This is a genomic window from Streptococcus sp. S1 (assembly GCF_034137685.1).
Lineage (GTDB): Bacteria > Bacillota > Bacilli > Lactobacillales > Streptococcaceae > Streptococcus > Streptococcus dentalis.
In genome coordinates this window covers 1,598,865-1,656,535 of record NZ_CP139418.1, presented here as the reverse complement: position 1 = coordinate 1,656,535, position 57,671 = coordinate 1,598,865, and the positions used below count along the sequence as shown (strand labels likewise).

General features: G+C 41.5%; 54 protein-coding genes, 1 tRNA gene, 1 other RNA gene and 1 pseudogene (2 of these 57 cut by a window edge). 50 read left to right on the top strand and 7 right to left on the bottom strand.

The window, feature by feature from the left end; all coding sequences use genetic code 11:
* From SM121_RS08120 to whiA, 4 genes are all read left to right on the top strand, one after another.
* Positions 1 to 49: the final stretch of a RidA family protein gene (locus tag SM121_RS08120; protein WP_320910819.1), read on the top strand. It extends 335 nt beyond the left edge of the window; the window shows 49 of its 384 coding nt (coding positions 336-384); its start codon lies beyond the left edge, outside the window; its stop codon occupies positions 47 to 49.
* A gap of 77 nt (positions 50 to 126) precedes the next feature.
* Positions 127 to 1,017, top strand: coding sequence for an RNase adapter RapZ (rapZ, locus tag SM121_RS08115; protein ID WP_320910818.1), 891 nt, complete (start codon positions 127 to 129; stop codon positions 1,015 to 1,017).
* Entirely contained in the window at positions 1,014 to 1,991 is a 978-nt protein-coding gene (locus tag SM121_RS08110) for a YvcK family protein (RefSeq protein WP_003011861.1), read from the top strand. Before rapZ ends, SM121_RS08110 begins: the two co-directional genes overlap by 4 nt.
* Complete coding sequence (whiA, locus tag SM121_RS08105) at positions 1,988 to 2,905, top strand: DNA-binding protein WhiA (protein WP_049474808.1); 918 nt, start codon at positions 1,988 to 1,990, stop codon at positions 2,903 to 2,905. Before SM121_RS08110 ends, whiA begins: the two co-directional genes overlap by 4 nt.
* Before the next feature lie 251 nt (positions 2,906 to 3,156).
* Here the strand turns inward: whiA and SM121_RS08100 are convergent, their stop codons facing one another.
* A complete protein-coding gene (locus SM121_RS08100; protein WP_155171573.1) occupies positions 3,157 to 4,125 on the bottom strand; it encodes an NAD(P)/FAD-dependent oxidoreductase in 969 nt (322 codons plus the stop codon).
* 178 nt (positions 4,126 to 4,303) lie between these two features.
* On the opposite strand from SM121_RS08100, the gene rpsU reads away from it, so the two are divergent.
* Positions 4,304 to 4,480 (top strand): 30S ribosomal protein S21, encoded by a 177-nt coding sequence (gene rpsU, locus SM121_RS08095; RefSeq protein ID WP_000048054.1) that lies wholly within the window; start codon positions 4,304 to 4,306, stop codon positions 4,478 to 4,480.
* A 101-nt stretch (positions 4,481 to 4,581) separates the two neighbouring features.
* Here rpsU and mscL read toward each other — a convergent pair whose 3' ends face one another.
* Positions 4,582 to 4,962, bottom strand: a complete 381-nt coding sequence (gene mscL, locus SM121_RS08090; protein ID WP_320910817.1) for a large conductance mechanosensitive channel protein MscL — start codon at positions 4,960 to 4,962, stop codon at positions 4,582 to 4,584.
* 215 nt (positions 4,963 to 5,177) lie between these two features.
* On the opposite strand from mscL, the gene dnaG reads away from it, so the two are divergent.
* From dnaG to lepB, 11 genes are all read left to right on the top strand, one after another.
* Entirely contained in the window at positions 5,178 to 6,956 is a 1,779-nt protein-coding gene (gene dnaG / locus SM121_RS08085) for a DNA primase (RefSeq protein WP_320910816.1), read from the top strand.
* Positions 6,957 to 6,958: 2 nt separating this feature from the next.
* Positions 6,959 to 8,068, top strand: a complete 1,110-nt coding sequence (gene rpoD, locus SM121_RS08080) for an RNA polymerase sigma factor RpoD (RefSeq protein ID WP_320910815.1) — start codon at positions 6,959 to 6,961, stop codon at positions 8,066 to 8,068.
* A 122-nt stretch (positions 8,069 to 8,190) separates the two neighbouring features.
* A complete protein-coding gene (locus SM121_RS08075) occupies positions 8,191 to 8,520 on the top strand; it encodes a metal-sulfur cluster assembly factor (protein ID WP_003003687.1) in 330 nt (109 codons plus the stop codon).
* Positions 8,521 to 8,691: 171 nt separating this feature from the next.
* Positions 8,692 to 9,399, top strand: coding sequence for an ABC transporter ATP-binding protein (locus SM121_RS08070; protein ID WP_003012014.1), 708 nt, complete (start codon positions 8,692 to 8,694; stop codon positions 9,397 to 9,399).
* Between the two features lie 9 nt (positions 9,400 to 9,408).
* Entirely contained in the window at positions 9,409 to 10,203 is a 795-nt protein-coding gene (locus SM121_RS08065; RefSeq protein ID WP_003011872.1) for a hypothetical protein, read from the top strand.
* A 101-nt stretch (positions 10,204 to 10,304) separates the two neighbouring features.
* Positions 10,305 to 10,653, top strand: a transfer-messenger RNA (tmRNA) gene (gene ssrA / locus SM121_RS08060).
* Positions 10,654 to 10,664: 11 nt separating this feature from the next.
* Positions 10,665 to 10,752 (top strand) — tRNA-Ser (locus SM121_RS08055).
* Between the two features lie 83 nt (positions 10,753 to 10,835).
* The gene (locus tag SM121_RS08050) at positions 10,836 to 13,937 is read left to right on the top strand and encodes a DNA polymerase III subunit alpha (RefSeq protein WP_320910814.1); all 3,102 of its coding nucleotides are present in this window, start codon (positions 10,836 to 10,838) and stop codon (positions 13,935 to 13,937) included.
* A gap of 83 nt (positions 13,938 to 14,020) precedes the next feature.
* Positions 14,021 to 15,034, top strand: a complete 1,014-nt coding sequence (gene pfkA / locus SM121_RS08045; RefSeq protein WP_003003668.1) for a 6-phosphofructokinase — start codon at positions 14,021 to 14,023, stop codon at positions 15,032 to 15,034.
* A 69-nt stretch (positions 15,035 to 15,103) separates the two neighbouring features.
* Positions 15,104 to 16,609: a pyruvate kinase gene (pyk, locus tag SM121_RS08040; protein WP_003003616.1), complete on the top strand. Its 1,506-nt coding sequence runs from the start codon at positions 15,104 to 15,106 to the stop codon at positions 16,607 to 16,609.
* A 165-nt stretch (positions 16,610 to 16,774) separates the two neighbouring features.
* Positions 16,775 to 17,335, top strand: coding sequence for a signal peptidase I (lepB, locus tag SM121_RS08035; RefSeq protein WP_003006560.1), 561 nt, complete (start codon positions 16,775 to 16,777; stop codon positions 17,333 to 17,335).
* 86 nt (positions 17,336 to 17,421) lie between these two features.
* Here lepB and SM121_RS08030 read toward each other — a convergent pair whose 3' ends face one another.
* Positions 17,422 to 18,615, bottom strand: coding sequence for a cation diffusion facilitator family transporter (locus tag SM121_RS08030; RefSeq protein WP_320910813.1), 1,194 nt, complete (start codon positions 18,613 to 18,615; stop codon positions 17,422 to 17,424).
* Between the two features lie 185 nt (positions 18,616 to 18,800).
* On the opposite strand from SM121_RS08030, the gene pcrA reads away from it, so the two are divergent.
* The 3 genes from pcrA (at position 18,801) to SM121_RS08015 (ending at position 23,649) form a co-directional block, all read left to right on the top strand.
* Positions 18,801 to 21,086: a DNA helicase PcrA gene (gene pcrA, locus SM121_RS08025; protein ID WP_320910812.1), complete on the top strand. Its 2,286-nt coding sequence runs from the start codon at positions 18,801 to 18,803 to the stop codon at positions 21,084 to 21,086.
* Positions 21,087 to 21,570: 484 nt separating this feature from the next.
* Positions 21,571 to 22,845, top strand: a complete 1,275-nt coding sequence (locus SM121_RS08020; RefSeq protein ID WP_320910811.1) for a DUF2130 domain-containing protein — start codon at positions 21,571 to 21,573, stop codon at positions 22,843 to 22,845.
* 3 nt (positions 22,846 to 22,848) lie between these two features.
* Entirely contained in the window at positions 22,849 to 23,649 is an 801-nt protein-coding gene (locus SM121_RS08015; protein WP_155198998.1) for an alpha/beta fold hydrolase, read from the top strand.
* A gap of 33 nt (positions 23,650 to 23,682) precedes the next feature.
* On the opposite strand, the gene SM121_RS08010 is transcribed toward SM121_RS08015, so the two are convergent.
* On the bottom strand, positions 23,683 to 24,999 hold the full coding sequence (locus SM121_RS08010; protein ID WP_155198999.1) for an FAD-containing oxidoreductase: 1,317 nt from the start codon (positions 24,997 to 24,999) through the stop codon (positions 23,683 to 23,685).
* 180 nt (positions 25,000 to 25,179) lie between these two features.
* Here SM121_RS08010 and truB point away from each other — a divergent pair, with 180 nt between their 5' ends.
* From truB to SM121_RS07945, 13 genes and pseudogenes are all read left to right on the top strand, one after another.
* Entirely contained in the window at positions 25,180 to 26,076 is an 897-nt protein-coding gene (truB, locus tag SM121_RS08005; RefSeq protein WP_320910810.1) for a tRNA pseudouridine(55) synthase TruB, read from the top strand.
* Positions 26,077 to 26,080: 4 nt separating this feature from the next.
* The gene (locus SM121_RS08000) at positions 26,081 to 27,001 is read left to right on the top strand and encodes a bifunctional riboflavin kinase/FAD synthetase (RefSeq protein ID WP_320910809.1); all 921 of its coding nucleotides are present in this window, start codon (positions 26,081 to 26,083) and stop codon (positions 26,999 to 27,001) included.
* A gap of 173 nt (positions 27,002 to 27,174) precedes the next feature.
* On the top strand, positions 27,175 to 27,576 hold the full coding sequence (locus SM121_RS07995; protein ID WP_009732658.1) for a Spx/MgsR family RNA polymerase-binding regulatory protein: 402 nt from the start codon (positions 27,175 to 27,177) through the stop codon (positions 27,574 to 27,576).
* A 12-nt stretch (positions 27,577 to 27,588) separates the two neighbouring features.
* Positions 27,589 to 27,867, top strand: coding sequence for a UPF0223 family protein (locus SM121_RS07990; protein WP_009732659.1), 279 nt, complete (start codon positions 27,589 to 27,591; stop codon positions 27,865 to 27,867).
* Positions 27,857 to 28,627 carry an inositol monophosphatase family protein gene (locus SM121_RS07985; protein WP_320910808.1) on the top strand — a complete coding sequence of 257 codons (771 nt, stop codon included), beginning with the start codon at positions 27,857 to 27,859 and terminating at the stop codon, positions 28,625 to 28,627. Before SM121_RS07990 ends, SM121_RS07985 begins: the two co-directional genes overlap by 11 nt.
* On the top strand, positions 28,628 to 29,932 hold the full coding sequence (locus SM121_RS07980) for an RsmF rRNA methyltransferase first C-terminal domain-containing protein (RefSeq protein ID WP_320910807.1): 1,305 nt from the start codon (positions 28,628 to 28,630) through the stop codon (positions 29,930 to 29,932).
* 107 nt (positions 29,933 to 30,039) lie between these two features.
* The gene (locus tag SM121_RS07975) at positions 30,040 to 30,906 is read left to right on the top strand and encodes a phosphate ABC transporter substrate-binding protein PstS family protein (protein WP_320910806.1); all 867 of its coding nucleotides are present in this window, start codon (positions 30,040 to 30,042) and stop codon (positions 30,904 to 30,906) included.
* Between the two features lie 16 nt (positions 30,907 to 30,922).
* On the top strand, positions 30,923 to 31,834 hold the full coding sequence (gene pstC / locus SM121_RS07970; RefSeq protein WP_003003307.1) for a phosphate ABC transporter permease subunit PstC: 912 nt from the start codon (positions 30,923 to 30,925) through the stop codon (positions 31,832 to 31,834).
* A complete protein-coding gene (pstA, locus tag SM121_RS07965; protein WP_049472016.1) occupies positions 31,824 to 32,708 on the top strand; it encodes a phosphate ABC transporter permease PstA in 885 nt (294 codons plus the stop codon). Before pstC ends, pstA begins: the two co-directional genes overlap by 11 nt.
* Before the next feature lie 10 nt (positions 32,709 to 32,718).
* Positions 32,719 to 33,522, top strand: coding sequence for a phosphate ABC transporter ATP-binding protein PstB (pstB, locus tag SM121_RS07960; protein WP_003006600.1), 804 nt, complete (start codon positions 32,719 to 32,721; stop codon positions 33,520 to 33,522).
* 29 nt (positions 33,523 to 33,551) lie between these two features.
* Positions 33,552 to 34,310, top strand: a pseudogene (gene pstB / locus SM121_RS07955) (phosphate ABC transporter ATP-binding protein PstB).
* Positions 34,311 to 34,322: 12 nt separating this feature from the next.
* Entirely contained in the window at positions 34,323 to 34,976 is a 654-nt protein-coding gene (gene phoU, locus SM121_RS07950; RefSeq protein ID WP_003006603.1) for a phosphate signaling complex protein PhoU, read from the top strand.
* Between the two features lie 130 nt (positions 34,977 to 35,106).
* Positions 35,107 to 37,650, top strand: coding sequence for a M1 family metallopeptidase (locus tag SM121_RS07945; protein WP_320910805.1), 2,544 nt, complete (start codon positions 35,107 to 35,109; stop codon positions 37,648 to 37,650).
* 56 nt (positions 37,651 to 37,706) lie between these two features.
* Here SM121_RS07945 and SM121_RS07940 read toward each other — a convergent pair whose 3' ends face one another.
* Positions 37,707 to 38,240 carry a biotin transporter BioY gene (locus SM121_RS07940; RefSeq protein WP_320910804.1) on the bottom strand — a complete coding sequence of 178 codons (534 nt, stop codon included), beginning with the start codon at positions 38,238 to 38,240 and terminating at the stop codon, positions 37,707 to 37,709.
* Between the two features lie 205 nt (positions 38,241 to 38,445).
* On the opposite strand from SM121_RS07940, the gene SM121_RS07935 reads away from it, so the two are divergent.
* The 5 genes from SM121_RS07935 (at position 38,446) to SM121_RS07915 (ending at position 43,048) form a co-directional block, all read left to right on the top strand.
* On the top strand, positions 38,446 to 38,862 hold the full coding sequence (locus tag SM121_RS07935) for a hypothetical protein (protein ID WP_320910803.1): 417 nt from the start codon (positions 38,446 to 38,448) through the stop codon (positions 38,860 to 38,862).
* Between the two features lie 257 nt (positions 38,863 to 39,119).
* The gene (locus SM121_RS07930) at positions 39,120 to 39,800 is read left to right on the top strand and encodes a response regulator transcription factor (RefSeq protein ID WP_037607818.1); all 681 of its coding nucleotides are present in this window, start codon (positions 39,120 to 39,122) and stop codon (positions 39,798 to 39,800) included.
* Positions 39,784 to 41,145, top strand: a complete 1,362-nt coding sequence (locus SM121_RS07925; protein WP_320910802.1) for a sensor histidine kinase — start codon at positions 39,784 to 39,786, stop codon at positions 41,143 to 41,145. The genes SM121_RS07930 and SM121_RS07925 overlap by 17 nt, the downstream gene beginning before the upstream one ends.
* 29 nt (positions 41,146 to 41,174) lie before the next feature.
* Positions 41,175 to 41,555 (top strand): lactoylglutathione lyase, encoded by a 381-nt coding sequence (gene gloA / locus SM121_RS07920; protein WP_003006623.1) that lies wholly within the window; start codon positions 41,175 to 41,177, stop codon positions 41,553 to 41,555.
* 110 nt (positions 41,556 to 41,665) lie between these two features.
* Complete coding sequence (locus SM121_RS07915) at positions 41,666 to 43,048, top strand: polysaccharide deacetylase family protein (protein WP_320910801.1); 1,383 nt, start codon at positions 41,666 to 41,668, stop codon at positions 43,046 to 43,048.
* Between the two features lie 42 nt (positions 43,049 to 43,090).
* On the opposite strand, the gene SM121_RS07910 is transcribed toward SM121_RS07915, so the two are convergent.
* On the bottom strand, positions 43,091 to 44,176 hold the full coding sequence (locus SM121_RS07910; RefSeq protein WP_320910800.1) for a DEAD/DEAH box helicase: 1,086 nt from the start codon (positions 44,174 to 44,176) through the stop codon (positions 43,091 to 43,093).
* Positions 44,173 to 45,153 carry a Gfo/Idh/MocA family protein gene (locus SM121_RS07905; protein WP_270298580.1) on the bottom strand — a complete coding sequence of 327 codons (981 nt, stop codon included), beginning with the start codon at positions 45,151 to 45,153 and terminating at the stop codon, positions 44,173 to 44,175. The genes SM121_RS07910 and SM121_RS07905 overlap by 4 nt, the downstream gene beginning before the upstream one ends.
* Before the next feature lie 139 nt (positions 45,154 to 45,292).
* Between SM121_RS07905 and galE the strand changes: the two genes are divergently transcribed.
* The 13 genes from galE to SM121_RS07840 all read left to right on the top strand — a co-directional run.
* A complete protein-coding gene (gene galE, locus SM121_RS07900; RefSeq protein WP_320910799.1) occupies positions 45,293 to 46,309 on the top strand; it encodes a UDP-glucose 4-epimerase GalE in 1,017 nt (338 codons plus the stop codon).
* Positions 46,310 to 46,470: 161 nt separating this feature from the next.
* Positions 46,471 to 47,169, top strand: a complete 699-nt coding sequence (locus SM121_RS07895; protein WP_003012036.1) for a glycosyltransferase family 2 protein — start codon at positions 46,471 to 46,473, stop codon at positions 47,167 to 47,169.
* Position 47,170: 1 nt separating this feature from the next.
* Complete coding sequence (locus tag SM121_RS07890; RefSeq protein ID WP_003011836.1) at positions 47,171 to 47,512, top strand: DUF2304 domain-containing protein; 342 nt, start codon at positions 47,171 to 47,173, stop codon at positions 47,510 to 47,512.
* A complete protein-coding gene (locus SM121_RS07885; protein WP_155125729.1) occupies positions 47,505 to 48,764 on the top strand; it encodes a lipopolysaccharide biosynthesis protein in 1,260 nt (419 codons plus the stop codon). The genes SM121_RS07890 and SM121_RS07885 overlap by 8 nt, the downstream gene beginning before the upstream one ends.
* Before the next feature lie 3 nt (positions 48,765 to 48,767).
* Positions 48,768 to 49,922, top strand: coding sequence for a glycosyltransferase (locus SM121_RS07880; RefSeq protein WP_155125731.1), 1,155 nt, complete (start codon positions 48,768 to 48,770; stop codon positions 49,920 to 49,922).
* Positions 49,919 to 51,433: a DUF2142 domain-containing protein gene (locus tag SM121_RS07875; RefSeq protein ID WP_155171616.1), complete on the top strand. Its 1,515-nt coding sequence runs from the start codon at positions 49,919 to 49,921 to the stop codon at positions 51,431 to 51,433. Before SM121_RS07880 ends, SM121_RS07875 begins: the two co-directional genes overlap by 4 nt.
* A gap of 90 nt (positions 51,434 to 51,523) precedes the next feature.
* Positions 51,524 to 52,450: a glycosyltransferase family 2 protein gene (locus tag SM121_RS07870; protein WP_320910798.1), complete on the top strand. Its 927-nt coding sequence runs from the start codon at positions 51,524 to 51,526 to the stop codon at positions 52,448 to 52,450.
* Positions 52,451 to 52,514: 64 nt separating this feature from the next.
* Positions 52,515 to 53,366: a dTDP-4-dehydrorhamnose reductase gene (gene rfbD, locus SM121_RS07865; RefSeq protein WP_151379023.1), complete on the top strand. Its 852-nt coding sequence runs from the start codon at positions 52,515 to 52,517 to the stop codon at positions 53,364 to 53,366.
* Positions 53,367 to 53,473: 107 nt separating this feature from the next.
* The gene (gene cps2T / locus SM121_RS07860; RefSeq protein WP_320910797.1) at positions 53,474 to 54,622 is read left to right on the top strand and encodes a beta 1-4 rhamnosyltransferase Cps2T; all 1,149 of its coding nucleotides are present in this window, start codon (positions 53,474 to 53,476) and stop codon (positions 54,620 to 54,622) included.
* The gene (locus SM121_RS07855; protein WP_320910796.1) at positions 54,619 to 55,560 is read left to right on the top strand and encodes a glycosyltransferase family 2 protein; all 942 of its coding nucleotides are present in this window, start codon (positions 54,619 to 54,621) and stop codon (positions 55,558 to 55,560) included. Before cps2T ends, SM121_RS07855 begins: the two co-directional genes overlap by 4 nt.
* A complete protein-coding gene (locus tag SM121_RS07850) occupies positions 55,560 to 56,366 on the top strand; it encodes an ABC transporter permease (protein WP_048716888.1) in 807 nt (268 codons plus the stop codon). The genes SM121_RS07855 and SM121_RS07850 overlap by 1 nt, the downstream gene beginning before the upstream one ends.
* Positions 56,366 to 57,568 (top strand): ABC transporter ATP-binding protein, encoded by a 1,203-nt coding sequence (locus SM121_RS07845; RefSeq protein ID WP_151379021.1) that lies wholly within the window; start codon positions 56,366 to 56,368, stop codon positions 57,566 to 57,568. The genes SM121_RS07850 and SM121_RS07845 overlap by 1 nt, the downstream gene beginning before the upstream one ends.
* 17 nt (positions 57,569 to 57,585) lie before the next feature.
* A protein-coding gene (locus SM121_RS07840; protein WP_155171625.1) for a glycosyltransferase family 4 protein crosses the window boundary here: on the top strand, positions 57,586 to 57,671 show its start. The gene runs 1,573 nt beyond the window's last position; the window shows 86 of its 1,659 coding nt (coding positions 1-86); the start codon lies at positions 57,586 to 57,588; its stop codon lies beyond the right edge, outside the window.

Sequence of the window (57,671 nt, the reverse complement as noted above, 5' to 3'; positions counted from 1 at the left end):
ACGTGATGTGAAGGTAGAAATTGAAGTTATTGCGGAAATCAATGCCTAATAACCATTCAAAGACAAAAAGACAGAGTGGAGAGCAGGAAACTGTAGGCCACTCTGTTTTATTTATGGGAGGAGAAAATGACAGAAAGTAAGATTCAACTGGTCATGGTAACAGGGATGAGCGGTGCTGGTAAGACCGTCGCCATCCAATCGTTTGAGGATTTGGGTTACTTTACCATCGACAATATGCCACCGGCGCTCTTGCTGAAATTTATTGAGCTCATGCGCCACAGCCCAGATAACAGTAAATTGGCGATCGTAGTAGATATGAGGAGCCGTTCATTTTTCAATGAAATTCGTACCGTCTTGGATGAATTGGATAACCAAGAAGATCTAGATTTTAAGGTCTTGTTCTTAGATGCTACTGACAGTGAGTTGGTAGCACGATACAAAGAAACTCGTCGTAGCCACCCACTAGCAGCAGATGGTCGTGTTTTAGATGGGATTACCCTAGAGAGAGAACTCCTGTCTCCATTAAAAAATATTAGTCAAAATGTAGTGGATACCACTGAGTTGACGCCTCGTAATTTAAGAAAAACCATAGCAGAACAATTTGCCAGTCAAGACAATCAGCCAGATTTTCGGGTTGAGGTCATGTCATTTGGCTTTAAATATGGCCTTCCGATCGACGCTGACCTCGTGTTTGACGTGCGTTTTCTTCCAAATCCTTACTATAAATTGGAGTTGAGGAATTTAACTGGTCAAGATCCGGCTGTCTATGATTATGTTATGGACCACCCTGAATCAGAAGACTTTTACCGTCATCTCCATGACTTGATTGTTCCTATTTTACCGTCTTATAAACGCGAGGGTAAATCCGTTCTCACCATCGCTATGGGCTGTACCGGTGGACAACACCGTTCGGTAGCCTTTGCAGAGCGCTTATCGCATGATTTAGAAAGTCATTGGCAGGTCAATTGCAGTCATAGAGACAAGGACAGACGGAAAGAAACGGTGAATCGCTCATGAGAAAACCTAAAGTAACTGTTATTGGAGGAGGAACAGGGATTTCTGTTATTCTCGATAGTCTGAGAAAGAAACCAGTCGATATCACTGCTATTGTAACCGTTGCCGATGATGGCGGGAGTTCAGGTGAATTGCGGAAGAACATCCAAAAATTGACACCACCTGGGGATCTTAGAAATGTGCTGGTTGCCATGTCAGATATGCCTCGTTTTTATGAGAAGGTCTTTCAATACCGCTTTGCAGACGATGATGGCCCTTTGGCCGGACACCCTTTGGGAAACTTGATCATTGCAGGGATTTCAGAGATGCAAGGCTCGACCTATAATGCCATGCAGTTGTTAACCAAGTTCTTTCATACGACCGGCAAGATCTATCCTTCCAGTGATAGTCCCTTGACCCTTCATGCCGTCTTTCAAGATGGAAAAGAAGTGGTAGGAGAAAGCCACATTGCCAACTACACCGGCATGATTGATCATGTCTATGTGACCAATACCTTTGATCAAGAGCGCCCAAAGGCTAGTAAAAAAGTGGTGGAAGCTATTCTTGAAAGTGATATGGTCGTCTTGGGTCCAGGCTCTCTCTTTACCTCGATTCTTCCTAATTTGATGATTGACGAGATTGGATCAGCCATCCTTGAAACCAAAGCTCAGATATCCTATGTTTGCAACATTATGACCCAAAGAGGAGAAACCGAGCATTTTACAGATAGTGACCACGTTTCTGTGCTCCATAAACACTTGGGAGAAAAGTTCATCGATACTGTCCTTGTCAATATCAATCAGGTTCCTGCAGCTTATATGAACAGCAATAAATTTGATGAATATTTGGTGCAGGTAGAGCACGATTTTAAGGGCCTCCACTCGCAAGTTCCCCAAGTGATTTCTTCGGATTTCTTGAAGCTGGTCAATGGAGGAGCCTTTCATGATGGCGAAAAAGTAGTTGAAGAGCTGATGCGGATTGTGCAGGTGAGAAAATGAGTTTTACGGTTCGTGTCAAAGAAGAATTATTGTCTCTCAAGCGATTTGAAAAAAGTGAATTGGCTGCCATTATCAAGATGTCTGGAAGTCTTGGGATTTCAATGGGGGGCTTGACGCTCTCGGTAACGACAGAAAATGCCAAGATCGCTCGTCATATCTATGAATTGTTGCATCATTTCTATGAGGCAAAATCAGATATTCGCCACCACCAAAAAACTAACTTAAAAAAAAATCGTGTCTACACAGTATTCTTGGATGAGAAGGTGGAAGAGATTTTGGCTGACTTGCATTTGGCAGATGCCTTCTTTGGGATTGAGACAGGCATTGATGCTAGTGTTTTAGAAGATGAAGCAGCTAGTCGTGCTTATCTTCGGGGTGCTTTTCTGTCGAGCGGTTCGATTAAAGATCCTGAAAAAGGGAAGTACCAGCTGGAAATTCATTCTGTTTATACAGACCATGCGGAAGGAATTGCTCTTCTTATGCAAGGATTTTTACTAGATGCAAAAACCATCGAGCGTAAAAAGGGTGTTGTAACCTATTTGCAAAGAGCGGAAGATATTATTGATTTTCTAATTGTGGTAGAGGCCATGCAAGCCATGCAGGAATTTGAGTCCATCAAGGTCATGAGAGAGACGCGCAATGACCTCAATCGGGCCAATAATGCCGAAATGGCCAATATCCAGCGCACAGTCACAGCCAGTATGAAAACCATAAATAATATCAGCAAAATTGTGGATACGGTCGGTCTAGGGAGTTTACCAAGCGACCTGCAAGAAGTTGCCTATATCCGGATGAATCATCCAGATTATTCCATCCAGCAGATCGCAGATAGTTTGCAACAACCTATTTCAAAAAGCGGTGTCAATCACCGCTTGCGTAAGATCAATAAGATAGCAGACGATTTAGACAAATAAAAAAGGCCAAAGGCCTTTCATAATGAGGATAAAGTCTTTTTAAAAATTTTCCTTAGGTGAGTACGGACGTCAGCGAACTTCATAGAAGTTCCATGACTTAGTTTTGAGCCTAATGTCTCAAAACTCCCGAGTGACTGAAACGTATTGTTTCAGTCACTTTTCTCACAGCGGAAAGTTTTTTTATTTTCTTGACTTGTTCTAAAAATAGGGACTCATTTTTACTTCTTTTCAGAATCAATTAACTTATTTTATTATAAACTAGTTGAGTGCGTTGGTTGGACTTTCTTATCTGGATAGATGTAGTTGATGGCATTGTTTACAGCTGTCGGGGCTTCCCCCAGACCTGTAGCGATGAGATCGATCTTTCCTTCATAGAAGCAGCAGTCTCCACAAGCATAAATTCCAGGAAGGCTGGTTTCTTGTTTTTGATTCACCTTGATTTTATGGCGTTGCAATTCTACACCCCATTCTTTCAAGTTTCCGATAGAAGATTTAAAGCCATAGTTGACAAATAAGTGATCAATCGGGAGGAGTTCGGTTTCATCCGATTTAACTTTTGTGATTTCAAGATGAGTGGCATGACCATTTTCGCCAATCAAGCGGCTAGGAACAAATGGTGTTTTGATGCTGACAGAAGATTGTTTGAGTTCTTCTACACTATGTTCCAAGGCACGGAAGTTGTCCCGACGGTGAACGATTGTAGTTGGAGCAATCTTGTCAAAAGCAAGAGCCCAGTCCACAGCAGAGTCCCCACCACCAAGGACGGTCACCTGCTGTCCTTCATATTGTTGGATATTTGAAACATGATAGTGGACGTTATCGAAGGCATCAGCTCCCTCAATGTCAAGGGAACGGGGTTTAAAAGCTCCTCCCCCCATGGCAATGATGACTGCTTTAGACTGATGCACTTGGCGAGAAGTAGTGATGGTGAAGAGATCACCTTCTTTTTGAATATTCTCTACGGTTTCATTGAGGAAGATCGGTGTATCGAATCGCTTGACTTGCTCGATCAAGCGGTTGCTTAATTCTTCACCTGTTAAATTGGTAAATCCGGGTACATCGAGGATACTTTTTTCTGGATAGAGAATGGCTGGTTGCCCTCCAAGTTGAGGTAAGGAATCAATCAGTTTGACTTTAACTTGGCGCATATTGCCATAAAAAGCAGCAAACAGACCAACTGGTCCGCCCCCAACAATCGTAATATCATAAATTTCTGACATGGTATCTCCTTCAGGGTTTTCTTTGTTTCCATTGTATCATAAAATAGGAAGAATGAAAAAGTCGTAAAAAGAAATAGCATAAAGGCTAGGGAGGCTAGAAAAGTTTCAAAAGATCTTGACAGCCCCATTAAAGTGTGATAAAATAATTAAGATTTTAGGCTTGAAGGGAGTGAAAAATATGTCAAAAACAGTAGTACGTAAGAATGAATCTCTTGACGATGCTCTTCGTCGTTTCAAACGTGCGGTTACTAAAGCTGGTACTCTTCAAGAAACACGCAAACGTGAATTCTATGAAAAACCTTCTGTAAAGCGTAAACGTAAATCAGAAGCAGCTCGTAAACGTAAAAAATTCTAATTGAATACAGAAACAGACTTCGGTCTGTTTTTTGTTTTTTCTCATCCATTGAAGACAAAAAAACCGACCTTCCAGCTAGAAGATCGGATCTTTTTATCTAATTATTTGTTTGCAAGCAAGTCGCGGATTTCAGCAAGCAACTCTTCTTGAGTAGGAGCAGCAGCTTCTTCTTCAGCAGCTTCTTCTTTTTTACCAAGGTTTTGAGCTTTCTCAGCAGCTTTCACCACGAAGAAAAGAACAGTACCGATAACAAGGAAGTTGATTACAGCGCTCAAGAAGCTACCGTATGCGACACCGTTCCAAGTCAATTCAGCAATCTTTTCAACACCAGCAGCTTTCAAAGCTGGGTTCAAAATAAGTGGAGTGATGATGTCGTTTACAAATGATGTAACGATAGCTCCAAATGCAGCCCCGATGATTACTGCAACAGCAAGGTCAACAACGTTTCCACGAAGGAGGAAAGCTTTCAATTCTTTTAACATATCCTATATATGTCCTTTCATAATAATTTTTTACTATGATAGTATAACGGATAATAAACTGGCTGACAAGAAATATGCCTAAATTTTTTTAAATTAGTGATAAAGGTTGAAAATCTTTTCTTTTATGTGTGAAATCAGTAGGAAAAAATTTACTTTTACTAACTTTTAGTATAAAATATAAAGTGATAATCTATGGTAAAATGGAGGCACTGTTTATGGTTGATAAAGAGCTCATTGCAGAAATTAAAAACAGTGTAAACATTGTTGAAGTCATTGGAGAAGTTGTTTCTTTGACCAAGGCTGGCCGTAATTTTTTAGGCCTTTGTCCTTTTCATGGTGAAAAGACTCCTTCCTTTAATGTCGTTGAAGATAAGCAGTTTTACCATTGTTTCGGATGTGGTCGCTCTGGAGATGTCTTTAAATTTATTGAGGACTACCGTGGAGTCGCCTTTATGGATGCGGTCCAGATCGTAGCAGATAAGGCTGGTATTGCGCTTCAGTACCAGGCAAGACCTGCCCAACCAGCGTCTGCCAATCCAAACCAAGAACTTTATGAGATTCATCAGGAAGCTAGTAAATTCTATCAGGCGATTCTGATGACGACAAAGATGGGGGAAGAAGCGCGACACTATCTGCATGAACGCGGACTGACAGATGAGGTGATCCGACATTTTCAATTGGGCTTAGCACCAGCAGAAGGAAATTATCTCTATCGAAATCTCTCTGAGAAATTCTCCGAGAAAGTGATTACCGATTCGGGTTTGTTTACAATCTCAGATGCTGGAACGGTTTTTGATGCCTTTCAGGATCGGATCATGTTTCCCTTGACGGATGATAGTGGACGGGTCATTGCCTTTTCTGGTAGGCTGTGGAAAATGACGGAGGATGGCAGTCATCAAGCCAAGTACAAGAATAGTCGTAGTACCCGTCTATTTAATAAAAGTTATGAACTCTATCATTTGGATCAAGCCAAGACGAGCGCTAAAAAGCAACATGAAATGTATATCATGGAAGGCTTTATGGATGTCATTGCGGCTTATCGAGCTGGGATAGAAAATGCAGTCGCCTCTATGGGGACAGCATTGACACCAGAGCATGTTCAGCACCTGTCTCATTTTACCAAAAAAGTCATCCTGACCTATGATGGGGATAAGGCAGGACTTGAAGCGACAGCTAAGGCCTTGGATGTCTTGCAGGATTTAGAGTTAGAGATCGTCCGTATCCCTGATCAGATGGACCCTGATGAATACCTCAAAAAGACGTCCCCAGAAGATCTAGCTACCCTCTTGAAGAATTCTCGGATCAGTAAGGTTGAATTCTTGATGCACTACTGGAAACCCCAGTATATTGAGAACTTGCAAGCACAAATTGAATTTGTCGAAAAGTTGGCACCGATGATCGCCCAGACGCGCTCCATTACAGCGCAAAACACGTATATTTATAAGTTAGCCGATTTATTGCCGGATTTCGATTACTTGCAGATTGAGCAGATTGTCAATAATAGTCGTTTGCATCAACGGCAAGAAGCGCAAGAAGGTGGACGATCAAAAACGTCGACTTTTTCAGTGGAGCTCTTGCCGAATCGTGGGATAACGCGCTTGATCAAGGCGGAAAATCATTTGTTAAGTAGGATGAAAGATTTTCCAATGGTCCTCAATGATTACCGTTTGCGACCTGATTTTGCCTTCGACACACCGGAGTTACAGATCTTGTATCAATTGCTCTGTCAAAATGGAGAAGTCACCTCTCAGGATTTATCCGAGCAACCTGAAGGGGTCCAGCACGCCTGGTACCGGATGTTAGAAGAAGATTTACCAGAAGAGATAGCAGATGGTGAGTTAGAAGAAGTAGAAGATACACGGAATCGTGAGCTTCTTCGCAAAGAAAGTCAACAAATTGGAAATAAAGTGAAGGAAGCTTCCTCTATAGGGGATGCGGAAAAAGCTTTATTGGAACTCGAGCGCTTGATCGCTCAAAAAAGAAGAATGGAGTAGGAATGGCTAAAGAACAAAAAGATATTACAACATTGGACGTTCAAATTGCAGAATTTATTCGCAGCCACAAGAAAAGCGGAACTGCAACAGATGATGAAATTAATGACCAGTTGGTTATTCCATTCACACTAGATGCAGAGGGGATTGAAGATCTTTTGCAACGCATTCAAGATGCAGGGATTTCAATCACTGATAAAGACGGCAACCCAAGTGCGCGTGTGTTGAACAATGAGGAAGATCCAGAGTTGTCAGATGAGGAATTGCTTGGAAGCAACTCTGCTAAGGTCAATGACCCAGTACGGATGTACTTGAAAGAAATTGGGGTTGTTCCTCTTTTGACCAATGAAGAAGAACAAGAATTGGCTATCTTAGTGGAACAAGGTGATTTGGAAGCCAAACAACGTCTAGCAGAGGCCAACCTTCGTTTGGTTGTATCCATTGCGAAACGTTACGTTGGTCGTGGAATGCAATTTTTGGATTTGATCCAAGAAGGAAACATGGGCTTGATGAAGGCGGTTGATAAGTTTGACTATACCAAAGGGTTCAAGTTCTCTACTTATGCGACTTGGTGGATCCGTCAGGCCATCACCCGTGCTATTGCAGACCAAGCGCGTACCATTCGGATTCCTGTCTACATGGTGGAAACCATTAACAAGTTGGTGCGTGAACAACGCAATCTCTTGCAAGAATTGGGACAAGACCCAACGCCTGAACAAATCGCTGAACGCATGGATATGACGCCAGACAAGGTGCGTGAAATCTTGAAGATTGCCCAAGAGCCTGTTTCTTTGGAAACGCCAATTGGGGAAGAAGATGATAGCCATTTGGGAGATTTTATCGAAGACGAAGTGATTGAAAATCCTGTAGACTACACCACTCGTGTGGTACTACGCGAACAATTGGATGAAGTCCTCGATACTTTGACTGATCGAGAAGAAAATGTTTTGCGTCTTCGTTTTGGTCTCGATGATGGGAAAATGCGGACCTTGGAAGATGTGGGCAAAGTCTTCAACGTGACCCGTGAACGGATCCGTCAGATCGAAGCCAAAGCCCTCCGCAAACTCCGCCACCCAAGCAGAAGCAAACCATTGCGTGACTTTATAGAGGATTAAAAAGATCCTGCGGATCTTTTTAACCCGAGCCGAAAAATTCGGAAGCGAGGAAGGTCCAGTGGTCATTTTTAACCCGAGCCAAGAAATTCTATCGAGAGTAAAATAGCAAAAAAGGAAGTCATATGGCATATACAACTGAGCAAATTGAAGCAATTAAAAATAAAATCTTAAATGCTTTGGAAGAGGTAATCGATCCTGAGCTTGGGATTGACATTGTCAATTTAGGTCTTGTCTACGAGATCCATTTTGACGGTGAAACTGGAGCAACCATCATTGATATGACCCTAACGACCATGGGATGTCCATTAGCAGATCTTCTGACAGATCAGATTCATGATGTTTTAGCAGAAGTAGAAGAAGTGACATCAGTGGATGTGAAGTTAGTCTGGTACCCTGCTTGGACGGTTGAAAAGATGAGCCGTTATGCACGGATCGCACTTGGAATTAGTTAAACATTCTATGCATCAAAATAAATCGGAGGTTAGGGCTTTCCTAACCTCCGATTTGTCTATCCCTATTTTTTTGAACAACCATTTACAAATTCTTAGCAAATTTTCAGATAAAGTTGCAATCATCAAGGGGACAAGGTATAATAGCATAAATAGAAAATAAAGGAGATTTACATGAATCAGTATCCTTTGGTCTACTTGGACCATGTGACAAAGAATTATGGGCATGAAGTTGCTCTCATGGATGTTAGTTTGAACATCCAACCTGGCCGCATTATTGGCCTTTTGGGTCCCAATGGTAGTGGGAAAACAACCATCATTAAATTGATTAATGGTTTGTTGCAACCAAGCCTTGGGAATATCTATATTCATGGGCAATTACCATCCCCAGCTTCTAAAAAAGTGGTTTCCTATTTGCCAGATACAACCTATCTGAATGAAAATATGAAAATTATCGATGCAATTCGCTATTTCCAAGATTTTTATTCAGATTTTAATGTCCAACGCGCTTACCAATTGCTCAACGATTTGCATTTGCAGCCAAATCAAAAATTGAACAGCCTTTCAAAAGGGAATAAGGAAAAAGTGCAATTGATTTTGGTGATGAGTCGTGAAGCTGACTTGTATGTTCTTGATGAGCCAATCGGTGGGGTTGATCCAGCAGCACGTGATTATATTTTGCGGACCATCATTCAAAACAGACGTCCAAACTCTTCTGTCTTGATTTCTACTCACCTGATTGCGGATATTGAGCAAGTTTTGGATGAAGCTATTTTCATCAACCAAGGAAGAATTCTCTTGCATGAAAATACGACTGTTTTGCGCAATCAACACGGAAAATCTATCGATGAAATCTTCCGTGATCAATTCCGTGTTTATTAGGAGGACCTCATGTTTGGTAAATTATTAAAATACGAATTTAAGTCAACAAGTAAATGGTATCTTTTGATTACTTTGATCGCACTAGGTTTGTCAGTGATTACAGGTGTTATCGGTGGAAGTGCTACAAACGGTTTTGTGAATATGGAAACCAATAGTATGCAAATGATTACGGGGACTCTTGGGATTCTCATTTTTGGAGGAGTCATCGGTCTTTATCTGAGCAACTATTATATTATTATCCGTCGTTTCTATTCCAACTTATACGGACGTGAAGGTTACTTGACTTGGACCCTTCCAGCTAGCCCACATGCGATCATTTTGTCTAAATTTGTGGGAGCTTTAGTAGCGAGTCTTTACTGCCTATTCCTTCTATTTTTGAGTGGTTTTATTACAATTATTGTGATGGGCGCTGTCATTGGACAAGATCTCTCTCCTGTATTTAGTATTATTTCTAAGGCTTTTAGTCATTCTATTGCTTATTGGATGATCATCTGGTGGATTTTTACCACAGCTTCCGGAATCTTATTATTTTATGTATCGATCGCACTTGGTCAACTGTTCCAAAATCGTCGTGGATTTAAGGCTATTTTGTTTGGTTTTCTCTTGTGCCTTGTTTTAAGTATCATTGGTACAGCAGTCAATCCATTTAAAGATTCATATGCTGTCGTGTATGCATTGGTTTATGGAAATATTGATGAATTTGGAGCAAACTTCATTCCAGGTCTCATTTATGAAGTCATTAAGATTGTTTCTATGTACTTCACCATTCACTATATCAGCAAGTACAAGTTGAATCTTCAATAATAACAGCAAATTGAGCAAGGAGCTTCCCAGTGGAAGCCTTCTTGTTCAATTTTTCTTTTGCATTTTTAGCTAGATTTTGATATACTAATTGTATTCGTTTTGGGGTCGTTACGGATTCGACAGGCATTATGAGGTATATTTTGCAACTCATCTAGCGGATGTAAAACGCCAGTTAAATATAACTGCAAAAAATAATAATTCTTACGCTTTAGCTGCCTAAACACCAGCAGGCGTGACCCGATTCGAATCGCTCGTGTTTGATGACAGGTCTTTATTTTAGCGAGATACGATCTAACTTTGTCTAGGAGTTAGATAAGAGATTGATAGACTCGCAGATACAGGGCTTGAGTTATGTGTCGTGTATCTGTTAAAAGAAGACATAACCTATGGTTGTAGACAAATATGCTGGCAGGTGTTTGGACGTGGGTTCGACTCCCACCGGCTCCATATTTTTTATTCATGGAAGATTACTCAAGAGGCTTAAGAGGCCGTGTTGGAAACGCGGTAGGCGTGTAAAAGCGTGCGTGGGTTCGAATCCCATGTCTTCCGTTGTTGAGACATCATTGTGTAGCAGTGGTGTTTTTTTGTACAAAAAAGAGTTCCAAAAATAGACAAGCGAGGGAGGAAAAAAAGTGATTGTACAGCTAGATACCAAATCAGTCTATACCTTTATGGAAAGCCTTGTGACCATAAAAGACTATGTCCAAGTGGCTAAAAGTATGGGGTATGGCGCATTGGGAATCATGGATGTAGATAATTTGTATGGTGCCTATGAATTTATCGAAGCCTGTCAGGCCCACAACCTCAGACCCTTGGTCGGTATAGAAATTGGACTAGAAGTAGACAATGAAACAATTCCGTTTCGGATGATGGCCTTGACAACGAAGGGCTACCAGAATCTGATGAAGATGTCGACCGTCAAAATGATGGGGAAAAACAATTGGGAGGATGTGAAGCACCTAACAGAAGGAGTAGCAGTTATTGTCCCAGCTCCTTTTGCTAGTAGAGACTTGCCGCTTGGTCTAGATTACTTCATCGGAGTTTTTGCGGATACGCCGGTCCAAGAGTTTAGCCCCCCTGTGCTCCCTCTTCATACTGTACGTTTTTTTGAGGCTGGGGATGTGGAAGCCATGCAGATGCTGGCAGCCATCAAGGACAATCAAAGCTTGACAGAAACAGGGCAAATTGATCCTACAACAGTTCTAAAAACTCCTCAGGATTTAAAGAATGATTTTGCAGAGCGATTTCCGCAAGCCATCACAAATCTGGAAAAACTTGTCCAAGGGATTCAATATGATATTGACACCCAGTTGAAATTGCCTCGCTTCAATCCCCAGAAACCAGCTGTTGAGGAACTGAAAGAATTAGCTCAAGCGGGTCTCCTTCGAAAGAACTTGACCAGTCCGGTCTATCAAGAACGTCTGGAGCATGAATTAGACATTATTCACCAAATGGGCTTTGATGATTATTTCTTGATTGTCTGGGACCTTCTTCGTTTCGGACGGAGTCAAGGCTATTATATGGGAATGGGACGTGGGTCTGCTGTAGGCTCACTGGTAGCCTATGCCCTAGGAATTACAGGTATTGATCCTGTGGAGAAGAACCTCCTCTTTGAGCGCTTTTTAAATGTGGAGCGCTACACCATGCCGGATATTGATATTGATATTCCTGATATCTATCGTCCAGAATTTATCCGCTATGTGCGAGACCGTTACGGGAGTTACCATGCAGCTCAGATCGTGACCTTTTCAACCTTTGGGGCCAAACAAGCCATTCGAGATGTCTTTAAACGTTTTGGGGTACCAGAGTACGAATTGACCTCCATTACCAAGCGGATTGGGTTTAGGGATACACTGACGACAGCTTATGAACAGAATCTAGCTTTTCGACAAGTGATTCATAGCCGAGCAGAATTTGAGCGTGGCTTTGAAATTGCTAAAAGAATTGAAGGCCAACCAAGACAGACATCTATCCACGCGGCTGGGGTTGTGATGAGTGACCAGGATTTGACGGATCACATTCCTCTCAAGTACGGTGAAGATATGTTTGTCACTCAGTATGATGCCCATGCGGTTGAAGCTAATGGTCTGTTGAAGATGGACTTTTTGGGTCTGCGAAATTTAACCTTTGTTCAGAAAATGAAGGAAGCCGTCTATGAAAAGTACCAAGAAGAGATCGTGATTGAAGCCATTGATTTAGAAGATCCAGAAACCTTAGCCTTGTTTGCTGCTGGGGATACCAAGGGGATTTTCCAATTCGAACAGGCTGGAGCCATTCGCCTCTTGAGACGTGTGAGACCCAATCATTTCGAAGAAGTGGTAGCGACCACCTCTCTCAATCGTCCAGGCGCTAGTGATTACATTGATAATTTTGTCAAAAGAAAGCACGGCCAGGAAAAAGTTGAGATTTTGGATCCAGCTATTGAAGAAATATTAAGGCCTACTTATGGGATCATGCTCTACCAAGAGCAGGTCATGCAGGTTGCCCAGCGTTTTGCAGGCTTTAGTCTAGGGAAAGCCGATATTTTACGTCGGGCCATGGGCAAAAAAAATGCGGCTGAAATGCATAAGATGGAAGACGATTTTGTCGCAGGTGCGCTTAAACTTGGTCATACGGAAGAAAAAGCCAAAGAGGTCTTTGCAATCATGGAAAAATTCGCAGGCTATGGGTTTAACCGTTCCCATGCCTATGCCTATTCTGCCTTGGCCTTTCAGATGGCCTATTTCAAGGTCCATTATCCAGATGTTTTCTTTGATGTCATGCTCAATTATTCGAGCAGCGATTATCTGGCAGATGCTCTCCAGTTTGATTTTAAAGTCGCGCCATTATCCATCAATACCATCCCTTACAGAGATAAGTTCCAGGATCGAAAAATCTACCGGGGAATGAAAAATATCAAGGGACTCCCAAGAGATTTAGCGTATTGGATCATTGATAATCGTCCCTTTGAAAGTGTCGAAGATTTCATTTTACGACTCCCCAATCAGTATCATAAATTGCCTTTGTTAACACCTTTAGTGGAGCTTGGATTATTCGACATTTTTGAAAAAAATAGGCGCAAGGTGCTTCACAATTTACCGAATTTGTTTGTCTTTGCTGATGAGCTAGGAAGTTTGTTTGGGGATTCTAACTATTCCTGGACAGAAGCGGAAGACTTTAGCCAGGCTGAAAAATATGAGAAGGAAGAGGCCATTATTGGGATCGGGCTCAGTACTCACCCATTGGTTGCGATTGGTCAAACGAGTCCCTACGAGATCCAACCAATTTCACAATTAGTTCAAGGAGAGCAGGCACGCATTCTCATTGAGGTACAAAACATTCGAACCATTCGAACCAAGTCGGGCGATCTCATGGCTTTCTTACAAGTCAGTGATACCAAGAAAAAATTGGATGTGACCCTTTTCCCTGAAACCTACAATCGATTTTCCTCCTTGATAAAAGAAGGTGGCTTTTATTACTTGACAGGGAAAATACAAGAGCGTGATGGGCGCTTGCAGATGATTCTAGCAGAGGCACAACTGGCAACCAATGAAAAGTTCTGGATCCAGTTGCTCGATCATCGTCAGGATAAAACGATTCTTTCTATCTTGAAAAAATATCCGGGCCCATATCCTGTGATATTACGCTATGAAGACGAGAAAAAAACTCTTCAATTGAAGGGCTATACAGTCCAGAAAAACAAAGAATTGGAAGATGAACTAAAGAATCTCGTTATGAAAACGATTTATCGGTAAAAACTGCGAAAAATACGAGAATTTTAGTCTTCTTTGTGTTATAATTACTTAGAATGTAAAAGAAAAAAAGGAGCAAAAACGAAATGAAACGCATTGCTGTTTTAACTAGTGGTGGAGATGCCCCTGGTATGAACGCTGCCATCCGTGCAGTTGTTCGTCAAGCAATTTCAGAAGGAATGGAAGTTTTCGGTATCTATGATGGATATGCGGGAATGGTTGCTGGTAAAATTCAGCCCCTTGACGCCTCATCTGTTGGAGATATTATTTCCCGTGGTGGTACCTTCCTTCATTCAGCTCGTTACCCTGAATTCGCACAACGCGAAGGTCAATTAAAAGGGATCGAGCAATTGAAGAAACACGGGATCGAAGGTGTTGTCGTTATTGGTGGAGATGGTTCTTACCATGGTGCGATGCGCTTGACTGAGCTTGGATTCCCAGCTGTTGGTCTTCCTGGTACGATCGACAACGATATCGTCGGAACTGACTTTACAATTGGTTTTGATACTGCAGTCACAACTGCAATGGATGCGATCGATAAGATCCGTGATACTTCATCTAGTCACCACCGTACTTTCGTTATCGAAGTGATGGGACGTAACGCTGGAGATATCGCTCTTTGGGCAGGGATTGCATCTGGTGCAGATGAAATCATCATTCCTGAAGAAGGATTCAAGATCGAAGATGTTGTTGAGAGCATCAAAGAAGGTTACGCAAAAGGTCGTACCCACAACATCATCATCTTGGCTGAAGGCGTGATGTCTGCAGATGAATTTGGTAAAGCTTTGAAAGCGGCTGGTGATGAAAGCGACCTTCGTGTAACTGAGCTTGGTCACATCCAACGTGGTGGTTCACCTACTGCGCGTGACCGTGTTCTTGCTTCACGTATGGGAGCACACGCTGTTAAATTGCTGAAACAAGGAATCGGTGGTGTAGCCGTTGGTATCCGTAATGAAAAAATGGTTGAAAACCCAATCCTTGGTAAAGCAGAAGAAGGAGCCCTCTTTAGCTTGACAGAAGATGGTAAGATTGTAGTAAACAATCCACATAAAGCTGATCTTGGTCTTGCCGAGTTGAACCGTAGCTTGTCTTCAATCTAATTGTATTTTATAAATTCGTTAACCTTGTCTTAAAAAGACAGATATATTTAAAAAGGAGTCATATATATCATGAACAAACGTGTAAAAATCGTTGCAACTTTGGGTCCTGCGGTAGAAATCCGTGGTGGTAAAAAATTTGGTGAAGATGGATACTGGGGTGAAAAACTTGACGTTGAAGCTTCAGCTAAAAACATTGCTAAATTAATTGAAGCAGGAGCTAACACTTTCCGTTTCAACTTCTCACACGGTGACCACCAAGAACAAGGTGAACGTATGGCAACTGTTAAACTTGCAGAAAAACTTGCAGGTAAAAAAGTTGGTTTCCTTCTTGATACTAAAGGACCAGAAATCCGTACTGAATTGTTCGAAGGTGAAGCTAAAGAGTATTCATACAAAACTGGTGAAAAAATCCGTGTTGCAACTAAACAAGGAATCAAATCTACTCGTGAAGTGATTGCTTTGAATGTTGCTGGTGGACTTGACATCTTTGATGACGTTGAAGTTGGACACCAAGTATTGGTTGACGATGGTAAATTGGGTCTTCGCGTTGTAGAAAAAGACGCTGCAAAACGTGAATTTGTCGTTGAAGTTGAAAACGATGGTATCATCGCTAAACAAAAAGGTGTCAACATCCCTAACACTAAAATTCCTTTCCCTGCTCTTGCTGAACGTGATAACGCTGATATCCGCTTCGGTCTTGAACAAGGTATCAACTTCATCGCGATCTCATTCGTACGTACTGCAAAAGACGTAAATGAAGTTCGTGCAATCTGTGAAGAAACTGGTAACGGTCACGTTCAATTGTTTGCGAAGATCGAAAACCAACAAGGTATCGATAACTTGGACGAAATCATTGAAGCTGCTGATGGTATCATGATTGCTCGTGGTGACATGGGTATCGAAGTGCCATTTGAAATGGTTCCAGTTTACCAAAAAATGATCATCACTAAAGTAAACGCTGCTGGTAAAGTTGTTATCACTGCAACAAACATGCTTGAAACAATGACTGAAAAACCACGTGCAACTCGTTCAGAAGTATCAGACGTATTCAACGCTGTTATCGACGGAACTGACGCTACAATGCTTTCAGGTGAGTCTGCAAATGGTAAATACCCACTTGAGTCAGTTACAACAATGGCTACAATCGATAAGAACGCTCAAACTCTTCTTAACGAATACGGACGTTTGAACTCAGATTCATTTGAACGTAACTCTAAGACAGAAGTTATGGCTTCAGCAGTTAAAGATGCTACAAACTCAATGGACATCAAATTGGTTGTAACTCTTACTAAGACTGGTCACACAGCACGTTTGATTTCTAAATACCGTCCAAATGCTGATATCTTGGCATTGACATTTGACGAATTAACAGAACGTGGATTGATGTTGAACTGGGGTGTTATCCCAATGTTGACAGAAGCTCCATCATCAACTGATGACATGTTTGAAATTGCTGAACGTAAAGCAGTTGAAGCAGGTCTTGTACAATCTGGTGACGATATCGTTATCGTTGCAGGTGTGCCACTTGGAGAAGCTGTTCGTACTAACACAATGCGTATCCGTACAGTACGTTAATAGACAATTTGATCTGAAAGCCTTGCTGGTTGGTCCGAAAGGATTGACCGCGAGGTTTTTCTTTTTCTTCTGGTTTGTGTTGATAAGAATTCTCACTAATGCTTACTTTCTCTTTTTTAAAGATCAAAAACATGGTATAATAAATAAAAAGGAAGGGAGACATACATGCCAAGGAGAGATTTAATTAGAAATGTCATCATTGTCGGTGTACTGGTTTTGGCACTGATTTTGCTTCGAATTTTTGTATTTCATCCATTTAGTATCAATGATAAAATGGCCAATGCTTCTGTGAAAACTGGAGATCTTGTGGTAGCGACTAGAAATGCTCAGGTAGATCGCAGTGACTTGGTCTTATACAAGGTCGGTGGAAAAGAATACCTTGGACGTGTCATTGCTAAAGAAAACGATGAAGTCAGCTACGTAGATGACGTCCTCTATTTGAATGGACAGGCAACACCAGAACCTTACCTGAATAAAATGCTGAACAAACATCTAGCTGCACCTACGAGTAATGGGTATTATACGGATGATTTCTTCTTATCAGAGTTAAAAGGGACCAAGGCTGGTCGTGTACCATCCGATACTTATCTAGTCTTAAATGATAACCGTGGAGATACAGAAGATAGCCGTGAGTTTGGTTATATCCATAAAAATCAGATCGAAGGAGTCGTGAATCTGCGTCTCTATCCTCTCAATAAATTTGGATTTATAAAAGTAGAAGAATAGCCGAAAGGCTATTTTTTCTTACAAAAAAACTACTGCAGAAAGGAATTGCAGTAGCTTTTATTCTGGTTGGATTGAGGTAAAGAGTTCTATTTTTCTTGTTTACTGGTAATTTGGTGAAAGACCTTTTGCCAGTGTTCATGACGCCGCCAGAGACTGGTATGGATCTGGTTATTTAACTCATAGCGAATCAACTTAGTCTTTTGACTAATGGATTCGATCTCGAAATTCTTAAAAGGAATCTGATGTTCTTCCTGCAAACGGACCAGGTCCTCTTTGTGGCTTTCTTGACCATACTCATTGATGAGGGTGAAGTTGTCTGCTAGGAGGGTTTGGTATTCCTGCTGAGCCTGCAAGCGTTCTTCATAGGTCTTTAATTTGAGAAGGACATTATCCAAAATTTCATCTTCTGGGATAGAACTTGGCTCCACATGGACATCGATATCAAAGACGCCAAACTGTTCCTTGAGAAGGCGCTCGACCTCTTCGGTAATCGCATGGCTCTCATAAACAGAGAGGTCTGGATTCATTTCGATGACGACATCCAGGTAGATATTGCTTCCGTAGGTCCGTCCCCGTTGGGATTTGACCCGGCTAACCTTTGGCAATTCCAGAATGGCAGCCTTATATTTATCCAATAGACTTTCATCAAAACCATCAGAGAGGCTGAAGGAGGATTCAATGAAAATATCGTAGGCTGTTTTTAGGATAAAGAAGGTAATAACGATGGCCACTAATTGGTCCACAATCGGATAGTTAAGAGCACTAGCTCCAATCGCAACAGAGGTTCCTAAAGAAGTGACTACGTCAGAGAGGTTATCTTTAGCAGCTGCCTTGAGGGCCTTGGATTGGGCTTTCTTAGCTAAAGTGCGGTTATATAGATAGACTGCAAACATGACTAGGGCTGACCCAACTCCGACAATGGCCCCTAAAGGATCAATGACCGATGTTTCCCTGCTGAGGATTTTTTGAACCGTATCACGTAAGACATCAAAGCCCACATAAAACATGATGATGGACGTCACCAGACTAGCTAGATCTTCAATCTTCCAATGACCGAATCGGTGGTCGCGGTCAGCTGGCTGGCGGGCCATGCGAATGCCAATGAGAAGGGCGACATTGCTGATTATATCTGATAAGTTATTAAAACCATCAGCAACCAAACTAGAGGAGTGAAGGAGGTGGCCTGTTGCTAATTTGGCAGCGGAAAGGATCAGGTAGGCTACAATACTGATCAGGGCTCCACGTTCGGCAAGTTTTAAATTACTTTGTGATTGATTCACTGATAACTCCTCCAGACTTCTGTAGATTTCCTCATAAGCGGTTGTTGAAGAGGGAAAATTCGTTCTTCTTAAGGCTTTATTATAGCCTTTTTGAGGGCAAAATTCAAATGAAGCCGACCATTTTCCAAAGGTGCAAGGGCGAAATTGTGGTATAATAGAACGATTGAAAGAATGAGGAGAATGAGATGAATCCTTTATTGAAAGGTATGAATGATCGCCAGGCAGAGGCGGTCCAAACGACAGAAGGCCCCCTCTTGATCATGGCGGGGGCTGGTTCTGGTAAGACACGTGTCTTGACCCATCGGATTGCTTACTTGATCGATGAAAAAATGGTTAATCCTTGGAATATTTTGGCCATTACCTTTACCAATAAAGCCGCTCGGGAGATGAAGGAGAGGGCTTATCAGCTAAATCCAGCCACCCAAGATTGCTTGATTGCCACCTTCCACTCTATGTGTGTGCGCATCCTTCGCCGAGATGCGGATCACATTGGCTACAATCGTAACTTCACTATTGTCGATCCAGGTGAGCAACGGACCTTGATGAAGCGGATCTTAAAGTCCTTGAATTTAGATCCTAAGAAATGGAATGAACGGACTATTTTGGGAACTATTTCCAATGCTAAAAATGACTTGATCGATGAAGTGGCTTATGCCGCCCAAGCGGGGGATATGTATACCCAGATCGTCGCTAAGTGCTATGAGGCTTACCAAAAGGAACTCCGTCAGTCAGAAGCAGTGGACTTTGATGACTTGATCATGCTGACCTTGCGTCTTTTTGATCAAAATCCTGATGTTTTGACCTACTACCAGCAGAAGTTCCAATACATCCATGTGGATGAGTATCAAGATACCAACCATGCCCAATACCAATTGGTCAAACTCTTGGCTTCACGTTTTAAAAATATCTGTGTCGTTGGGGATGCGGATCAGTCTATTTATGGCTGGCGGGGAGCGGATATGCAGAATATCCTGGACTTTGAGAAGGATTATCCTGATGCCAAGGTCGTTTTGTTAGAGGAAAATTATCGTTCCACTAAAACCATCCTACAAGCAGCCAATGATGTCATTAAAAACAATAAAAATCGTCGTCCTAAGAATCTTTGGACCCAAAATGCTGACGGGGAAGAGATTGTCTATTACCGGGCCAATGACGAGCAGGATGAAGCGGTCTTTGTTGCCAAAACCATTGAAGAGCTCAGTCGCGAAGCGGGCTACAAGCACCGTGATTTTGCCGTTCTCTACCGAACCAATGCCCAGTCACGGACTATTGAAGAAGCCTTGCTCAAGTCCAACATTCCCTACACCATGGTGGGGGGTACCAAGTTCTACAGCCGGAAGGAAATTCGAGATGTCATTGCTTATCTGAACTTGATTGCCAACCTCAGTGACAATATCAGTTTTGAGCGCATTATCAATGAACCCAAGCGGGGAATCGGGCCAGGTACAGTGGATAAGATTCGTGAGTTTGCTCAAATGCAAGAGTCTTCACTTCTAGATGCTTCAGCCAATATCATGCTCTCAGGCATCAAAGGAAGGGCTGCCCAAGCCATCTGGGACTTTGCCAATCTCATTCTTGATTTGAGAGAAAGATTGGACCAGCTGACCATTACAGAGTTGGTCGAAGAAGTCCTTGACAAGACAGGCTACATGACGGCCCTAACCAATCAAGGAAATTTGGAAAGTCAGGCTCGCATCGAGAATATCCAAGAGTTCCTGTCTGTTACTAAGAATTTTTATGAAAACGGGGAAACCCTCGAAGACGAAACAGGTGTGGAGACCTTGAGTCGTTTCTTGAATGATTTGGCCTTGATTGCAGATACAGATGATGGGGCGCAAGAAACTTCAGAAGTCACCTTGATGACCCTTCACGCGGCTAAAGGATTGGAGTTTCCAGTCGTCTTCTTGATTGGAATGGAAGAAAATGTCTTTCCTCTTAGTCGTGCGGCAGAGGATCCAGACGAGTTGGAAGAAGAGCGTCGCCTAGCATATGTGGGGATCACGCGGGCAGAGAAGGTTCTCTTCTTGACCAATGCCAACTCTCGTTTGCTCTTTGGACGGACCAGCTACAACCGCCCGACGCGTTTCATCAATGAAATTAGCTCGGATATATTGACCTACCAAGGATTAGCCCGTCCAGTCAACACTAGCTTTAAGGCTTCTTATAGCAATGGAGGCGGAACGACCTTTGGAAAAGGAATGAGCCTGTCACAAGCCCTTCAAGAGCGCAAGAGACAAGCAGCACCAAGTGCCCTCACGTCATCAAGTCTACCTTTTGGTAAAAGTAACCGAGCTGCTACTAAAGAAAGCGTCGCTTGGTCCATTGGTGATATTGCCCTTCACAAGAAGTGGGGAGAAGGAACTGTGCTTGAAGTATCTGGTAGTGGCAATACCCAAGAGCTCAAGATCAACTTCCCAGAAGTGGGTCTCAAAAAACTCTTGGCCAGTGTCGCTCCGATTGAGAAGAAATAAACTAAAGCCAGTAAGCCTAGCTTGCTGGTTTTGTCCTTTTATCAACTTCCCTTAGGTGAGGGCGGACGGTAGCGACTCCCTTTGGGATTCCATACCTTAGATTTGAGCCTAACGTCTCAAATCTACCGAGAGAGTGGGACAGAAATCGGTAATTCGTTAGAATTCGATTTCGTCGTCCCACCTCCGCACAGTTGAGTAGGGTTGTAAAAGCTGATAAAATCAGCGTAGTAGAGCCCACTTAACCACTGCGTCTTGCTCGATAATCCAAAGACAATTTAGAGGCTAGGACTTTTGTCCCAGCCTCTTTTCTCACGGCGGGAAGTTTCAATGGTCATCGTTCTGCTTTCTCAAATGCTCTCATTTACTCTATTCATTGCCATAAACTTGATTGTGGAGGGAAATATTAGGAGCAAGCTTCGTTTGCTGGTTTTGATTTTACTGGTGGCATGATATAATATACTAAGAATAGAGAAAGAGGCATGCTATGAACGAAATCAAGTGCCCCAACTGTGGGGAAGTTTTTACAGTCAATGAAAGTCAATACAGCGAACTCTTGTCACAGGTACGGACAGCGGAGTTTGACAAGGAAATTCATGAGCGAATTCGCCAAGAGTTGGCTTTGGCTGAGCAAAAGGCCCTTAATGAACAGCAAGAGAAGTTAGCAAAGAAGGACCAAGAAATTGCCCAATTACAAAACCAGATTCAACAGTTTGATACCGAAAAAGAATTGGTCAAAAAAGAGGTGGAGCAAACCGCTAGCCAAAGCCTACTAGAGAAAGAAAAAGAAGTGCAAGCACTGGAGAATCAGTTGGCCACCTTGCGCTTGGAGCATGAAAATCAGCTACAAAAAACACTGTCTGATTTAGAGAAAGAAAGAGATCAGGTCAAAAATCAGCTCCTTCTACAAGAAAAAGAAAACGAGCTTTCTCTGACTTCTGTTAAGCAAAACTATGAAGCCCAACTTAAGGCAGCAAATGAGCAAGTTGAGTTTTATAAGAACTTCAAGGCCCAGCAGTCGACTAAGGCCATCGGAGAAAGTCTGGAACAGTATGCGGAAAGTGAATTCAACAAGGTTCGCAGTTTTGCCTTTCCAAATGCCTATTTTGAAAAGGACAACAAGGTCTCTGCGCGTGGGTCTAAAGGCGACTTTATTTTCCGCGAGTGCGATGAAAATGGGGTGGAGATTATCTCCATTATGTTCGAGATGAAGAATGAAGCTGACGGGACAGAGAAGAAGCATAAGAATGCGGATTTCTACAAGGAATTGGACAAGGATCGTCGAGAAAAGAACTGTGAATATGCGGTTTTAGTGACCATGCTTGAGGCAGATAACGACTACTTCAATACAGGGATTGTCGATGTTAGCCACGAGTATGAGAAGATGTATGTTGTGCGTCCTCAATTCTTTATCCAATTGATTGGTCTCTTGCGCAATGCGGCCCTTAATTCCCTTAAATACAAGCAGGAATTGGCGCTTGTCCGTGAACAAAATATTGATATTACCCACTTTGAAGAAGACCTAGACGCCTTCAAGGTTGCCTTTGCTAAGAACTACAATTCAGCCTCAGTCAACTTTGGCAAGGCCATCGATGAAATCGACAAAGCCATCAAACGCATGGAAGAGGTCAAGAAATTCTTGACCACATCAGAAAATCAACTCCGACTTGCCAATAACAAGCTGGATGATGTTTCTGTTAAAAAATTGACTCGGAAGAATCCGACCATGAAGGCTAAGTTTGATGCCTTGAAGGGGGAATAACCTTTGTATTCAGCTAAGAACGCTACCTTGTCCATGAATGGGAAAACCATGGACTATGTGACATTTGGAAAAGGAAAGAAGCCTCTCGTTATCATACCAGGCTTGGGGGATGGGGTGCAGACGGTTAAAGGAAAGGCCCAGCTCTTTTCCCTCTCTTATCGTCTACTTGCTAAGCGCTATAAAATCTATGTTTTTTCTCGAATTAATGAGTTGAGGCAGGGTTATACGACACGGGATATGGCAGCAGATCTAGCAGAAGCAATGGAGACACTAAACCTCGATACCGCTTATGTTATGGGGATTTCACAAGGTGGAATGATTGCTCAATGGTTAGCTGTAGATTTTCCAGGAAGGGTTCAAAGGCTCATCCTAGCTGTGACAACAGCGGAGCCTAGTCAACTTGCTAGAGAACGAATTGAGCATTGGCAAAAACTCAGTCAATCTGGAAATTTTAAGCATCTCATGTTGGATATTGCACAGCACTCCTACACGCAAAAGAGCTATCAAAAGTGGCGGTTCCTTTATAATATTATGGGTCGCCTGGGTCGAATTAAAGATGAAAAACGAATTGTCATTCAGTCTCAGTCTTGCCTGGAACATAATAGCCTTGAGGTCTTAAAAGAAATTCATTGTCCGACCTTGGTTCTTGGTGCCCTCGAAGATGATGTGATTGGTGTGAAGGGATCCAAGGAATTGGCAAAAGCGATTTCGGGTTGTCAGCTCCTTATTCTTAAGCATTCAGGTCATGCTCTGTATGAAGAAAATAAAGCATTTCAAGAGGCTGTCTGTGAATTCTTAAACTAAAAAAGCTGGAATTTTCCAGCTTTTTTATGTTAGTTAAATCGCAAAGAGATCGTTTAGGTTTTCTGCCATGGTTGGGTGGGTAAAGATTTGTTTTGCAATGTAAGTATAAGGAATCTTGTTGTCCATAGCCATGGTGATCAGGTTAATGAGTTCACCTGCGGCTTCTCCAAAGAGAGTTGCTCCAAGGATTTCTTTGGTTTCTGGGTTGACCACGGCTTTGAAAGCACCTCGAAGGTCTGCATTGACATGGCCACGTGGCATGGCAGCAACTGGTAATTCTTTGACAGCCACTGGAAGTCCTTTGTCGCGTGCTTCTTGCTCAGTCAAGCCGACTTGGGCCAATGGAGGAGCAATGAAGAGTGTTGTCGCATAGTTTCCGCGTGTTTCGAGATTGTAGCTACCATCCCCTGTGAGGTAGTTGAAGACGATGCGGAAGTCATCGAGGGACATATAGGTGAACTGAGGCCCACCATTGACATCCCCAACTGCAAAGACACCAGGGACGCTGGTTTCCAAATGACGGTTGACTTGAATCGCTCCACGATCAGTGACTTGAATATCTGTATTTTCAAGACCAAGTCCAGCTGTGTTTGGCTTACGTCCCGTTGCGTAGAGGAGGATATCGAACTCGAAGTCTCCTTTATCGGTTACAAGGGTTAAGCTGGCTTCACCATCTTTGATTTCTTGGGTATGAACGCCTTGCAAGAATTGAATGCCATCTTCTTCAAGGTAGCCTTTTGCAAGAGCTGCGATGCTTGGCTCAATCCGTGGCAAGAATGCTTCAGAAGCATCCAGTACTGTTACTTGGCTACCCAAGGTATTGTAGAGGTGGGCAAATTCCAATCCGATTGGTCCACCACCAAGAACACCCAGGCGTTTAGGTAGGTTTTCCAAACGTTGAATACCGGTTGAATCTACAGCAAATTTGCTTTCAGCCAGTCCAGGGATTGGAAGGATAGTTGGCACTGCACCAGTATTAATAATAATGGTTTCAGCAGTCAATTCTTCCTTTTCATCTCCGGCTTGAATTTCAATGACTTTGTTGGAAACGAATCGAGCTGTCGCGTCGATAATGTCTACACCCGTTCCAGCAATGGTTGCGTAGTTCTTGCCATTGAGACGAGTGGTGACCGCATTTTTTTCGCTCATGGCTTGTTCAAAATCCAAGCCTTTTTCTGCGGCAACAATCAAGGTCTTAGTGGGAATACAAGCAATATTGATACAAGTACCACCATACATAGACTTGCTCTTTTCAATCAGAGCGACTTTTTTCCCTTGGCTTGATAATTTCGCTGCAAGTGTTTTACCAGCTTTACCAAATCCAATAACAATAACATCATACATTAACATATGTTACACCTTCTTTCGGTTTCTATTGTATCAAACCCATATTAAAAAGTCTGAAATCTGCTACGGGATTTTTTAGGAGCTATTGGGAAGGGGGAAAGAGGGACAAGAAGTCTCGTTTCGTGGTATAATAAGAGGTCGGTGACCGTCATGGTCACACATGAGTTAGAAAGAGCAATTCAAATGGACGGAATTATCAATGTAAAAAAAGAAGCAGGCATGACCTCACATGATGTGGTCTTTAAACTGCGGAAAATCTTAGGAACCAAGAAGATTGGTCATGGAGGAACTCTGGACCCGGATGTGGTGGGGGTGCTTCCGATTGCCGTAGGAAAAGCGACCCGGATGGTTGAATTTATGCAGGATGAGGGGAAAATTTACGAGGGAGAAATCACTTTGGGATTTTCTACCACGACGGAAGATGCCAATGGGGAAGTCGTCGAGCGGACGCCAGTGGAAGCCCCTTTAGATGCAGAGGAGGTCGATCGCATGATTGCCCAAATGGTGGGTGAAATAGAGCAGGTACCGCCCATGTATTCAGCGGTCAAGGTCAATGGGCGTAAGCTCTATGAATATGCGCGTGCGGGTGAAGAAGTGGAACGGCCTGTGCGGCAGGTGACCATTTATGAATTCACGCGTACCAGTGAGATCGGCTATGAGACAGGACTAGCCCGTTTTCGCTTCCGGGTTAAATGTAGCAAGGGCACCTATATCCGGACCTTGTCGGTGGATTTGGGTCAAAAGTTGGGTTACGCCGCCCACATGTCCTATCTGACACGGACCAGTGCTGCCGGTTTGTCACTGGATGATGCCCTGACCTTGGAAGAAGTGGCTGAAAAAGTAGCCCAAGGAGATTTGAGCTTCCTTCATCCACTTGAGATTGGAACCGGGGATCTTGAAAAAGTAGAGCTGACAGTTGAAGAGGTTGGCGAAGTCCAAGTAGGACGCTTTATTTCAGTTGAGAGCGAAGCCAGAGAGTTAGCTGCTTTTTACCAAGGGAAATTGGTAGCCATTTTAGAAAAAAGGGAAGAACTTTACAAACCTCGCAAGGTTTTTCTGACAGAAAGTGTGTTACAATAAATTCATGAATATTCGTACGATAACTACTGCTAACCAGATCCACTTGGAGAATGAGACAGTTTTGGTTCTGGGCTACTTTGATGGCCTGCATCTGGGGCATCAAGAACTCTTTAAAAAGGCGCGTCAGATCGCGGATGAAAAAGGCTTGAAGGTTGCTTTGTTAACCTTCCCTGAATCTCCTAAGTTGGCCTTTGTTCGCTACCAACCAGAATTGTTGCTCCATTTGCAAAGTCCTGAGGATCGGTTCCAAAAATTAAACGAACTAGGAGTGGATGAGCTCTTTCTCATTGATTTTACGACTGATTTTGCTTCTAAAACAGCGAAAGAATTTGTTGATCAATTCGTAAAAGCCTTGAGAGCCCGAGTTTTAATTGCTGGATTTGATTATAGTTTTGGCTCTGATAAGAAAACTGCCTCTGACTTAGCTGCTTATTTTGATGGTCAGGTGGAAGTCATTTCTCCTGTATTGGATCAGGGGGAAAAGATCAGTTCGACCCGCATCCGTCAAGCTGTCATAGAAGGACGGGTCAAAGAAGCTGCACGGTTGCTTGGTCATCCCTTGTCCAGTCGGGGAATTGTTGTCCATGGAGATGCGCGTGGTCGGACTATTGGTTACCCTACAGCCAATCTAGCGCCAATCGATCGGACCTATCTACCATCAGATGGAGTCTATGTAGTTGATGTCGATTTTAAAGGGCATACCTATCGGGGCATGGCTTCTGTCGGGAAGAATATTACCTTTGATGGGAAGGAGCTTCGGTTTGAAGTCAATCTTTTTGACTTTTCAGGAGACATCTACGGTCATACCCTGACCATTCACTGGTTAGATAAGATTCGAGAAATGGTCAAATTTGATGGGATCGATCAACTAGTGGCTCAACTAGAAGAAGATGAAGCAGTTTCACGAAACTGGACCGAGGATTAGGAAGCTACCTAGTCCTTTTTTCTGCTGTCTTTTGGGGGATAATGAAAGTGGTTTCTTTTTTTCTACTGAAATTCAGAAAAATCGACTAGAAATCAAAAAAGCGCTTTTCAAGCACCTAATTTTTTTTGTATAATAGAGTTAGATAGTTATATATAAAAAAAGAAGTGAACCACATGATTACATTATTTTTATCACCGAGTTGTACATCATGTCGAAAAGCTCGGGCTTGGTTAAAAAAGCACGATGTTCCATTTAAAGAACACAATATAATGACAAGTCCTTTGAGCAAACAGGAGTTGACAAGTATATTGGCCTTGACCGAAAACGGAACAGACGACATTATTTCAACTCGTTCAAAAATTTTTCAAAAATTGGATGTTGATGTTGAAGATTTATCGATCTCAGCCTTGATTCATCTGATTGAGGAAAATCCAAGTCTCTTGAGGAGACCGATTATTTTAGATAACAAACGCATGCAGATCGGCTTTAACGAAGACGAAATTCGGGCCTTCTTGCCGCGGAGTTATCGTAAACAAGAGTTACGCTCTGCCACTCTAAGAGCAGAAATAAACTAAGAAGTATGTCGAATGCAAAAAAATTATAGTTACCCACTGGACTTATCGTGGAGCACTGAAGAGCTTGCTTCAGTGCTTTCTTTTTACAATAAAGTTGAAGAAGCCTATGAAAGTAAGGTAGAGGCCAAAGAATACATGGAAGCCTACCGCGCTTTTAAGAAGGTCGTGCCTAGTATCGGAGAAGAAAAACGTCTCGGACGGGAGTTCGAAGAAGTGAGCGGTTATTCTCTCTATCGTGCGACCCAGGCTGCAAAGCAAAAAGAGGAAGGATGGTTTTCTCTTGAAGAATAAATTAGAGTTTGCCAAACAAATCGTTTTAGAGGCTGGAGACTACTTGCGTCTTCATCTCCATGATGACTTGATGATCTCAAAGAAGACAGGGCCGACAGATTTAGTAACCCAGATGGACCAACAGGTTCAAAAGGATTTGGTTGAAAAAATCACACATCGCTACCCAGAAGATCGGATTTTTGCGGAGGAAGATGGCCTTCGCTCACCGATTTCAGAAGGATCCGTTTGGGTGATTGATCCTATTGATGGGACCAATAATTTTGTGACCCAAAAGGAAGATTTTGCGGTGATGGTGGCCTATTTTGAAGACGGAATTGGTCAGTTTGGCCTGATCTACGATGTGATGCGAGATCACCTTTTTTACGGGGGTGGAGAATTCCCAGTTTATCGAAATGAGATTGAACTAACACCCTTTGTGGACCAACCTCTGGAAAACTTTTTGATTGCTTCAAATGTCGGCATGCTTAAGAAAAATGACTGGGGCATGGCCGATCTTGGTATGGATTCTCTTGGCATTCGGGTTTACGGAAGTGCCGGTATTAGTTTTTCAAAAATTCTCTCAGGTGGGATTCTAGCTTATTTTAGCTATATCTGGCCATGGGACTATGCAGCCGCAGCGATCATGGGGGAACAGTTGGGCTATACCGTTTTAAATCTAAATGGAGATAAACCTAATTACCAGTCAGTGGAACCCATTATGATGGTTCCAAAAGTGAAGTTAACAGAAATTCAAACCTATCTTAAGAAAGGGAGAAGTTAAATGAATTTTCCCAATGGTTTTAAAGAAAAATACCAGCATCTTCTAGGTGAGGATGCTGCTGCTTTTTTTGCGACTTTTGAACAAGAAGCAGTATCGGCCTTTCGCACTAATCCCTTGAAAGAAGCTCAAAAAGCATTTGATGATCCGATTCCCAATACCCCTTGGGGACATTATGGAAAGGTTTCAGGAAAATCCATCGAGCATGCAACGGGTTTGGTCTATTCGCAAGAGCCAGCAGCCCAGATAGTGGCCCAAGTCGCTCAGCCGAAGCCAGGGATGAAGGTCTTAGACTTGGCGGCAGCTCCTGGCGGAAAGACCACCCAACTCTTGTCTTATTTGGACAATCAGGGACTCTTGGTCTCCAATGAGATCCACAAGGGCCGCTCGAAAATTCTTGTAGAGAATATCGAACGCTTTGGTGCGCGAAATGTGTTGGTAACCAATGAGTCTGCCGATCGTCTGGCTAAAGTTTTCTCAGGCTTTTTTGATCTGATTGTACTAGACGCCCCGTGTTCAGGTGAGGGGATGTTCCGTAAGCAACCAGATGCCATGGACTATTGGTCTGTCGATTATCCTCGAGAGTGTAGTCTCCTTCAAAGAGAGATTCTAGAGGATGCTCTCAAGATGTTGCTTCCAGGTGGTTCCTTGGTGTATTCAACCTGTACCTGGGCTCCTGAGGAAAATGAAGAGATCGTATCCTGGCTTGTGGAAAACTATAATCTGGAGCTGGAAACGATCGAGAAGATCAATGGTATGGCAGAAGGCATTGACTATCCAGAAACGGCACGCATGTATCCTCATCTCTTTAAAGGGGAGGGACAATTTGTTGCTAAGTTCCGTTATCTAGGAGAGAATCGACCTGCCAAAATCCCTTCCAAAAAGGACCAATTATCTGCAGAACAAAAGAAATGGTGGCAGGAGTTTGCTAAGAAACACTTGAAGATCACTCTAGAAGGTGTCCTCGAAACCTTTGGGGACGAACTCTACTTGGTTCCACTTGGTTTACCAGATTTGCGAAAAGTAAAAATCGCCCGAAATGGCTTGCATCTAGGCACCTTCAAGAAAAATCGATTTGAACCTAGTTTTGCCCTTGGCCTTGCTCTAAAACCGAGTGAGGTCAAAGAGACCGTTTCGATCACGCCTGAAGACTTTGTTCATTATGTGGCGGGAGAGACGGTTCAATTAAAGGAAACGCATCCAAATGGATGGTACCAGGTCCTGGTTGAAGGCAATGGTTTGGGCTTTGCCAAAGTGACCGGACAGACCCTGAAAAATTTCTATCCAAAGGGGCTTCGTTTTAGGTAAAATGCTGGGCAAAGAACCCGTTCTATGATATAGTGGAAGTACAGGTTTTTTTGAAAAAAACTTGTCAAAATCATAAGTGAAATAGTGAAATATCAAGGAGACATGATTTGAAAAAGTCTAAAAAGCTGATCCTAGGACTAGCGACGATCGCATTAGCAGGAAGTTTATCTGCTTGTGCTTCTTGGATCGATCGCGGAGAATCCATCACTGCTGTCGGATCGACTGCCTTACAACCCTTGGTTGAAGGAGTAGTAGATCGCTACATTGAAGAACATCCTGGTAAGATTGTGAATGTACAAGGAGGAGGTTCTGGTACAGGACTTTCACAAGTTCAATCAGGCGCTGTGGATATAGGGAATAGTGACCTTTTTGCAGAGGAAAAATCTGGAATTGATGCCTCTAGTCTGGTCGACCATCAGGTAGCCGTAGCAGGGACAGCCATCATTGCCAATAAAAATATCTCGATCGACAATCTGACAACGGAGCAATTGCGAAAGATCTTTACTGGTGAATATACCAACTGGAAGCAGTTGGGAGGTCCAGATCTTGAGATCACCATTGTGAACCGTGCCGTAGGTTCTGGTAGCCGTGCTGTCTTTGATGCCATTATCATGGATAGCAAACAACCCAAGCAGGCCCAAGAGCAAGACTCTAATGGAATGGTGAAAAATATCGTTTCTCAAACTCCAGGAGCCATCTCTTATCTAGCCTTTACCTACTTGGATAGCAGTGTCAAAACCATGAAGCTCAATGGTTATCAACCAACCAAAGCCAATGTCGTCAACAATAACTGGCCAATCTGGTCCTACGAACACATGTATACCAAAGGAAAACCCAATGAGTTGTCTAAAAAATTCATTGACTACATGATGACCGATGAGATTCAGCAAAAAGTTGTTGGCAAGATGGGTTATATCCCGATCAATGACATGAAAGTAACCCGTGATTTAAAAGGGAATGTGTCAAAAAAATAAAAGAATTAGGTAAAAAATGAACGAAGTAGCAAAAAAAATGCTGACGAAATCAAAAAACTCCCGCCTAGAAAAATTTGGGAAAACCATTACTTTTTTATGTATGAGTTTGATTGTTGTCGTCGTTGCCATGATTTTGATTTTCGTGGCCCAAAAAGGTTTATCGACTTTCTTTGTCAATAAAGTCAATATCTTTAGTTTTCTATTTGGGAGTACTTGGAATCCTGCTGCAAAGGAATTCGGAGCCCTACCAATGATTCTAGGTTCCTTTATTGTAACCTTGCTTTCTGCCCTCTTGGCAACGCCGTTTGCCATTGGTGCAGCAGTTTTCATGACAGAAGTCTCTCCTAAAGGAGCTCGTTTCTTGCAACCAGCCATTGAGCTCTTAGTGGGGATTCCTTCAGTTGTTTACGGATTTATTGGCCTTCAAGTGGTCGTACCATTTACGCGTAGTCTCTTTGGTGGGACTGGTTTTGGGATTCTCTCAGGGGTCTTTGTCCTCTTTGTTATGATCTTACCAACTGTCACCTTTATGACGACCGATAGCCTCCGAGCTGTGCCCCGTCATTACCGGGAGGCTAGTATGGCTATGGGTGCGACACGCTGGCAAACCATTTGGCATGTCACGCTCAAGGCAGCCCGCTCTGGAATCTTTACAGCGGTTGTCTTTGGTATGGCGCGTGCCTTCGGGGAAGCCTTGGCTATCCAGATGGTGGTCGGAAACTCGGCAGTGGTGCCAACCTCACTCACTACACCAGCTTCCACCCTCACCTCTATTTTGACCATGGGAATCGGAAATACCGTTATGGGTACGGTCAATAACAATGTTCTTTGGTCACTCGCCTTGGTATTGCTCCTCATGAGTCTTGCCTTTAACAGTGTGATTAAACTGATTACGAAAGAAAGAGGTAAGAAGAACTATGCACGCTAAACGAATGGATAAAATTGCAACAGGAGTGCTGTATGCTATTTCAGGGGTCATCGTTGCGATTCTTGCCTCATTGATCCTTTATATCTTGGTCCGTGGCTTGCCCCATGTATCTTGGCACTTCTTGACTGGGAAATCTTCTTCTTACCAAGCAGGAGGAGGGATCGGAATTCAATTGTATAATTCCTTCTTCCTCTTGGTCATTACCTTGGTGATTTCCTTCCCACTTTCTCTTGGGGCTGGGATTTACCTCTCTGAGTACGCTAAAAAAGGTCGTTTGACCAATTTGGTTCGTACCTGTATTGAGATCTTGTCTTCTTTGCCATCTGTCGTTGTAGGTCTCTTTGGTTACCTGGTCTTCGTTGTCCAGTTCAAATATGGATTTTCGATCATTTCAGGGGCCTTGGCCTTGACCGTCTTTAACCTGCCACAGATGACCCGCAATATCGAAGATAGCTTGCAGCACGTTCACCATACACAGCGCGAAGCAGGTCTAGCACTGGGCTTGTCTCGCTGGGAAACTGTGATCCATGTCGTGGTTCCAGAAGCTCTTCCAAGTATTATCACTGGGGTTGTCTTAGCCTCTGGACGGATCTTTGGGGAAGCTGCAGCCTTGATCTATACAGCAGGTCAGTCGGCTCCAGCCCTTGATTGGTCAAACTGGAATATCTTTAGTGTGACCAGTCCAATTTCGATCTTCCGTCAGGCTGAAACCTTGGCCGTCCATATCTGGAAGGTCAACAGTGAAGGAACTATTCCAGACTCGATCGAAGTCTCAGCCGGTTCTGCCGCCGTTCTTTTAATCTTTATCTTGATCTTTAACTTTGGAGCGCGCAAACTCGGAAGTTACCTCCATAAAAAACTAACATCTGCTTAAAGGAGAAGAAATGTCAAAATACAATTGGGATGAGAGACACATTATTACTTTTCCTGAAGAAAAGGTGGTCCTATCGACCAAAGATTTGCATGTCTATTATGGAACGAACGAGTCCATTAAAGGCGTCGACATGCAGTTTGAAAAGAATAAGATTACAGCCTTGATCGGTCCTTCAGGATCAGGGAAATCAACCTACCTCCGTAGTTTGAACCGAATGAATGATACCATCGATATTGCGCGTGTAACGGGTGAAATTTGGTATGAAGGAATCGATGTCAATCGTCCAGATATCAATGTTTATGAAATGCGCAAGCACATCGGGATGGTTTTCCAACGGCCCAATCCTTTTGCCAAATCGATTTATAAAAACATCACCTTCCCGCATGAACGTGCTGGGGTGAAAGACAAGAAGATCTTGGACGAATTGGTCGAAACTTCTTTGAAACAGGCAGCTCTGTGGGATCAGGTCAAGGATGACCTTCATAAATCAGCCCTGACACTTTCAGGTGGCCAACAGCAACGACTTTGTATCGCACGGGCCATCTCTGTGAAGCCAGATATCTTACTTATGGATGAGCCAGCATCAGCGCTTGATCCGATCGCGACAGCGCAACTAGAAGAAACTATGCTTGAGTTGAAGAAGGATTATACCATTGTCATCGTGACCCACAGCATGCAGCAAGCAGCCCGTGCTAGTGATTATACTGGTTTCTTCTATCTTGGAAACCTCATCGAGTACGATAAGACTTCGAATATTTTCCAAAATGCGAAATTGCAATCGACCAACGATTATGTATCGGGTCACTTTGGATAAAGTAAAATGACAACAAAAAGGAAAATAGAATGACAGAACCAATTTTGCAAGTCAAGGACTTGTCGGTTTATTACAATAAAAAGAAGGCTCTAAATAGCGTCTCCTTGGACTTTGCTCCAAAGGAAATTACAGCCTTGATTGGTCCTTCAGGATCAGGGAAATCTACCCTTTTAAAAGCCATTAACCGCATGGGCGACCTCAACCATGAGGTCACCACCACAGGAACCATCCTCTACAATGGACATAATATCTACGGACCACGGACCGATACGGTCGAATTGCGTAAGGAAATCGGAATGGTCTTCCAACAGCCCAATCCATTCCCAATGTCCATTTATGATAATGTGACCTATGGATTGATGATTAATGGTGTCAAGGACAAGTCTGTCTTGGATGAAGCAGTTGAAACCTCTTTGAAACGCGCTTCCATCTGGGATGAAGTCAAGGATCGCCTGCATGATTCAGCGATCGGACTTTCCGGTGGTCAGCAGCAGCGGGTCTGAGTGGCGCGGGTTCTTGCGACCAGTCCAAAGATTATTCTTTTGGATGAGCCAACTTCTGCGCTAGACCCGATTTCAGCTGGGAAGATTGAAGAAACCTTGTATGGACTAAAAGACCGTTACACCATGCTCTTGGTGACACGCTCCATGCAACAAGCAAGTCGGATTTCCGATAAAACAGCCTTTTTCTTGGATGGGGATTTGATCGAGTACAATGATACCAATGAAATGTTCTTGAACCCAGCTAAGAAAGAAACAGAAGACTATGTCTCTGGTAAATTTGGATAGGAAGAAAATAAAATGTTACGAGTTCAATTTGAAGAAGATTTAGAGAAGTTGCATAACCAGTTTTATGCAATGGGAAATGAAGTGTTGAGTCAGATCAACCGTACGGTTCGTGCTTTCGTGACCCATGACCGTGAATTGGCCCGTCAGGTCATCGAAGATGATGCGGAGATCAACGAATACGAAGTGAAGCTTGAGCGCAAGTCTTTTGAGATTATCGCGCTTCAACAGCCGGTTTCACAAGACCTTCGCGTCGTGATGACCGTCTTAAAAGCAGTCTCTGACTTGGAGCGGATGGGGGACCACGCAGTATCGATTGCCAAGGCAACGATTCGCATGAAAGGGGAAGTCCGTATCCAATCTGTTGAGGAAGAAATCAGCAAGATGGGCCGTGAAGTCAAAGATTTTGTCGAAGCGACACTAGATGTTTACCTCAAAGGCGATGTGGATTTGGCCTATGAAGTTGCTTCACGAGATGAAGTCATCAACCATTACTTCGATAGCATCCAAGAATTAGCAACAGAAGAAATTCGGAAAAATCCAGAGTCCATCGTGACTGGTCGTGATTATTTCCAAGTGATCAACTTCTTGGAACGCATCGGAGATTATGCAAAAAATATCTGTGAATGGGTAGTTTACTTTGAAACAGGTAAAATTATCGAAATGTAAGATCATGGAGTCTTTTCGATCTCAGACAGGCATTGTCATGCTTGTCTTTTCTTTTATCCCAACTTTGTGATAAAATAGTTTTATTAGGGCTTTTGATTGGAAAAGCGTGAAACATTTAAAGGAGGAAATTATGCAAGCAGTTGCACATTTTGTAGAAACATTCGTTCCAGAACATTATGAAGTGTTTTTGGATTTAAGTCGTAAAACCAAGACCTTTAGCGGTCGTGTGGTGATCACGGGTCAAGCCAAGGCGGACAAGATCTCGCTTCACCAAAAGGATTTGACCATTGAAACAGTAGAAGTAGCCGGTCAAGCCCGTCCATTTACGGTTGATGATGCCAATGAAGCAGTTTATGTTGAATTGGAAGGAACAGGTCAAGTGACAGTTACTCTGACCTATTCTGGTAAGATCACAGACAATATGACTGGGATTTACCCATCTTACTACAGTATTGATGGCGTGAAGAAGGAAGTTCTTTCTACTCAGTTTGAGAGCCATTTTGCGCGTGAAGCCTTTCCAAGTGTGGACGAGCCTGAAGCTAAAGCAACGTTCGATCTTTCTTTGAAATTTGACCAAGAAGAAGGTGAAATTGCCCTTTCAAATATGCCTGAAATCGATGTGGAAAACCGCAAAGAAACAGGAATTTGGAAATTTGCTACGACTCCACGGATGTCTTCTTACCTCCTTGCCTTTGCTGCCGGAGATCTTCAAGGGATCACGGCCAAAACAAAAAATGGCACTCTCGTAGGTATCTATTCAACCAAGGCCCATCCCTTGAAAAACTTAGAATTTTCTCTTGATGTAGCGGTACGTGTCATCGAATTTTATGAAGACTATTATGGCGTGAAGTATCCAATTCCTCAATCCCTCCATGTAGCGCTTCCTGACTTCTCAGCTGGAGCGATGGAAAACTGGGGCTTGGTGACTTATCGTGAAGTCTATCTCCTTGTAGATGAAAACTCAACTGCAGTTAGCCGTCAACAAGTTGCTCTTGTAGTCGCTCACGAATTGGCTCACCAATGGTTTGGTAACCTGGTAACCATGAAGTGGTGGGATGACCTCTGGTTGAACGAAAGTTTTGCCAACATGATGGAATATGTATCTGTCAATGCCATCGAACCAAGCTGGAATATCTTTGAAGACTTCCAAACAACAGGTGTTCCATTGGCTTTGAAACGCGATGCAACCGATGGGGTTCAATCTGTCCATGTAGAAGTCAAACACCCTGATGAAATCAATACTCTTTTTGACCCAGCCATCGTCTATGCGAAGGGAAGCCGTCTCATGCATATGCTTCGCCGCTGGTTAGGGGATGATGCTTTCCGTAAAGGACTCAAAGCTTACTTTGAAAAACACCAATATGGCAATACCATCGGTCGTGACCTTTGGAATGCCCTAGGTGATGCTTCTGGTCGTGATGTAGCAGCCTTCATGGATTCTTGGTTGGAACAACCTGGTTATCCAGTCCTTACAGCAGTGGTAGAAAATGATACCTTGAAGATCAGCCAAAAACAATTCTTCATCGGAGAACATGAAGACCAAGGCCGTCAATGGGTTGTGCCATTGAACAGCAACTGGTCTGGTATTCCAGATACACTTGAAACAGAAACGCTTGAAATCCCAGGTTATGCTGCCCTTGCTGCTGAAAATAGTGAACCGCTTCGTTTCAATACGGAAAATACAGCCCACTACATTACCGATTACCAAGGAGAGCTCTTGGATGCGATTGTAGACAATATGGCTTCCTTGGATAACTTGAGCAAGCAACAAATCCTTCAAGAACGCCGTCTCTTGGCAGAAAGTGGTGTCATCTCTTATGCAAGTCTCTTGCCAGTCATCGAGAAATTGACCCAAGAAAGATCTTATTTGGTTGTATCAGCAGTTTCATCAATCCTTCAAGGTCTCAGCCTCTTTGTGGATGAAGGAACTGAAGTAGAAGCAGCTTATAAGAAGTTGCTCGTGACCTTCAACCAATTCAACTTTGAACGCCTTTGTTTTGAACCAAAAGCCGGAGAAGCGGATGAAGATGAAATGGTTCGTCAATTGGTTATTTCAAATATGATCAAGGGAGACGATGCCAAAGCAAGCGCCAAAGCAAGTGAAATCTATGCAGCCCATGCTGATGATATCAGCAAGCTTCCAGCCGCTATTCGTTTGCAAATCTTGATTAACCAAATCAAACACCATGAAAGCAAAGAATTGACTGATTTGTACTTGAACACTTATGCTCAAGCGAAAGATGGCAACTTCAAGCGTCAATTGTCTACAGCTTTGGCTTATACAACCGATGCAGACACAGTTGAAAAGATTTTGACAGAGTGGAAGAACAAGGATGTTGTGAAACCACAAGACTTAGCAATGAGTTGGTATTTCACCTTCTTACACCATGAGTTCACTCAAGAATCTGCCTGGACTTGGGCGCGTGAAAATTGGGAATGGGTCAAAGCAGCCCTTGGCGGAGACATGAGCTTTGACAAGTTTGTCATCTACCCAGCCAATACCTTCAAAACAGCAGAGCGCTTAGCAGAATTTAAAGCCTTCTTTGAACCACAATTGTCTGATATGGCTATCAGCCGAAACATCAGCATGGGAATCAAGGAAATCGCGGCGCGTGTGGATTTAATCCAACGGGAAAAAGTAGCAGTAGAAGCCGCTATCCTTGCGACAAAATAGATTTAAAAAAATCGATACAGAAATTTCTGTATCGATTTTTTAGCGTCCTTTGAATCTTATTTGAAATACCAGTGGTGTTTGAGGCTGGCAAAAATCGCCTTGCTGGTGATAGTGATGATGACCAGTTTGATGAGGTCGGCAAGGATAAAGGGAGCAACGACCAAAGTAAATGCTTTTTGGAGATCGGTATGCGTGACCAGCATAAAGCCGATAGCTCCTGACACAAAGAGGAGAGCACTACTGAGGAGATTGGCCAAAAAGATAGTGACAAGGCTGGATTTAGCACTCGTGAACAGAGACGTGATCCATGCTCGGAATGGGAAGAAGAGGAGGAAACCAGCAGTAGGACCAAGGAAATGCGAAGCGCCACCAGCACCGCCGGCAAATACTGGAAAACCTAAGAAGCCTAGAAGTAGGTAGAGGCAGACAGTGACAAAGGAATGGCTGGGTTTATAGATGGTCCCGATGATCCCGATCATGAGTGTCTGCAGGGTCAAAGGAATTGGACCAAAGGGAATGGTGAATTGAGATAGGACGGAGATCATGGCCACTCCAATGGAGATGAGAACTAAGGGAAAGATTTTCTTCATAACAGTTAACCTCTTTTTTATTTTATGGTAACTATTCTACAATAAGGGGTTCATCCTGTCAATAGCCCGCACTTTTTTTAGGATTTTTTAAGTAAAAATTTAGGCAGGCTTAAGACTCCTGAAGTATAATCGCCTTACTAAAGGATCGAGCTCCCTTTAAATTTTAAAAGACAAGTACTTGTACAAAAAGATAAAAGGTAAAAAGATGAATCAAAAAGAAACAAAACAAGTTGTCGAAACGCAAGAAGCAAAAGAAAAAATGGTTGTCCTAAAACGAAGTCCTAAGTGGTGGATTGGAATGGCAGCAGTTGGTGGATTGTTGGTCGGTGCTGGAAGTGGCTTTGGTGTCGGTGTCATCGCCTCTCAATCTTCCAATAACCAACAATTTTCTCAACCGGTCCAAACGGGTCAGGACCAAGGATCCAATCAGCAACAAAATAGTCAAAATAGCAATCCTTCACAAGGAAACCAGCAAAATGGTGGCCCACAGGATGGGGACCTCAAGGCTGTGGTCCACAAGGTGGTGGTCAAGGACAAGGCGGCCCACAAGGTGGCGGACCTGGTCAGATGCCACAAGAAGGCAATGGTGGCCCACAAGGGAATGGTCCAGATAATGGCATGAACCAATCTGGCGGAAAAGAAGGGAGCCAGGGTTCCTCTAAAAAGTCCAATAAGAAGAATTCAAAAAATAAAAACAAGACGAGTGACAGTCAAAGTAACAAAGAAAACACGACAAACTCATAGAATTAGTCTTCCACAGGCAGGCTGAATTTGATCATCAAACCAGGTTCTAAACTATAGGAAATGAAGGCAAGTCGTGTTATAATGGTTAAGAATAGATTAGAAAGACTCACTCACGAAAGAGAAGAGGATACGACAATGATTAAAATTCTATTGGTCGAAGATGACCTTGGTTTATCAAATTCAGTATTTGATTTTTTAGATGATTTTGCGGACGTCATGCAGGTCTTTGACGGAGAAGAAGGTCTTTACGAAGCAGAAAGCGGGATCTATGATTTGATTTTGCTTGACCTGATGCTTCCTGAAAAAGACGGCTTCCATGTCTTGAAAGAATTGCGTGAAAAAGGCGTGACAACCCCTGTTTTGATCATGACAGCCAAAGAAAGTCTGGATGACAAGGGACACGGCTTTGAGCTGGGTGCAGACGATTACCTCACCAAGCCTTTCTACCTAGAAGAGCTTAAGATGCGGATTCAAGCTCTCTTGAAGCGCTCAGGAAAAGTGAATGAAAACACCCTTAATTATGGCAATTTGAAGGTCAACTTATCTACCAATTCGACTTACGTGGACGGTAAGGAAGTGGAACTTCTTGGGAAGGAATTTGATCTCTTGGTCTATTTCCTTCAAAACCAAAATGTCATCCTTCCAAAAACACAGATTTTCGATCGCCTTTGGGGCTTTGACAGTGATACGACTATCTCTGTTGTTGAGGTCTATGTTTCAAAAATCCGTAAGAAATTAAAAGGTACCGATTTCGTTGAGAGCTTGCAAACATTGCGCAGTGTGGGGTATATCTTAAAAGATGCTAACCAGAATTAAGAAAACCGTTGGGGAAGATGATTTTTCCTACTTCATCCGATATTTTGGACTCTTTACTTTGATATTCTCGGCCATGACCTTGATTATCATTCAAGTCATGCGCTCGAGTCTCTATACAACTGTCGATGAAAACCTCAAGACTCTCAGTCAGGATCCATACTCACTTGTAGCGATTGCTTATCGAGACCAGCGACAATCGAATAATAAAGTAGAAAATAACGATCATGAGATGATGATCCCAGATCATGATAAATCAGAACCTAAAGGGGATGTCACATCGAATACCACTGTTGTTTTGCTCAATAAAAAATATGAAAACTTGACAACCGGTAATGGTTTTTTAAACTTCAAAACCGTGACATTTGGTCGGAAGCTCCTCAACAAGGTTTCCCAGCTACAAATTACAAATAGCTATGGGAAAAAAGAAAGTTATCGGGCCTACATGGCAGAGTTGAATTTATCTGATGATGAAGATGATAGTGATATCAAGTATGCGGTTGTCATGACCAATATCAGTCAGCTAGAGCAGACCAGTGAAGAGCACGAAAGTCAAATCGCCCTTGTCATGATCTGCTTCTGGGGAATCTCCTTATTCGCTAGTCTCTTCCTAGCACGTCTCAGCGTCAAGCCCCTTCTTGAGAGTATGCAAAAGCAAAAGGCTTTCGTGGAAAATGCTTCCCATGAGTTGCGGACGCCTTTAGCAGTTCTGCAAAATCGCCTCGAAACGCTTTTTAGGAAGCCTGAAGCGACCATTATGGAATCGAGTGAGAATATTGCATCCAGCTTGGATGAAGTTCGAAATATGAAGCTCTTGACCACCAACCTTCTTAACATTGCCCGAAGAGATGACGGCTTGAAGCCGGAGATGGAAGATATCGAACCAAGCTTTTTTGATCAGACCTTCTCGAATTTTGAGATCATTGCGGAAGAAAATGACAAAATTTTCCGAGGAAACAATCAGGTGGACAAAGTCATTTGTTCTGATAGAACGCTCCTCAAGCAATTGATGACCATTCTCTATGACAATGCCTTGAAATATACCGATGAAGATGGCGAGATCCAATTCGAAGTTCAATTGAAGGATAAAAATCTTCTTTTGAGAGTACTGGATAATGGTCCAGGGATTCGAGATGAGGATAAGAAACGGATTTTTGATCGTTTTTACCGGGTCGACAAGGCCAGAACCCGTCAGAAAGGTGGTTTTGGTTTGGGGTTATCCCTCGCTAAGCAGATTGTAGAAGCTTTCAAAGGGACCATTCAAGTCAAAGATAATAAACCAAAAGGGACCATCTTTGAAGTGAAATTATCCATTAAGACGGAAAGTCGTAAAAAAAATCGTTCATAATCTTTAAAAAATAGAAAAGAGGAAAACCTATGAGTTCAAAAATGTTGCACACTTGCCTTCGTGTAGAAAACTTAGAAAAATCAATTGCTTTTTACCAAGATGCTTTTGGTTTTGAAGAAAAACGTCGGAAAGATTTTCCAGACTACAAGTTCACGATTGTTTATTTGGCCTTGCCTGGAGATGACTATGAGTTGGAATTGACTTACAATTATGATCATGGTCCATATGTCATCGGAGATGGCTATGCTCACGTTGCCTTGAGTACTCCTGATCTAGAAGGTTTGAATGCGGAACACAAGGCTAAAGGCTATGAAGTGACAGAACCAAAAGGTCTTCCAGGAACACAACCGAATTACTATTTCGTTGTAGATCCGGATGGTTATAAAGTAGAAGTCATTCGTGAAAAATAAGAGTGATTAAAAATTAAGGCCGCTGTCGGCGAAGACAGTCGCCCTCTTTTTTATGAAACCATTTACAAAAAAGGAATGTTTTTTCGAGAGAAATTTGCTATAATAAAGTAATGAGATTCAAACACACGAAAACTATTTTATTAATCATTATAAATCTCCTTTTTCTGAGTCTTTTGTATATCGGGTATCAAAAGATTCAAAGGCTTCGCGAACAAAAAGCCTATCAGGATCAGTTTGCCAAGGTCACCCAATTAGAGAAAAGCTCTGAAAAAGGAAAAGATGCCCAGGTTCAGGAAGGAATTTTAGGAACTTCTTATGTGACGGCTTATTATCCTACTAAAGATGGACAGCCTGTTGAGATTGTGAAAGAGAAGATCCAAGAAGACCTTCAGCGTCTAGGATCCGATGAGAAAACCAAAGAGCCAAAGCATTTGACCTTCTACCATAGTGAAGAAGCAGAAGCGCCTTTTGTCGGCTATCACCCTATCCAAATCAAGCGGGCGGAGTATCAGTACAAAAAAGGGAAATTCATAAAAGATGAGACGGTGAAGTTGCCCCTCTTTTACTTGGATGATGACAGTAACCCTCTGACCCTCAGCCAAGTTTTTGCGGATCCAGACGGAGCCAAGCAGATCTTTTTGGAGGAATTGCGAGGGAATCTAGACTTTCGTCAGCTGGATGAGGAGAGCATTGATCAAATGGTTGCCCACTTCTCAGAGTTGGATTTGAGCCAATGGGAATTCCAATATGAAAAAGGAAATTTCACCATTCCATTTCCAACCAAGGTTAAGGGAGATGATACCTTCACTGTTCCCTTGTCTAAATTCTATGACGTGATTGATACAGATCGCTTGCTTCCTGATGATCTCGAAACTTACCAATCCTATATAGAAGAACGCCACCGTAAGATGATTGCCCTGACCTTTGATGATGGACCAGATCCCAAGACAACACCTCAGGCGCTTTCTATCTTAAAGAAATACAATGCCAAAGCTACCTTCTTTATGGTCGGAAAAAATGTCAGTGCGAATCCGGATATTGCTAAGCAAGTCCGCAAAGAAGGTCATCAAATTGGGAACCATACCTGGGATCACCCTCAATTACCAAAATTGAGCTTGGATAATGCCAAAAAAGAGATCTTGGATACCCAAGAAGCTATTCAAAAAGCGACAGGTGTGCAGACCAAGATTACCCGCCCTCCGTATGGAGCTATCAATAACGCTATCCAATACGGTGTCGACCAATCCTTCATCATGTGGGATGTGGATAGCCTAGATTGGAAGACACACAATACGACGGCCATTCTCAATGAAGTGAAAAAAGAAGTCAAACCGGGTTCGATTATCCTCATGCATGATATCCATCAAACCACGATTGACGCTCTACCGACCGTCCTTGACTACCTCAAATCACAAGGCTATACCTTCGTAACGGTGGATGAATTGTTGGATTACCAACTTGAAAGTCATCGCATTTATTACAATGGAAATTAACGTAAAAATCCTCTGCAGTTCATTCACTAGCAGAGGATTTTCTTATTCATTTAAAAAGAGTTCGGAATTTTTTAAAACCAGTTCACGTACAGAAGCGTATTTTTTTAAGGATTTGAGTTCTTCTGGGTGGGTGATAAAGGTGATTACATAGCCCTCACGCCCCATTCGTCCTGTTCGACCGGCACGGTGGGTATAGGTCTCCACATCACGAGGAATATCGTAGTTAATCACACACTCAAGATGTTCAATATCGATGCCACGAGCGACCAAATCGGTGGCCAGTAAGAGGGTTAGCTGATGGTCTTTGAAGCGTTCCAGAATGACCTTGCGGTATTTGACATTGACATCGCTGGCGAGCGATACGGCTTCGACACCCCGGTATTGTAGTTTTTCTTCAGCACTACCAAGATCAGATAGGCTGTTGAAAAAAGCCAGACCACGAAAATCTTCGACGTAGGCGAGTTTGCGGAGCAACTCAACCTTGTCCCGCTTATCCACTTGCATATAAAAATGTTGGATATTGTTCAAAGAAACTCCATCAACCGTAACGCGAAGAGTATTTTCCTCTAATTGGTCTGGATCGACCTTGGCTGTGGCGCTCATGTAGATATATTGGTGGTCACGGGGAGCATAGTGGCTGATCTTGTCGACGAAGTGGTACTGAGAATCGCTCAGTAACTGGTCGAATTCATCTAAAATGATGGTTTCTACATTCATCATTTTGATCTTTTTCAGCTTGATCAGTTCAAAGATCCGACCAGGCGTCCCAACCAGGATTTCGGGTCCTTTTTTGAGACGTTCGATTTGCCGTTTTTGACTAGATCCTGAAAGGAAGAGTTGTGTCTGGAGACCGAGAGGCTCTGCCCATTGTTTGGTGACATCAAAAATTTGTCCTGCTAACTCTGTATTAGGAGCCAAAATCAAGAGTTGTTGGGTCTTTTTAGGTTTGAGTTTGAGCAAGCTCGGAAAGAGGTAGGCGAGAGTCTTACCAGTACCGGTAGGACTGATCCCGAGGACATTTTCTCCTTCATAGATAGGGGAGAAGATCTGTTCCTGAATTTCAGTGAATGTATCAAATCCGAGTGTTTCTAACTTGTCTTTCCAGCTTTGTGGAAATTGTTCTTTCATTCTTTTTCATCCTTAAATTGTATTCCAGCGCTTTGACGCATCTGGTAGAGAGTTTCATGGACCTGCTCAGCTGTTTGTAACCATTCGAGATAAGCGTCTGGCTTTTGATGAGCGATGGCAAGGGCAAAGGCTTCCGCCTCTTCTTGCATTTGGTGTGGGCAGGGCTGGATAGGAAGGTCGATGACCTCACCTGAATGACTGACGAAGCGGGCCTGGTGGATGGCTGCTACAGCATTGAGAGTTAGTGTTCCAGTCTTGGTGTAGATTTCAGCAGGTAGATGGCTGGTGATATTTTTCCCCGCCTGAATGGCAACCTGAAACTCTGGATAGATCAAAACACCCTGACCATAGAGATCAACCGAATTGGGTAATTGGTAAGCGGTGTAGCAGCAGGAGATCGGTTCTCCAAAGAAGCCAATCGCCAAGTAGAGGCAGTAGACTCCCAGATCCATCAAGGCTCCACCTGCATAGACATCTGAGAAAATATTGGGTATCTCACCTGCAAGAAGAGCAGGTAACTTGGAAGAATATTTGGCAAAGGTGAAGTTGGCGCCGAGTATTTCCTGATTAGAGAGGAAGTTTTTAACCACTTGAAAGGCTGACTCTTGGTAATTTCTGGCAGCTTCAAAGAGATAGACCTGATGCTCCTTAGCAAGCTTCACCAGTTCCTTCCATTCAGAAGGCTTCGTCACAGCTGGTTTTTCAATGATGACATGCTTCTTTGCCAGAATAGCCAGCTTGGCCTGAGCGAAATGAAGAGAATTGGGGCTGGCAATGTAGACCACATCCAGCTCACTGTCTAAGAAGTCGATGACATCCGTGTAGCAAGAGATCGCCCCATAAGGCTCACAAAACTCTTGAGCCGTCTTCATCTTTCTCGAATACACAGCCTGCAAGTGATAGTGCCCTGTCTGATGAGCAGCTTTAATAAATTCATGTGAAATCCAACTTGTACCAATAATTCCCAGCTTTAACATAAGGTGTCCTTCCGCAATCAATTCACTCTATTATACCATGAAAAGGGGGAGGGGCGGGGGGAAAAATATCCCACAACTTTTGAAATTATTTATGAAATATGGGATAATGAAAGAGATTTATTTAGTTGAGGATAAAATAATGAAACATAAAATTTTAGTAACGGGTGGTGCAGGCTTTATTGGTTCTCATACACTGATTGAATTGACCAAAGCTGGTCATGAAGTAGTTGTTGTAGATAACTTTGTGAATAGTAGTAAAAAGAGTGTACGGGAAGTCGAAAAGATTATTGGTAAATCTATTACATTATACGATATAGATGTTCGAGACAAAGAGAAGTTATTGGAAGTATTCATAAAAGAACAACCTACAGGGGTGATTCACTTTGCTGCATTGAAAGCCGTTGGAGAATCGGTTCAAATCCCTCTCACATATTATGAAAACAATATAACCGGAACATTGACCTTGCTTCGAGTTATGGAAGAAGTCCAGTGTAAAAACATTATTTTTAGCTCGTCAGCGACAGTATACGGAGATCCACATACTGTTCCTATCTTAGAGGATTTTTCGCTATCAGTAACCAATCCATATGGAAGAACAAAATTGATGATTGAAGAGATGCTTCAAGATATATACAAGGCAGATTCTTCATGGAACATCGTATTATTACGCTATTTCAATCCAATTGGTGCTCATGAAAGTGGTGATATCGGTGAAAATCCAAATGGAATCCCAAATAATCTTTTACCTTATGTAACACAGGTAGCTGTTGGAAAGCTAGAATATGTTAATGTGTTTGGAAACGATTATCCAACTCCAGATGGAACTGGAGTCCGCGACTATATCCATGTGGTTGATTTAGCAAAGGGACACGTGGCGGCATTAAGGAAACTTGAAAAAGATTCAGGATTAAATATCTATAACTTAGGTACCGGTAGAGGATACTCTGTTCTTGAAATCATTCAAAATATGGAAGAAGTGGTAGGAAAAACAATTCCTTATAAGATTGTTGAAAGACGTGCTGGAGATATTGCAACCTGTTACGCAGATCCATCGAAAGCAAATGAGGAGTTAGGTTGGAAAGCTCAATATGATATTCATCGCATGTGCCAAGATGCCTGGAGATGGCAAAGCAAACATCCAAATGGATTTGAATAATAACTAAGTTTAACGAATTGCTTGATATTTATAACTAATATCGAGCTTTTTTATGCTTACAACAATTGTTATTGATGGTATAAAGTTCTGAGATTAGTGGATAAAATATTTTGGTTATTGTATAATGGATAAAAAAGAATTTTAATGGAGGAAGAAGGATATTGAAATCCTCAGATTTATTGATTATTATACCTGCATATAATGAGGAAGGTTCGATTCAGTCAGTAGTAAATAATATTATTCAAAATTATTCTCAGTATGATTATGTGATTATCAATGACGGTTCAAGAGATCAAACCTCAGAAATTTGTCATAACAATGGCTATAATATTATTGATTTACCAGTCAATCTTGGACTAGCTGGAGCATTTCAAACTGGATTATTGTATGCTTACCAATACGGTTATGAAAAAGCAGTTCAATTTGATGCAGATGGTCAGCATCTTCCAGAGTATATTGCTGCTTTAGAAGAAGAAATTGATAAAGGAAATAAAATGGTGATTGGTTCTCGATTTGTAACAGATAAAAGACCAAATTCATTTCGTATGTTAGGGAATACCCTTATTAGTTTTGCTATTAAATTAACAACTGGTAAAACGATCAATGATCCAACATCTGGAATGAGAATGTTTTCTAAAGATTTAATACAAGTTTTTGCGAGAAATATTAACTATGGTCCTGAACCAGATACTGTTTCTTATTTATTAAGAAATGGTGTTCCAATTTCAGAAGTTCAAGTTCGAATGGAAGAGAGACAAGCAGGAGAAAGCTATCTAACGTTTTCACGTTCCATTAAGTACATGATTCATATGTTCGTATCTATTTTATTCATTCAGAATTTTAGGGAGAGAGGAAAATAGAATGTCAATCTGGTTTCAAGTTGTATTAGTGTTTGTTTCATTGGGAACATGCGGCTTCATCCTTCAGAATATTAGAAAATCTCGTGTACAAATTAATGACGCTTTGTTTTGGATCTTCTTCTCATTAATTTTATTAGTTTTTAGTATTTTTCCAAAGTTAGCAGAGTTTATTGCAGCATCCTTAGGGATTGCATCTGCTGTTAATTTTATTTTTCTTTTTATTATTTTCTTGCTATTGATGAATCAGTTTCAGTTAACTGTACGAGTGTCAAAATTAGATACCAAATTTAAAAATCTTGTTCAAGTCATTGCTTTAAACAAGAATGAGGAGAAAGATGAATAACACTCCTTCTCAAAAAAGTATTTACATATGGAATCTGCTAGGGAATTTTGCAGCAGCAGCAGTTTCTGTTTTATATTTATTAATCGTATCTAGAATGCAAACAAGTGAGGTGGCAGATCAATTTAGTCTAGCTACCTCAATTGGTAATTTATGGATTATTATCGGACAATTTCAAGTTCGAAATTACCAAGCTACAGATGTCAAATCAAGTCACCCTTTTTCAGCATACTATTTTACAAGATTGCTGACTGTTACCATGATGGTGATTAGTTTATTTCCATATTTATGGACAATAAACTATGATTTTACGAATAATTCTGTGATGATTATTACTTGGATTATTGTGTATCGTGTAGCAGATGCTTTTTCTGACTTATTTCAAGGCTATTTTCAACAGCATGGTCGTTTAGATATTGCTGGGAAGGCCATGGTTTATCGATATGCTTTAAGTGTGCTCATTCTTCTATTTGGACTCTTGTTGTCTCATTCTATGGTTCTAACCTTATTGGCCCTAGCTCTCTTTAATTTATTTTTTGTATTTAGTTATGATTATGCTCATTTCAAATTATTTGACAAGCTAAGTTTTAGGAATATTTTTTCAAGAAATACGATAGATGAATCCTTTAAAATTATTAGAGTTTGCTTTTCTTTGTTTATTTACGGGTTTTTATTAACACTCGTTTTTAATGAGGCAAAATTATCAATTTCTGGCGCATATGCAAAAGGAATAGTGGAGGCTGGTGCTCAAAGGGATTACAATATTCTGTTTATGCCAGTATTTTTTATGAGCCTGTGTATTTTAGTGGTAAGACCACTCATTACACAAATGGCCGAATTGTGGCAGAGGAAAAAATTTCAGGTATTTTACAAAATGTTTTTAAAAATCCTGCTTCTTACTCTCTCAATAGGCATAGTTATTACTTTTTTAACTTATTTAATAGGTGTCAACGTATTAAGTTTGATATTTGGATTGGATTTATTGAAGTATAAGTTGGAATTGACTATTCTTGTCCTTTCTGGTGTTCTATATTCTTTTTCGATTATACTTGAGAATATACTAATTATCATGAGGAAACACTATTATTTATTGTCTGTGTATATCCTGATGTTTATCGTTACTAAAATGATTACAACTGAGTTAGTTAATAAGTACCAGATTATGGGAGCTTCTATTAGTTTTTGTATTGCAATGATAGTATATGCAATTGGAAGTTTAACAATTTTTAGTATCATAAAATTCAGAAGGAAATAGAAAATGAAAAGAGATATTATTTTTGTCACTCATCATCTAGGTGGAATCGGTGGCGTTCAGAGGGTTGTGGATCAGCTGGCTACACGATTTGCTGAAGATGGGAATAAGGTGACTGTTGTCGGCTGTGCTATCCAATCACAGGAAAAGTATGTAAAGGTACAGGAGAAATATCAAGAAATTTTATTATACCAGGAAGATATTTTTTTTGAAAAACCGTGGTTATTTTTAAAAGAGAAGTTTTTCTCAAAAAAATTAGATACGATTTTATCAGATTTATTAGCAAAATCTGAAAATCCAATGGTCATCTTGGCAAACCCAATTGTTTATCTCCTGATGGAAAAAAGTTTGAAGAAATTCTCTAATCATGCTTTCTTCATTGGACAAATGCATTCTTCTGCTGATTTTGTATTAGAATGCAAAGGAATCTACAAAGTTTATCCATATATTATTAAAAATAAGTATCCGAAATTGGATTGTATCATGTTCTTATCAGATTCCTATTCAGAGTTAATCAGTCAGCATTATAAGATTCCATTGGAAAAATTTGTTGCGATTACAAATCCATTACCAAGATATATAGAAGCATCAGAAAATGATTATCAAGAGAAGTCAAAGATTATTTCATTTGTTGGTAGATTAGATCCTGTTAAGCAAATTGATCATCAAATTCAGGCCTTTGCACAAGTAGCTGATGAATTTCCGGATGTGAGTTTTAATATATACGGATCTGGAAATTTGAAGGAAACTCTCCAATTACTTATTGATCAATTAGGAATGACAAAACGTATTACCTTAAAAGGGAAAACGACTCAGGTTAAGGAAGTTTACCAAAAATCTTTGTTTACGTTATTAACTTCTAAATCGGAAGCTTTTGGTATGTCGGTTGTAGAGTCAATGGTTTTAGGAACTCCAGTATTAACTTATAACTGTTCGCAAGGAGTTGCTGATCTGCAATCTGCTACCCCCGAAATGCTTTTTAATCCAAGTGTTGGAGAATTGACGAATAAAATGAGGTATTTTCTAACGAATCCTGAGATACTAGAGGGGATTGGAAGAAGAGGACAGGACTATGTTATAGGAAATTATGCAGAGGATGTTATCGTTCAAAAGTGGTATGCTTTGTTTAAGAAGTTAGAGGATAAAAAAGGTATTACATGACAGATTATATTTCAAAAAAAGGTTTAAATTTCTTTCACAATATTTGGCAAAAGAAGTTTTATATTTTGCTCATCTGGTTTGTGATGTTTGGTACGTATTTCTATTTCGATGGTCCTTTTAAAAATGCACCAATCAAAACGTTCCTTATCATTGGGGGAATTTTCACATTTCTATCACTAGTAAATATGAAGTTATACAATAAAATCTTCTCAATAATCTTATTTACAGGACTAGTATTTTGTGTCTATACTCCAAATATGGATAGTCCAGATGAAAACTTCCATTATTCTAGGGCCTTATATATAAGTGATGGTCACTTATATTTGCCATCTTCGGTTGAGGAAATGAAGGTGTCATCTGATATATCTGAGGTTGAAGGAGAATTTAAAAAGCCTCTATTACAAACGGAACTTGAAGATAAACAAGTTTCTGATAAAAAAGTTGTTTATTCTAATTTAGGGAATACAAATGGCTATTCTTTTGTTAGTTACTTACCACAAACCTTAGGGATTATCCTTGCTCGTATCCTACATTTAAGTGTATTTGCTTCGATTTTTCTAGGGAGATTTTTCAATCTACTTGTTTTTGCCTTACTGGTTCGATTAGCTGTTAAGAAATCAGGAGATAAGCAATTATTCTTTTCCTTACTGGCGATTATTCCTATTAATATTTATATTGCTGCATCGTTTAATCAGGATGCATTTGCTAATGGTCTCATCTTTTTAGTTATTGGTCTATTTTTATCCTATTTTGAAAAAGATAAAGTTAGTAATAGAGATATACTCTCCTATAGTCTCCTATGTATTTTAATAGCTTTTTCCAAATTGCCTTATGTGTTATTGATCTGTTTATTAGCTTTTTTACCAAAAGAGAAACTCAATAAAAAACAATATCTTCTAATTGCTGGTTCTATTCTTATGGTAGCTCTAACCAGTGTAATTTGGTTGAAGGTGACAAGTGGGATTAATGCAACGGTTGTGCATCCGAATCCAGCAGTTAATCCAATGAAAAAGATTATATTTACCTTGCATCATTTTTCTGACTTCACGAGAATGATGATTAAAGAAGTTGTGAATTTTATTCCATTTAAATTACAATCATTATTTACTTTTGGTTGGTTGACTTATGATGCGAAAGCTTTTATGTGGTTTTATTTGATATTCATCTCAGTTACATTAGTTGTACTTCCAAATGGAAAACCACTAAAAACTTTTGCGAAGTTTGGGGTAGTTCTCGTCTCAATGGGGATTGTTTTTGGAATTCTAATGACAGCCTATCTAATGTGGGGTGAGGTTGCTGATATTTCTATTAAAGGTATTCAGGGGAGATATTTTGCAGGAATTTTTATACTCCTTGGTTGTATAACTAATTTTTCAAGAAGACTGTTTTGGAATCAGAATAGAACAGAACCGCTTGAATACAATCAGAATGAAGTAGAATATACATTTAGTTACATTGCTACCTTGTTTATTCTTGTCTCAATCATTGCAACTATTAGTCAATACTATTAACTTCATGTTTCAGCATACAATTAAGTTATATACTAGGGAAAATCAAAGCTTTTTGTTACAATAAAAAGTGAATAAATCAAGGAGTAAGAGATGACCATATCAGTTGTAGTCCCATGTTTTAACGAAGAAGAATCAATTCCATTGTTTTATAAAGAGATGGAACGTGTTCGGATGGAGATGGGAGAAAAGTTTGAGTATATTTTTATAAATGATGGCTCTTCAGATGGTACGCTATCCGTTCTTCGAAAGCTACATGTTACAGATTCAAATGTGCACTACCTTTCTTTTTCTCGAAATTTCGGGAAAGAGGCTGCACTATATGCTGGGCTTGAAGCTGCTAGTGGTGAATACGTGACCGTCATGGATGTGGATCTGCAGGATCCTCCGGAGTTATTGATTGAAATGAAGCAGAAGTTGGAGGAACAGCCGGATTTAGACTGTGTCGGAACGAGACGCGTAACCCGTGATGGGGAACCACCGATTCGTTCTTTCTTTGCACAGATGTTTTATAAATTGATCAATCATATTAGCCAAGTGGAAATGGTTGATGGTGCGCGTGATTTTCGTTTGATGCGCCGACCTATGGTCGATGCTATTATAGAGTTATCGGAGTACAATCGTTTTTCAAAAGGGATTTTTGTCTGGGTAGGATTTGAAACAGAATATCTAGAATATAAAAATATAGAGCGCGTGGTAGGAGAAACATCTTGGAATTTTTGGTCCCTCTTTAAATACTCCATTGAAGGGATTGTCAATTTTTCAGATGCTCCCCTAAATATTGCCTTTTTTGGTGGACTTTTATCTTGGATATTGGCTTTTATTATGATGATTCTAATTGTGATCCGTACCTTAGTCATTGGGGATCCCACTTCTGGATGGCCATCCCTCATGACAGTAATTCTTTTTTTGGGAGGGTTTCAATTACTAACCATTGGAATTTTAGGGAAATATATCGGTAAGATCTTCATGGAGACTAAGAAACGTCCAATATATGTCATCAAAGAGAAAAGTGAGTAAAAAGCAGAAAACTTCTGCTTTTTTTGCTATAATGATAGGGAAAAGCATTTGAAAGGAATATAATATGATTTTAATTACAGGTGCAAATGGTCAACTTGGAACGGAGCTTCGCCATTTACTAGATGAACGAAATGAAGAATATGTAGCTGTTGATGTGGCTGAAATGGATATCACAAATGCAGAGAAAGTAGACGAGGTATTTGCGGAAGTAAAACCAACCTTGGTTTATCACTGTGCTGCCTACACAGCTGTTGATGCTGCAGAAGATGAAGGAAAAGAGTTGGACTATGCCATCAACGTGACGGGTACAGAAAATGTAGCAAAAGCATCTGAAAAGCATGGTGCAACCTTGGTCTATATCTCAACCGACTACGTTTTTGATGGGAATAAACCAGTGGGACAAGAATGGGAAGTAGACGATCAACCAGATCCTCAAACAGAGTACGGTCGTACCAAACGTATGGGGGAAGAATTAGTTGAGAAGTATGTGTCTAACTTTTATATCATCCGTACAGCTTGGGTCTTTGGAAACTACGGTAAGAACTTTGTCTTCACCATGCAGAACTTAGCCAAGACTCACAAAACACTTACAGTTGTTAATGACCAACATGGTCGTCCGACCTGGACCCGTACTCTTGCAGAGTTTATGACTTATTTGGCTGAAAACCGTAAGGAATATGGTTATTACCACCTTTCAAATGATGCAGCAGAAGATACAACTTGGTATGACTTTGCAGTTGAGATCCTCAAAGATACGGATGTAGAAGTGAAGCCGGTGGATTCCAGCCAATTCCCTGCTAAAGCGAAACGTCCACTTAACTCCACAATGAGTTTGGCAAAAGCGAAAGCTACAGGATTCGTTATTCCAACCTGGAAGGATGCCTTGAAAGAATTTTATAAACAAGAAGTGAAATAAGATCAAATAGAAGCGGCCCTTGAGGGTCGCTTTTCTGTTTGGATTAGGCAAAAAGCCTAGAAAATGGTATAATTGAATAGACTGTGAATGATTTGAAAGGGAACTCTATGCAACATGTTTTTATTATCGGAAGTCGTGGACTTCCGGCTCAATATGGCGGTTTTGAGACTTTTGTGGACCAATTGGTTTCGCATCAAGTGTCTCCAGATATCCAGTACCATGTTGCCTGCCTTTCTAATGATCAAGCTTATCAACATTTTGACTACCAGGGTGTCGATTGTTATACCATTAACCCCCCTAAGCTTGGGCCTGCGCGTGTCATTGCCTATGATATGATGGCCATCAACTATGCTTTGAAGCTTATTAAGAAACAAGGAATTGAACAGCCGATTTTTTATGTCTTGGGCAATACAATCGGGGCCTTTGTGGCGCCTTTTGCGCGTAAGATCCATAAGATAGGCGGACGATTTTATATCAATCCAGATGGACTGGAGTGGAAGCGGGCCAAGTGGGCCAAACCGATTCAAGCCTATCTCAAGTATTCTGAAAAGATCATGACGCGCCACGCGGACTTGGTAATATCTGACAATCCGGGCATTGAGTCCTATATCAAGGAAGCCTATCCTTGGTCCCAGACGACTTATATTGCCTATGGAACGGACTTGTCTCCGACTAGCCTAACCAGTCAGGATTGGAAGGTCAGAGAACTTTATCAGAAGTGGCAGACACAAGAGAAGAACTATTACTTGATCTTGGGTCGCTTTGTCCCAGAAAATAATTATGAGACTGCCATTCGTGAATTTATGGCCTCTTCAAGCAGACGGGATTTAGTGATCATTTGTAACCATGAAGGTAATCCCTATTTTGAAGAGTTACGAACTCGGACTGGATTTGATCAGGATCCGCGCGTCAAGTTCGTAGGAACGGTCTATGATCAAGACCTGTTGAAGTATATCCGTAAAGAAGCCTTTGCCTATATCCATGGTCATGAAGTGGGCGGAACCAATCCTGGTCTTTTAGAGGCTCTCGCTCAGACGGATCTGAATTTAGTTTTGGGAGTCTCCTTTAACCAAACGGTTGCCAAGGACACAGCTCAATATTGGACTAAAGAAACTGGAAATTTGGCGCATTTGATTAACCAGGTCGATTCTTTAGAAGATGTATCTGAATGGGGTCAACGAGCCAAGGCCAATATGAAGCAAAACTTTACCTGGGAAAAAATTGTAGGTGAGTACGAGGAATTATTCTTATCATGAAAGTAAATATCTTGTTGTCCACCTATAATGGTGAACAGTATCTAAAAGAGCAGGTCAAAAGTATCAAAGGCCAGACTTATCAAGACTGGCAACTCTTGATCCGAGATGATGGGTCAACAGACGGTACGGTGGAGATCATTCAAGAGTTGGTGGCCCAGGATGAGCGCATTCGCTTTATTAACCAGGAGGCTATCGAAAATCTGGGTGTCATCAAGAGTTTTCACACACTCTTAAAATATGAAAAAGCTGATTTTTATTGCTTTAGTGACCAAGATGATGTCTGGCTTCCTGAAAAGATTGCCCTACAAGTGGAAGAAGCAGAGAAACATCCGCAAGAGGAGCCTTTGCTGGTCTACACAGATTTAAAAGTGGTCGATGAAAACTTGAATGTTCAACATGAGAGCATGATTCGCACCCAGTCTGATCATGCCAATACAGAACTCATTCAAGAGCTGACAGAAAATACGGTAACTGGCGGTGTAGCCATGATTAATCACGCGTTGGCGGAGTTATGGACGGGTCAAGAAAAACATGCCCTCCTTATGCATGATTGGTATTTAGCATTACTAGCAACTGCCTTTGGAAAGTTGATCTATATCGATCAGCCGACAGAATTGTACCGGCAGCACAGTAGCAATGTTCTGGGTGCTCGTACACTTAGAAAACGGGTTAAAAACTGGGTTCGCCCTCATATTCTTTTTGCTAAATATTGGAATCTCATCGAGTCCAGTCAAGAACAAGCAAAAAATTTATTGGATCTGCCAGTCAGTCCCCAAAATAAAGAAATTATTGAAAACTTTGTGACCATCATGGACGTTCCACTAAAAGAACGTTTGAGACGGATTCGTCAGTATGGTTATCGGAAGAACCGGGCTTTTCACACCTTTGTGTTTACCAGCTTGATTCTGACAAAGTTTGCATATCGAGGTAAAAAATAATGTTTGACGTTTTTAGTCAGAAAAATCGAATTTTATTACGAGAATTAATTAAAACAGACTTTAAATTACGCTACCAAGGATCAGCGATCGGTTATCTTTGGTCGATTTTAAAGCCCTTGATGACCTTTACAATCATGTATGTCGTCTTCATCCGCTTCTTACGTTTGGGTGGAGATGTGCCCCATTTCCCAGTTGCCCTCTTATTGGCCAATGTAATCTGGGGCTTTTTCTCAGAAGCAACATCTATGGGGATGGTGTCGATTGTTAGTCGAGGCGACTTGCTGCGAAAATTGAACTTCTCCAAACACATCATTGTCTTGTCTGCGATTTCAGGAGCAGCCATTAACTTTGTCATTAACCTTATTGTTGTTTTGATTTTTTCATTCTTTAATGGGGTGACATTCTCTTGGACAGCTTTGATGGTGATTCCGCTATTCTTTGAGTTGTTCTTGATGGCGACAGGATGTGCATTGATCTTAGCGACATTTTTTGTCCGTTTCCGTGACCTAGGTCAAGTCTGGGAAGTACTCTTGCAAGCTGGATTGTATGCGACGCCAATTATCTACCCAATTACCTTTATTGCAGACCGCAATCCATGGGCGGCTAAATTGGTCATGATGAATCCATTAGCACAAATTATTCAAGACATGCGGTATTTCTTGATTGATAAGGCCAACACCCCTGTCTGGCTTTTGGTGGAAAATAAGTTCTTGGTTTTGATTCCTTATGTTTTACCAATTCTTATTTTTGTTGCTGGCTTTGCTTACTTTAACAAACATGCTAAGAAATTTGCGGAGATTCTCTAATGACAGATAAACAAATTGCAGTAAAAGTAGACCATGTCAGCAAGTACTTTAAGTTGCCAACAGAGGCAACCAATAGTCTTCGAACTGCCCTGGTCAATCGCTTCAAAGGTATTAAAGGTTATAAAGAACAGCACGTTCTCAAGGATATTTCTTTTGAAGTAGAAAAAGGAGACTTTTTCGGGATCCTCGGAAGAAATGGTTCTGGAAAATCGACTCTCTTGAAAATTATTTCTGAAATCTATGTGCCAGAAAAAGGCACCGTCACCATCGATGGGAAACTGGTGTCTTTTATTGAGCTTGGAGTGGGCTTTAACCCAGAACTGACCGGTCGGGAAAATGTCTACATGAATGGGGCTATGCTGGGCTTCTCAACAGCTGAAATTGATGCCATGTACGATGATATCGTAGACTTTGCTGAGTTGCATGAATTCATGAACCAGAAGCTAAAGAACTACTCATCAGGCATGCAGGTTCGCTTAGCCTTTTCAGTTGCCATTAAGGCCCAAGGGGATATTTTGATTTTGGATGAGGTCCTCGCAGTAGGAGATGAGGCCTTCCAACGCAAGTGTAACGATTACTTCCAAGAACGCAAGAAATCAGGGAAAACTACTATCCTTGTTACCCATGATATGGGAGCCGTCAAGAAATATTGTAACAAGGCTGTTTTGATTGAAAATGGATTGGTGAAAGCCATTGGTGATCCCTTTGATGTTTCTGATCAATATAGTTTTGACAATTTGGAATCGAACTCCCATCATAATGGAAATGAAGATGAGGGCTTGGTTACAACGGAAGTTGAAGGTTTCACAGCTAGATTGCTTTCTCCTAAGAAAGTAACTCCTGATGATGAGGTGGTGATTGAGTTTTCATTTAATCTATTAGATGAGTCTGTTAATCCTCATATAGCCTTTTCATTTGTTGATATTTCTACTGGAAATGGACTGTATAACGATAATTCCATGGATATTCCATTATCTGGCATTGGTCCCAAAAAAGTTACCTATAAATGTAAGTTACCATACTTTAATCATGTGAAGTTAAGACTAGTAGCATTTTTAAGAGATGAAAATCAAGAAAACTTAGCAATATTATCGACAACGAACCCTCCTATCTTTTCAATTGATCGGGTTGTGGATCGAACAAATCGTTCGGAGTTGGATTCTTCTACCGGATTGTTAATTCGTCAAGGCAAGTGGGAATAATTTCTTTGGTATAGGCTATGAAAATTTTATTTGTTTCTCCTGTTGGAGCCATGTTTAGTGGAGCAGAAGTAGCGATTGTGAACTTAATGAAATTGTTGGTTCA

Coding starts and splice junctions, on each gene's coding strand:
- pcrA (WP_320910812.1), top strand. CDS start 18,801: ATGAATCCTTTATTGAAAGGTATGAATGATCGCCAGGCAGAGGCGGTC.
- SM121_RS07990 (WP_009732659.1), top strand. CDS start 27,589: ATGCAAAAAAATTATAGTTACCCACTGGACTTATCGTGGAGCACTGAA.
- SM121_RS08100 (WP_155171573.1), bottom strand. CDS start 4,125: ATGTCAGAAATTTATGATATTACGATTGTTGGGGGCGGACCAGTTGGT.
- dnaG (WP_320910816.1), top strand. CDS start 5,178: ATGGTTGATAAAGAGCTCATTGCAGAAATTAAAAACAGTGTAAACATT.
- SM121_RS08110 (WP_003011861.1), top strand. CDS start 1,014: ATGAGAAAACCTAAAGTAACTGTTATTGGAGGAGGAACAGGGATTTCT.
- whiA (WP_049474808.1), top strand. CDS start 1,988: ATGAGTTTTACGGTTCGTGTCAAAGAAGAATTATTGTCTCTCAAGCGA.
- rapZ (WP_320910818.1), top strand. CDS start 127: ATGACAGAAAGTAAGATTCAACTGGTCATGGTAACAGGGATGAGCGGT.
- SM121_RS07850 (WP_048716888.1), top strand. CDS start 55,560: ATGTTTGACGTTTTTAGTCAGAAAAATCGAATTTTATTACGAGAATTA.
- SM121_RS07855 (WP_320910796.1), top strand. CDS start 54,619: ATGAAAGTAAATATCTTGTTGTCCACCTATAATGGTGAACAGTATCTA.
- SM121_RS07880 (WP_155125731.1), top strand. CDS start 48,768: ATGAAAAGAGATATTATTTTTGTCACTCATCATCTAGGTGGAATCGGT.
- galE (WP_320910799.1), top strand. CDS start 45,293: ATGAAACATAAAATTTTAGTAACGGGTGGTGCAGGCTTTATTGGTTCT.
- SM121_RS07980 (WP_320910807.1), top strand. CDS start 28,628: ATGAATTTTCCCAATGGTTTTAAAGAAAAATACCAGCATCTTCTAGGT.
- pfkA (WP_003003668.1), top strand. CDS start 14,021: ATGAAACGCATTGCTGTTTTAACTAGTGGTGGAGATGCCCCTGGTATG.
- SM121_RS07870 (WP_320910798.1), top strand. CDS start 51,524: ATGACCATATCAGTTGTAGTCCCATGTTTTAACGAAGAAGAATCAATT.
- pyk (WP_003003616.1), top strand. CDS start 15,104: ATGAACAAACGTGTAAAAATCGTTGCAACTTTGGGTCCTGCGGTAGAA.
- pstC (WP_003003307.1), top strand. CDS start 30,923: ATGAACGAAGTAGCAAAAAAAATGCTGACGAAATCAAAAAACTCCCGC.
- lepB (WP_003006560.1), top strand. CDS start 16,775: ATGCCAAGGAGAGATTTAATTAGAAATGTCATCATTGTCGGTGTACTG.
- SM121_RS07885 (WP_155125729.1), top strand. CDS start 47,505: ATGAATAACACTCCTTCTCAAAAAAGTATTTACATATGGAATCTGCTA.
- SM121_RS08065 (WP_003011872.1), top strand. CDS start 9,409: ATGTTTGGTAAATTATTAAAATACGAATTTAAGTCAACAAGTAAATGG.
- SM121_RS08010 (WP_155198999.1), bottom strand. CDS start 24,999: ATGTTAATGTATGATGTTATTGTTATTGGATTTGGTAAAGCTGGTAAA.
- SM121_RS08075 (WP_003003687.1), top strand. CDS start 8,191: ATGGCATATACAACTGAGCAAATTGAAGCAATTAAAAATAAAATCTTA.
- SM121_RS07875 (WP_155171616.1), top strand. CDS start 49,919: ATGACAGATTATATTTCAAAAAAAGGTTTAAATTTCTTTCACAATATT.
- SM121_RS07905 (WP_270298580.1), bottom strand. CDS start 45,153: ATGTTAAAGCTGGGAATTATTGGTACAAGTTGGATTTCACATGAATTT.
- phoU (WP_003006603.1), top strand. CDS start 34,323: ATGTTACGAGTTCAATTTGAAGAAGATTTAGAGAAGTTGCATAACCAG.
- rpsU (WP_000048054.1), top strand. CDS start 4,304: ATGTCAAAAACAGTAGTACGTAAGAATGAATCTCTTGACGATGCTCTT.
- rpoD (WP_320910815.1), top strand. CDS start 6,959: ATGGCTAAAGAACAAAAAGATATTACAACATTGGACGTTCAAATTGCA.
- SM121_RS08000 (WP_320910809.1), top strand. CDS start 26,081: ATGAATATTCGTACGATAACTACTGCTAACCAGATCCACTTGGAGAAT.
- SM121_RS07995 (WP_009732658.1), top strand. CDS start 27,175: ATGATTACATTATTTTTATCACCGAGTTGTACATCATGTCGAAAAGCT.
- SM121_RS07890 (WP_003011836.1), top strand. CDS start 47,171: ATGTCAATCTGGTTTCAAGTTGTATTAGTGTTTGTTTCATTGGGAACA.
- gloA (WP_003006623.1), top strand. CDS start 41,175: ATGAGTTCAAAAATGTTGCACACTTGCCTTCGTGTAGAAAACTTAGAA.
- SM121_RS07845 (WP_151379021.1), top strand. CDS start 56,366: ATGACAGATAAACAAATTGCAGTAAAAGTAGACCATGTCAGCAAGTAC.
- pstB (WP_003006600.1), top strand. CDS start 32,719: ATGTCAAAATACAATTGGGATGAGAGACACATTATTACTTTTCCTGAA.
- SM121_RS07925 (WP_320910802.1), top strand. CDS start 39,784: ATGCTAACCAGAATTAAGAAAACCGTTGGGGAAGATGATTTTTCCTAC.
- SM121_RS07935 (WP_320910803.1), top strand. CDS start 38,446: ATGAATCAAAAAGAAACAAAACAAGTTGTCGAAACGCAAGAAGCAAAA.
- SM121_RS07945 (WP_320910805.1), top strand. CDS start 35,107: ATGCAAGCAGTTGCACATTTTGTAGAAACATTCGTTCCAGAACATTAT.
- pstA (WP_049472016.1), top strand. CDS start 31,824: ATGCACGCTAAACGAATGGATAAAATTGCAACAGGAGTGCTGTATGCT.
- SM121_RS07915 (WP_320910801.1), top strand. CDS start 41,666: ATGAGATTCAAACACACGAAAACTATTTTATTAATCATTATAAATCTC.
- SM121_RS07940 (WP_320910804.1), bottom strand. CDS start 38,240: ATGAAGAAAATCTTTCCCTTAGTTCTCATCTCCATTGGAGTGGCCATG.
- SM121_RS08020 (WP_320910811.1), top strand. CDS start 21,571: ATGAACGAAATCAAGTGCCCCAACTGTGGGGAAGTTTTTACAGTCAAT.
- cps2T (WP_320910797.1), top strand. CDS start 53,474: ATGCAACATGTTTTTATTATCGGAAGTCGTGGACTTCCGGCTCAATAT.
- truB (WP_320910810.1), top strand. CDS start 25,180: ATGGACGGAATTATCAATGTAAAAAAAGAAGCAGGCATGACCTCACAT.
- rfbD (WP_151379023.1), top strand. CDS start 52,515: ATGATTTTAATTACAGGTGCAAATGGTCAACTTGGAACGGAGCTTCGC.
- SM121_RS07930 (WP_037607818.1), top strand. CDS start 39,120: ATGATTAAAATTCTATTGGTCGAAGATGACCTTGGTTTATCAAATTCA.
- SM121_RS07910 (WP_320910800.1), bottom strand. CDS start 44,176: ATGAAAGAACAATTTCCACAAAGCTGGAAAGACAAGTTAGAAACACTC.
- SM121_RS08070 (WP_003012014.1), top strand. CDS start 8,692: ATGAATCAGTATCCTTTGGTCTACTTGGACCATGTGACAAAGAATTAT.
- mscL (WP_320910817.1), bottom strand. CDS start 4,962: ATGTTAAAAGAATTGAAAGCTTTCCTCCTTCGTGGAAACGTTGTTGAC.